The organism is Micromonospora sp. NPDC000121, from assembly GCF_042899165.1.
In the GTDB taxonomy this organism is placed as follows: domain Bacteria; phylum Actinomycetota; class Actinomycetes; order Mycobacteriales; family Micromonosporaceae; genus Micromonospora.
The window spans coordinates 1-48,890 of sequence record NZ_JBIAZP010000020.1 but is presented as its reverse complement, the minus strand read 5'-3'; the positions used below and the strand labels follow the sequence as shown (position 1 = coordinate 48,890).

Genomic DNA, 48,890 nt, shown 5'->3' with positions numbered 1-48,890 from the left:
ACACCGGCCGGCTCCGGGCCCGTCAGGTCGGGCAGCTTTACCGTCCGTGACTGCGACGCCGCCCGGGCCGGCCACACCAACGGCCGCCGCAGGTCACCCACCAGGTCGAGGCCCTCGTACTCAGCACCTGCCCCGGCGACGTCCGCAACCCGGACCTGACCACCAACGAACCCGACAGACACGAACCAACCTCCGATCGAAAGGGGTGACCGGCGGCGCGTGGCCGGAGCGGCCGGTCAGCCGACGTGCCGCACTGCGGACGGCACGGTGTGACGCAGTGGTGAGCGACGGCGCGGAGCGCCGCCACCGCTCACGGGGGTGGCCGACCGGCGCCTCTCCGGAGCGGACCCGGTCGTGCCGTGGGTGTGCGATGGAAGGAATCGGCGAACCGGTGGTGCCAGACCCTATGGAGCCGGACGGAGGGGCGTACACCCCTAGGCGCGCGGTCGACCCCTATTGCCGTGTCCACTGAGGACCGTCGGATTTCGTGGATCCGCGCTGTATGGGCCTGGTCAGGTCGAAGAAACTCGTCCGCCCGCCCGATCGGACAGCCGCGGAAATCCTGCCGGAACCTCGTAAGAGCCCCTCGTCTCACCAGCCGGACGAGGATCATCCGGACGGATCACCGAGACCGCCATTCGTCAATGACCGCCATCCTTCGGTGTGAAGGGAATGGTCGACCAGGTCCGTCGTGTCAAGCCCTGACGGAGAACAGTCCGACCGGCGCGGACGGTCGAAGTATCACGGAGCGTAGTGCCGCAGGGCGTTCCCGCCCGTTGCCGGACGCGCCGAACGGTTACCCGGCGTACTGGATCGGCGCGGGGTGGGAGCGCCCGGCGGCGCGCGAAAAGGCGCTGCTAGTGCCGAATATTCCAGTGCTCGGAGTGGTCCGCAAATTGGTCATCGACACTGCGTTTCTTTTCCCCGGGGATGGCGAGAGTGGAGTGACGAGGGATTGTCACGCTCCGTTCCGCGGAGGTCCGAACCGCGATACCGTCGGCCCTCCGACTTGGCGTTGTCGGTGACGTAAAGGGCCGTTCGTACTCGGCCGACCGGCCCATCCACGGTCAATGTGCGATGACTAAGGTCGTCCATATCGCGAATTCTGTTCATGACGCAGTCGGTGACCCCCAAGCACACCGCCTGCTGGTGTGCACCGTGCCAACTCAGCGCTGACCACAAGCCAGCCGCTACCTGGCCGGTACAACGTCGAGCCGTCCGGCCGGTGCACGCGGCACGCCCGGCTCTCGCGGCCGAGCGGCCTCATCAGAACCGGGACGCCACGCATCCGCCCACGTCCTCCGCTGTTCGTGGTGGTGGTGCACCCGGACTTCGTGCCATCCCCGAGGCCCTTTGCGGGCCGGCATGTCAGGAGATCCAATGGATGGGCCTATCCAGGTGCAGGTGTTCGCCAACGACGGGGTGGTCCTGGCCCGACCACCCAGTCCGGTGGCGACCGCCGGCAGCCGTTATCTGGCCGGCGCGGGCGCCGGCCTGCACAACGGGCTGGACATGATCACCGGCCTTCACCTCACGCTGCCGCACCAGACGGCGGCCATCTGCAGCACCGGAGCCAGCGCGGACAAGGCGCTGCGCCTGATCAGCCGGTGCGGCCTCAAGACGCCGAGCGACCTGCGCGAGTTCCGGTCCGGCGACCAGGCGGTGCAGCTCGCCCGGGAGGCCGCCGAACGCGGCGAGTTGCTGGAGTTCCAGTTCCCGCCGCACGATCCGCAACTACGGGCGGCGCCCGCCCGGGTCCCGCCGGACCTGCTGGCCCGACTCAACAACAAGACCGTCCTGGAAACGCTGATCGCACCGGAGTACCTGCCCCGCCGGCAGGTCGCCACCCCCGCCGAGGTGCGGCGGATCGTGCGGCAGGACCGTCGACCGGCGGTCGTCAAACCGGCCGGTGCCGAGGTGTACAGCGGGATCGCGATCTTCACCAGACGGCTGCAGGACCGGTTGAACAGGTCGCTGTTCAACCAACTGGAGCAGGTGAGCGACCAGTGGATCGTCGAGGAGGAGGTTCCCTTCCGGACGGTGTGGGGGCTCCAGTTCGGCGTGACGGACAGCGGATCGGTGGAGTACTTCGGTGCGTCCGTACACCTGCCGCAGCCCACCTCGACGTGGATCGGTTGTGTGATGGACGACGAGCAACCGCCGGCGGAACTGATCCGGGCGCTGACCGCGGGGGTCCGGAAGGCGGCTGCTCTCGGCTACCGGGGATACTGCGCCTTCGATGCCGGCATCGGCCGGGACGGCGAACTGCGGGTCATCGACCCGAACTTCCGGGTCAGCGGGGCCACCTCGTCGTTGCTGCACCGCAGTTCGCTGCTGGGTCAGCACCCGTGCGCCATCACCACCTTCTTCTCGCTCGCGCCCGGGGTGGACGCCGAGCCGATCCTCGCGCCGTTCATCGATCGTGGGCAGCTCGTCGTCCTCATGCACTACGACCCGGCAGAGACGGACAACGGCCCGCATCCGGCGACCATCGTCGGCATGGTCGGCGGCGCGGACAGGTACGCCTGCGGCGTGCTGATCGCGCAGATCCAGCGAGCCCTGGGCAGGTGACCCGGCGCCCCGGGCCGCGCCGGCGGCGCGGCCCGGGGCGCCAACTCGCCGCGCTGCTCACATACCGGCGAGGGCGGTGCGGACGGCTGACTCCGGTACGTCGGTGACCAGGTCCGGGCCGGTCGGGCCGTCCAGCACGAAGGACAGCCCCGACGTCGCCTTCTTGTCCCGGCGCATCAGCGCGATCAGCTCGTCGTGGTCCACCCCGGCCGGCAGGGCGGTGTCGAGGCCGTAGTACGCCACCACCTCGTGGTGCTCGACCACCCGGCCCGCGTCGACCCGATCCAGGATCCCGGCCAGCCGGCCCGCGAACACGGTGCCGATGCCGACCGCCTCGCCGTGCCGGAGCCGGAAGTCGGTCGCGATCTCCAGCGCGTGCCCCAGGGTGTGGCCGTAGTTGAGGATGTGCCGCAGCCCGGCGTCGCGCTCGTCGGCGGCCACCACCCGGGCCTTCAGCGCCACGCACGCGGCGATCTGCTCGTCCACCGGCCGGTCGCGCAGGTCGCCCGCGCCGATGAAGTGCGCCCGGGCGATCTCCCCGTAGCCGTTGCGCCACTCCCGTTCGGGCAGCGTCGCCAGGTGTTCGGTGTCGCAGAGCACCGCGCGGGGCTGCCAGTACACGCCCACCAGGTTCTTGCCCTCCGGCAGGTTCACGGCCGTCTTCCCGCCGACGCTGGCGTCCACCTGGGCGAGCAGCGACGTCGGCAGGTGGATCACCGCGATGCCCCGGTGGTAGAGGCCGGCGGCCAGCCCGACGACGTCGGTGGTGGTGCCGCCGCCGCAGGACACCACCGCGTCGGTGCGGGTCAGCCCGAAGTCGGCGAAGGCCCGGCACAGCTGTTCCACCGTCGACAACGTCTTGTCGTGTTCGCCGTCGCGGGCCGGCACCACGACGTGCGGCACTCCCGGGTCCGGCGTCCACTCCGGCGGGCGGGCGGAGACCACCACGACCCGGCGGGCGCCGATCCGCGCGACCTCCGCCGGCAGCCGGTGGCGCACGCCGGGACCGATGAGCACCGGGTAGGCGCGCTCGCCGAGCGCCACCTCGATCCGGGCCGGCTCCACGGCGGGACTGTCGGTGCGGGTCGGGTGCATCAGGCTGCCACCTCCTGGGGGTGCAGGACGAGGGGCGGGGTCGGGTCGGGGGCGTCCCGGCCACCGCGGACCAGCCACAGTCGCAGTGCCATCGCCGCCAGCGAGTCCACCTCCGGCGCGATGCCCCACCGGTCGTGGGTGAGCTGGGCGTGGTGGGCCAGCAGGAAGCCGCGCGGCACCTCGGCGGGGCGGCCGACCACCTCGGCCACCCGGTGCAGGTAGCGCCGCCACGCGGCGGTGACCTCGCCGGTGAACGGCAGGTCGCCGGCCGCCAGCACGATCTTCTCCGCCTGCGCGTCGGCCTGCGTGACGAGGTCCCGGCGCTGCGCCCCGGTCAGCGACCAGCTCCGGTCCTGCCAGTGCAGGAAGAGGAAGGCCGGCCGGTCGGCCGCCGGCACCAGCCCGGTCAGGTGCCGCAGGTGCGCCACTGCGAGGGGCAGCTCGAGGCCGGCCAGCCAGGGCCCGTCGCCGCCGAGCAGGGCCAGCGCCAGGTCGCTGCCCGCGTGCGCGAGCGGCCCGCCGCGGGCGGCGTCGCGGATCGCGTACGGGTCGGCGGAGAAGGGCACGGCCGGGTCGTACGTGAGCAGGCCCCGGCGTACGGCGTCGAGCGCGGGCGGCAGCGCGTGGAAGCCGAGCCTCAGGCCCGTGCCCAGCCGGTCGAAGAACCAGTCCGACTCGGGGTCGGCGCCGCGGGCGTCGGCGACCAGCCCGGCCAGCACGGTGCCGACCAGCTCGGCCGCCCGCGCGTCCGGGCACCCGCCGGCCGGCACGGCGAGGCGGGCGAACAACCAGGAGCGTTCCAAGGGTGGCACCTCGACTGACGGCGGGCAGAGCGCGGGCGCGACGGCCGGTCTGCGGGGGGTCGGCCCCATCATCGGCCTGCGACGCGTCCCGTCGGCAGGTCGCCGGCCGGAATTGGGGACGACTTAGGGGGTGACAGGGGTAGGTCGCCGCCACGCTGCTCGGAAGACTTGTGCCGTTGTACGGCGAGCGAGGTCTACGCCGCGATGAGGAGTCTCGCCGACGGACGGATGGTGACATGCTTCGGAGCGATCTGGTCCAGCCGTTGCCCGATCTGCTCAGGGCCCACGCCGCGAGGCTCGGGAACAAGGTCGCCTTCCGCGACGAGGGCCGCGCGGTCGGGTACGCCGACCTGGAGGCGCGTACGCGGCGGCTCGCCGGCCACCTGGCGGCGGCGGGCGTCGGGCGGGGCGAGCGGGTGGCGATGTGCCTCGGCAACCGCGTGGAGACGGTGGAGACGTGGCTCGCGGTCACCCGGGCCGCCGCGGTGGGCGTACCGCTGAACCCGCACAGCACCGACGCCGAGCTGGCGCACCTGCTGGACGACTCCGGGGCGGTGCTCGTCGTCACCGACCCGGCGCACCTGGACCGGCTGCTGCGGCTGCGGGCCGACCGGCCGGGCCTGCGCCTCTGGGTCGTCGGGGACGACCCCGCGGCCGAGGGCGTCACCGCGTTCCGCGACCTGGCCGACGCGGAGCCGGCCGTCGCCGCCCGCGACGACCTGGGCCTCGACGAGGTCGCCTGGATGCTCTACACCTCCGGCACCACCGGCGAGCCGAAGGGCGTGCTCTCCACCCAGCGCACCTGCCTGTGGTCGGTGGCGTCCTGCTACGTGCCGGTGCCCGGCCTCACCGACGCCGACCGGGTGGTCTGGCCGCTGCCGCTGTTCCACAGCCTGTCCCACATCGGGTGCGTGCTCAGCGTGACCGCGGTGGGCGCCACCGCCCGGCTCGTCGACGGTTTCTCCGCCGACGACGTGCTGCGCGCCGTCGCCGAGGACGAGGCCACCGTGCTGGCCGGGGTGCCCGCGATGTACCACCACCTGGTGGCCGCCGCCCGGGAGACCGGCTTCCGGGCCCCGGCCCTGCGGGTGTGCCTGGTCGGCGGGGCGATCACCACCGGGGCGCTGCGCCGCGCGTTCCACGAGGTCTTCGACGCGCCGCTGCTCGACGCGTACGGCAGCACGGAGACCTGCGGCTCGATCGCCATCACCCGGCCCGACCGGCCCCGCGTCGAGGGCTCGTGCGGGCAGCCGGTGGACGGCGTCGAGGTGCGGTTGGTCAGCCCCGAGACCGGGCTCGACGTCCCGGTCGGCGCCGAGGGCGAGGTCTGGGTACGCGGCCCGAGTGTCATGCTCGGCTACCACGGCCTTCCGGAGGTCACCGCCGCCGCGTTGCGCGACGGCTGGTACCGCACCGGCGACCTGGCCCGCTTCGACGTCGACGGCAACCTGTTCGTCACCGGCCGGCACCGGGAACTGATCATCCGGGGCGGGGAGAAGATCCACCCGTCCGAGGTGGAGGACGCGCTGCGCGCGGTGCCCGGCGTCGCCGACGTGGCGGTGACCGGCCGGCCGCACGACGTGCTCGGCGAGATGCCGGTGGCGTTCGTCGTCCCCGGCCCGGACGGCTTCGACCCGCGGGCCGCGTACGCGGTCTGCCGGGAGCGGCTCGCGTACCACAAGGTGCCCGAGGAGCTGTACGAGATCGGGGCCGTGCCCCGGACCGCGTCGGGCAAGGTGACCCGGCGGCTGCTGCTGGAACGGCCCGCCCGGCTGCGCGCCGTCAACGGCAGCCACCACGAGGCGCTGAGCCGGATCGTGTGGCGACCGCTGGACCTGACCGCCGCGCCGTCGGCCGGGGCCGAGGCTGACGGAGGCCCGGCCCCGCGCTGGGCGGTGGTGGGCACGGACGGCGAGGAGTCGGCCGCCGCGCTGCGCGCCGCCGGGGCGGTGGTGCGGACGTACCCCGACCTGGCCGCGCTGGCCGCGGAGGCGGACCGGCCCGACGTGACCGTGCTGGCGGTCGGGCACGACGGGGACGCGGCGGGCCTCGCCGACGCGGCGCGGGGCTGGCTGGACGACGAGCGGTCCGCCGGCGGCCGGCTGGTGCTGCTGACCACCGGGGCCGTGGACGCGGCCACCCCGGACCGCGCCGACGCCCCCGACCTCGTCCCGCCGGCCGTCGTGGCCTGGGCGGTGGGCCGCTGCCTGCTGGCCGCGTACCCGGATCGGGTGGTGCTGGTCGACCGCGACGGCGACCGGTCCCTCGGCCTGCTGCCGACCGCCGTGGATGCCGGCGCCGGGCAGGTCGCCCTCCGCGCCGGCGCCGCCCGGCACCCGGTCCTCGCACCGGCCCCCGCCGGCCCGCCCGCGCGGCCGGCGACGGTCGTCGACCCGGCCGGTGTCGCCCTGGTGACCGGCGCCGACGCGGCGACCGGGGCGGCCGTCGCGCGGCACCTGGTCGGCGCGCACGGCGCCCGTCAGGTGCGACTGGTCCGCACGGACCCGACGGCCGGCCTCGACGACCTGATCGCGGACCTGGTCGCGGCCGGCGCCGAGACCACCGCGCTCCGCGCCGGGCGGGCCGTGGGCGACGACGCGCCGCTCGACGCGGTGTTCCTCTGCCCGTCGGACGACGATCTCGCCGACGACGACGCCGTCGCCCGGCTGCTCGCCCTCGCCGAGGCGCTGGACGCCCGGACCCGGCACGCCGCCGCGACGGCGTTCACCGTCGTCGCCCCGGCGGCCCTGCTGCGCGGCGCCGCCGGCCGGGAGCGGGCGGCGGCGGCCGTCGCCGCCCTGCACACGCTGGTCGCCCGCCGTCGCGCGGCGGGCCTGCCCGCCCGGCTGGTCGGCACGACCGGCGGGCTGGGCCCGGCGGCCGGACCCGACGAATCGGTGTCGGGCGGGCCGGGCCAGGCGGCCGTCCGCGCCGACCTCGCCGCGTTCGACGTGGCCCACGACGGGGACGACCTCGTCGTGCTCGCCGGCCCGGCCAACCCCGCGCACCCCGCCTGGCGCGCGCCCGCCGGAACCGGCCCCGCCGACGCGGCCGACGCCGCCGAGCTGCGCCGCCGGCTGGCCGCGCTGACCACCGCCGAGGGCGACCGACTGCTGCTCGACCTGGTCCGCGCCGCCACCGCCGAGGTCGCCGGCCTGCCCGGCCCGGCGGCCGTCCGCCCGGCCCGCGCGTTCAAGGAACTCGGCTTCACCTCCGTCGCCGCCGTCGCGCTGCGCGACCGGTTGGCCCGCGCCACCGGGGTACGGCTCTCCGCGACGGCCGCGTTCGACCACCCGAGCCCCGACGCCCTCGCCCGACACCTCGCCGCCCGGCTGCGCGGCGCCGCCCCGGAGCCGGTGACCGCCCCGGACGGGCCGGCCCGGTCCGCCGCCGCCGACGACGACCCGATCGTCATCGTGGCCATGGCCTGCCGGCTGCCCGGCGGGGTCGCCTCGCCCGAGGAGCTGTGGGACCTCGTCGACTCGGGGCGGGAGGGGCTGACCGGGTTCCCCACCGACCGGGGCTGGGACCTGGCACACCTGTTCTCCGACGACCCCGACCAGCCCGGCACCTCGTACGTGCGGGTGGGCGGGTTCCTGCCCGACGCGGCGGACTTCGACGCCACCCTGTTCGCGATCAGCCCCCGCGAGGCGCTGGCCATGGACCCGCAGCAGCGGCTGCTGCTGGAGACGTCCTGGGAGCTGTTCGAGCGGGCCGGCATCGACCCGACCTCGCTGCGCGGCAGCGCCACCGGCGTGTTCGCGGGCGTCATGCACCACGACTACGCGGCGAACCTGCGCCAGGCCCCGCCCGGCACCGAGGGCTACCTCGGCGTGGGCACCGCCGGCAGCGTCGTCTCCGGGCGGGTCGCGTACGCGCTCGGCCTGGAGGGGCCCGCGGTCACCGTCGACACCGCCTGCTCGTCGTCGCTGGTGTCGCTGCACCTGGCCGCCCAGGCGCTGCGCGCCGGGGACTGCTCCCTCGCCGTGGCCGGCGGTGTCGCGATCATGGGTACGCCGCAGGCGTTCGTCGAGTTCAGCCGACAGCGCGGGCTGGCACCGGACGGCCGGTGCAAGGCGTTCGCCGAGGGCGCCGACGGCACAGGCTGGTCCGAGGGCGTCGCCCTGCTGCTGCTGGAACGCCTGTCTGACGCCCGCCGCCACGGGCACCCCGTCCTCGCGGTGGTGCGGGGCAGCGCGGTCAACCAGGACGGCGCGTCCAACGGGCTCACCGCCCCCAACGGGCCGGCCCAGGAGCGCGTCGTCCGCCGGGCGCTGGCCGCCGCCGGGCTCACCGCCGCCGACGTGGACGCCGTCGAGGCGCACGGCACCGGCACGAGGCTCGGCGACCCGATCGAGGCGCAGGCGCTGCTCGCCACGTACGGGCAGGGCCGTGGCGGGGCGGAGCCGCTGCGGCTAAGCTCGCTGAAGTCCAACCTCGGCCACACCCAGGCCGCCGCCGGGGCCGCCGGGGTGATCAAGATGGTGCTCGCCATGCGGCACGGGACGCTGCCCCGCACCCTGCACGTCGACGCCCCGACGTCCGAGGTGGACTGGTCGGCGGGCGGCGTCGAACTGCTCACCGAGGCCTTGCCGTGGCCCCGGACCGGCCGGCCCCGCCGCGCCGGAATCTCGTCGTTCGGCATCAGCGGCACCAACGCCCACGTCATCGTCGAGGCGGCCCCCGAGGACCACGCCGAGGCGCCCGTCCCGGCCGAGGTCGGCACCGGCGCCGGCCGCGCCGCCGACAACGCGTCGCAAGCCGACCCCGCCACCGGCCCGGAGACCCGGCCGCACGTGCCGTGGCCGCTCTCCGCCGCCACCGGCGAGGCGCTGCGCGACCAGGCCGCCCGCCTGCTCGCCTGGCTCGACGGGCCCGGGGCGGACGCCGACCCGGCCGACGTCGGCCACGCGCTGGCCACCACCCGCGCCGCCCTGGAGCACCGGGCCGTGGTGCTGGCCGGCGACCCGGCCGCCGCCCGGGCCGGCCTGACCGCCCTCACCCGGGGCGAGCCGGACCCCGACAGCGCGACCGTGCTGGCCGGCCGGGTGGTCGACGGACAGCTCGGCCTGCTCTTCGGCGGGCAGGGCGGCCAGCGCCCCGGCATGGGCCGCGCGCTGCACGCCGCGCACCCCGTCTTCGCCGACGCCTTCGACGCCGCCTGCGCCGAACTCGACCGCTGCCTCGCCGGCCACACCCCGCACCGGATCGCGGACGTCGTGTTCGCGCCGGAGGGGAGCGAGTTGGCCGACCGGCTCGACCAGACCCTGTACACCCAGCCCGGCCTGTTCGCGTTCGAGGTGGCGCTGTACCGGCTGCTGGAGTCCTGGGGCGTACGCCCCGACGCCGTGGGTGGGCACTCCGTCGGCGAGCTGGCCGCCGCGCACGTCGCCGGGGTGTTCTCCCTCGCCGACGCGGCGGCCCTGGTCGCCGCGCGCGCCCGGCTCATGCAGGCGCTCCCCGAGGGGGGCGCGATGGTCGCCGTCGAGGCCGACGAGGCCGAGGTGACCGGCCACCTGACCGACCGGGTGGGCCTGGCCGCCGTCAACGGCCCGACCAGCGTCGTCCTCTCCGGCGACACGGACGCCGTGCTGGCCGTCGCGGCCACCCTGCGCGCCGCCGGCCGGCGGACCAGCCGGCTACGGGTCTCGCACGCGTTCCACTCGCCGCGCATGGAGCCGATGCTCGACGAGTTCCGCGCCGTCGCGGCCGGCCTCACGTACCGCACCCCGCACCTGCCGATCGTGTCCAACCTGACCGGCGAGCCGGTCGACCCGGCCCGGCTCTGCTCGCCCGAGTACTGGGTGGAGCACGTCCGGGGCACCGTCCGCTTCCTCGACGGGGTACGCGCCCTGCGCCGCCAGGGGGTCACCACGTTCCTGGAGGTCGGCCCGGCCGGCGTGCTCACCGCGATGGCCCAGGACTGCCTGGCCGCCGAGGCCGACGACCTGGCGTTCGTGCCCGCCGTGCGCGGCGTCGACGGCGAACCCGACGCGCTGCTCGCCGCCGTGGCGCGGCTGCACGTGCGGGGCGTCGCCGTGGACCTGGCCGCCCTGGCCGGCCCCGGCCCGCACCGTCGCGTCGACCTGCCCACGTACGCGTTCCAGCGCCGGCACTACTGGCTGCCGTACTCGGCGGTGGCCGGCGGGCCCGCCGACGTCGGGCTGGCCGACGCCGGGCACCCGCTGCTCGGCGCGGTGCTGCCGGTCGCCGGCACCGGGCAGGTCGTCTGCACCGGCCGGGTCGCCGCGGCCACCCACCCGTGGCTGGCCCCGCCGGCCGACGGCACGCCGCCGCTGCTGCCCGCCACCGCCCTGCTCGACGTGCTCACCCACCTCGGCGGGCTCCTCGACGCCCCGACCGTGGAGCGGCTGACCGTCCCCGCGCCGGTGCCGCTGCCCGCCGGGCTGGCCGTGGACGTGCAGGTCACCGTCGACGGGCCGGACGAGCACCTGCGCCGGCTGGCCCGCTGCCACGTCCGGGCCGGCGACGACCAGCCCTGGCGGGAGGTGGCCGAGGCGGTGCTCGCCCCCGCCGACCCGCAGTCCGCCCCGGCGCTGTCGCACGCCGAGCCGGCCCTTTCGCCCGCCGGGCCGGCCGTCGCGCAGGCCGCCCCGGCCGGCGCCCCCTGGCCGCCCGCCGGGGCGCGCCCCGTGGACCTCGGCACGCCGCAGCGCCGGGCGCTGGCCGGCGAGCTGGCCCGGGCCGCGTGGGTCGCCGGAGACCGGCTGTACGTGGACGTACGCCTGCCGGAGGACGCCCGCGACGCCGACGCCGAGCGGTACGGCGTACACCCGCTGGTGCTGGACGCTGCCCTGCGACTGCTGCCGCTCGCCGACTTCCCGACCGCCGGCGCGACCGTCGCGCCCACCGACTGGGCGGGCGTCCGGGCCCACGCCGTCGGCGCGCACGCCCTGCGGGTGTGCCTCGCCCCCGCCGGGGCGGACGCGGTCGCGCTCAGCGCCGTCGACGACGCCGGCGCGCCCGTGCTGGACGCGGACCGGGTGGTGCTGCGGGCGGTCGACCTGCCACTTGCCGAGGCCCCGGCCGCCGCCCCGGCACCCGCCGGCCTGTACGCCGTCGACTGGCTGCCCCCCACCACCCCGCCCGCGCCGGTGCCCGCCTGGACCCTCGCGGACGGCACGCCCCCGGCCGGGCCGCTGCCGCCGCTGCTGGTGCTGCGGGTCGGCGACGGCGACCCCGCGCATTCCGTGCCCGAACGCGCGCACGCCGTCGGGCTGGACGTCCTCGGCGTGCTCCAGCGCTGGCTCGACGACCCCCGCGCGGAGACCACCCGGCTGGCCCTCGCCGTGCGCGACGGCGACCCCGTGCACGCCCCGGTCGCCGGGCTGGTCCGGGTCGCCCAGGCCGAACACCCCGACCGGTTCCTCCTGCTCACCCTCGACGCGGGCGACGACGCGGCCGTCCGCGCGGCCCTGGCCGCCGGCCCCGACGAGCCGGAGGTGGCCGTCCGCGACGGCCGCGCGCTGCTGCCCCGGCTCCGCCCGGTCGACCACCCCGCCGCGCCCCCCGGCCCGGCGGCGCCGCGCGCCGAGGCCGGTGCCGCCCCCGCCGCACCGCACCCGGCCCTCGCGGGCGGCACCGTGCTGGTCACCGGCGGCACGGGCGGCGTCGGCCGGCACGTCGCCACCCACCTCGCCCGCGCGCACGGCGTCGCCGAGCTGGTGCTGCTCAGCCGCACCGCGCAGCCCGCCGACTGGATGACCGAGCTGACCGACGCCGGGGTCGCCGTCCGGCTGGTCGCCGCCGACGTCGCCGACCGGGCCGCCCTCGAAGCGGTCGTCGCCCCGCTGGCCGACCGGCTGGTCGCCGTCGTGCACGCCGCCGGGGCCACCGACGACGCGATGCTCACCGGCCTCGACGCGGCCCGCTGGGAGCGGACCCTGCGGGCCAAGGTGCACGGCGCGTGGCACCTGCACGAGCTGACCGCCGGCCTCGACCTCGCCGCGTTCGTGCTGTTCTCCTCGGCCGCCGCCGTCTTCGGCAGCCCCGGCCAGGGCAACTACGCGGCCGGCAACGCCTTCCTCGACGCGCTTGCCGCACACCGCCGCGCCGCCGGCCTGCCGGCCACCGCCCTCGCGTGGGGCCTGTGGGCGGAGGAGGACGGCATGGCCGGCCGGCTCAGCCCGGCCGACCTGGCCCGCCTCGCCCGGGGCGGAACCCGTCCCCTCGACACCGCCGCCGGCCTGGCCCTGTTCGACACCGCGCTGCACGCCGACCGGCCCGCCGTCGTGCCGATCGGGCTGGACCTGGCCGCCGTCCGGGCCGCCGGGGAGGCGCCCGCCCTGCTGCGGGCGTTGCTGCCCCCGCCGCCGCGCCGGGCCGTCAACCACGCGGAGACCGCCGCGTCCGGGTCCGGGTTCGCCGACCGGCTGGCCGGGCTGGCCGAGCCCGAGCGCGCCGCCCTGCTGCTGGACCTGGTCCGCACCCGGTGCGCCACCGTCGTCGGGCACGCCGGACCCGAGCAGGTCGAACCCCGCCGCCCGTTCAAGGAACTCGGCTTCGACTCCCTCATGGCGGTCGAGCTGAGCAACCGGCTCTCCGCCGCCACCGGCGTCCGGCTCGCGCCGCACGCCGTGTTCAACCACCCCACCGCGGAGGCGCTGGCCGCCCACCTGCACGCCCGGCTGCTCGGCACCGCCGCCACGGAGGTCGCCGACGCGACCACCGTGGCCCTGGACGAGCCGGTCGCCGTCGTCGCCATGGCCTGCCGGTTCCCCGGCGGCATCGGTTCCCCCGAGGAGCTGTGGCGGCTGCTCGACGCCGGTGGCGACGTCGTCGGCGACCTGCCCACCGACCGGGGTTGGCCGCTCGCCGACCTGTACGACCCCGTGCCCGGCACGCCCGGGAAGACGTACGTGCGGGCGGGCGGGTTCCTGACCGGGATCGCCGACTTCGACGCCGAGTTCTTCGGCATCAGCCCCCGCGAGGCGCTGGCCATGGACCCGCAGCACCGGCTGCTGCTGGAGACCTCCTGGGAGGCCCTGGAGCGGGCCGGCATCGACCCGGGCGCGCTGCGCGGCAGTCGCACCGGCGTCTTCGCCGGCACCCACGGCCAGGACTACGCCGACCAGATCGCCCCCGGCGTACCCTCCGACGACGGGGAGGTCACCGCCGACGAGGGGCACCTGCTCACCGGCACGGCCGGCAGCGTCCTGTCCGGCCGCGTCGCGTACGCCCTCGGGCTGGAGGGGCCCGCCGTCACGGTGGACACCGCCTGCTCGGCGTCCCTCGTCGCGCTGCACCTGGCCGTCCAGGCGCTGCGCCAGGGGGACTGCGACCTGGCCCTGGCCGGCGGCGTGTCCGTGCTGTCCAGCCCCGCCGGGCTGACCGGGTTCAGCCGCCAGCGCGGCCTCGCCGCCGACGGCCGGTGCAAGGCGTTCGCGGAGGAGGCCGACGGGTTCGGCATGTCCGAGGGTGTCGGGATGCTCGTCGTGGAACGGCTCTCCGACGCCCGCCGCCGGGGCCACCCCGTCCTCGCCGTGGTGCGCGGCAGCGCCGTGAACCAGGACGGCGCGTCCAACGGGCTGACCGCCCCGAACGGGCCCTCCCAGGAGCGGGTGATCCGCGCCGCGCTCGGTGCCGCCCGGCTCACCCCCGCCGACGTCGACGTGGTCGAGGCGCACGGCACCGGCACCCCGCTCGGCGACCCGATCGAGGCCGAGGCGATCCTCGCCACGTACGGCCAGCGCCCCGCCGACGCCCCGCCGGTGCTGCTCGGCTCCGTCAAGTCCAACCTCGGGCACACGCAGGCCGCGGCCGGCGTCGCCGGCGTGATCAAGATGGTGCTCGCCATGCGGCACGGCGTCCTGCCCCGCACCCTGCACGCCGCGCGGCGCACCTCCCGGGTCGACTGGGACGCCGGGTCGGTCGACCTGCTCACCGAGGCCCGGCCGTGGCCCCACGCGGACCGGCCGGCGCGGGCCGGCGTGTCGTCGTTCGGCATCAGCGGCACCAACGCCCACGTCATCGTCGAGGCCGCCCCGGTCGACGAGCCGCCCGCCGAGCCCACCCCGGTCGACGAGCCCACCGCCGAGCCCGCCGCGCTGCCGTGGCTGCTGTCGGCGCGTACCCCGGAGGCGCTGGCCGGGCAGGCCCGGCGGCTGCGCGCCCACCTCGCCGCGCATCCCGACCAGCGCCGGATCGACGTGGCCTGGTCACTGGCCACCACCCGGGCCGCGTTCGACGCCCGGGCCGTGCTCGTCGGCGCCGACCCCGAACGGATCGCCGCCGCCCTCGACGCACTCGCCGAGGGCCGGCCGGCCCCCGAACTGGTACGCGGCGACGCCGGCCCGGCCGGCCGGTGCGTGTTCGTCTTCCCCGGCCAGGGCTCCCAGTGGCTCGGCATGGGGCTGGACCTGCTCGACCAGGCCCCCGTGTTCGCCGAGCGGATGGCCGCCTGCGACGCCGCGCTGCGGCCGTACCTGAACTGGTCGCTGCTGGACGTGCTGCGCCAGACCCCCGGCGCGCCGAGCCTCGACCAGGTCGACGTGGTGCAGCCCGCCCTGTTCGCCATGATGGTGTCGCTGGCCGAGCTGTGGCGCTCCTACGGCGTGCAGCCGGCCGCCGTGGTCGGCCACTCGCAGGGCGAGATCGCCGCCGCCTGCGTCGCCGGGATCCTCTCCCTGCCCGACGCCGCCCGGGTCGTGGCGCTGCGCAGCCGCGCCATCCGGGCCCTCGCCGGGCACGGGGCGATGGCCTCCGTCGCGCTGCCCGCCGACGTGGTCCGCGAGCGGATCGCCCCGTACGGGGACCGGATCGCCGTGGCCGCCGTCAACGGCCCCGCCGCCGTGGTGGTCTCCGGCGGGGAGGCCGCCGTCGAGGAACTGCTCGCGAGCCTGGCCGCCGAGAACGTCCGGATACGCCGCATCGCCGTCGACTACGCCTCCCACTCCGCGCACGTCGAACGCATCCGCGACGAGCTGGCCGACGCCCTCGCCGGCATCACCCCCGGCCCGGCCGCCGTGCCGATGTTCTCCACCACCGACCTGCGCTGGGTCGACGGCACCGCGCTGGGCCCCGACTACTGGTACCGCAACCTGCGCCAGCCCGTCGAGCTGGAACGGGCCGTCCGCACGCTGGCCGAGCAGGGCCACGCCACGTACGTCGAGTGCAGCCCCCATCCGGTGCTCACCGTCGGCATCGAGGAGACCCTCGCCGAGCACGACACCGTCGTGGTCGGCTCGGTGCAGCGCGACCAGGGCGACCGGGCCCGGTTCCTGCTCTCCCTGGCGCAGCTGCACGTGGCCGGGGTGCCGGTGGACTGGCGGCCGGCCCTGGCCGGCGGGCGCCGCGTCGACCTGCCCACGTACGCGTTCGCCCACCGCCGCTACTGGCCCCGCCCGGTCGGCGGCCCCGGCGACGTGGGCGCCGCCGGCCTCGACGCCGCCGGGCATCCGCTGCTCGGCGCGTCCGTGGCCCTCGCCGAGGCGAAGGGTCACCTGCTCACCGGCCGGCTCTCCGTCGCCGCCCAGTCGTGGCTGGCCGACCACCGGGTCATGGAGACCGTGCTCGTGCCCGGCACCGGCCTGGTCGAGCTGTGCCTGCGCGCCGGCGACGAGGTCGGCTGCCCCGTCCTCGACGAGCTGGTCATCGAGACGCCGCTCGCCCTGCCCGGCGACGGGGCCACCCAGGTGCAGGTGGCCGTGGGCCCGGCCGGCGACGACGGCCGCCGCCCGGTGACCCTGCACTCCCGGCCCGCCGACGGCCCGGCCGACGCGCCGTGGACCCGGCACGCCTCCGCCACCCTGTCCACCGCCGACTCGCCGCCCCCGCCCGCGGACCTCGCCGCCTGGCCGCCGCCGCACGCCCGCGTCGTCGACCTGACCGGCTTCTACGCCGGGCTCGCCGCCGACGGGTACGCGTACGGGCCCGCGTTCCAGGGGCTGCGCGCCGTGTGGGCCAGCGGCGACGAGGTGTATGCCGAGGTGGAGCTGCCCCCGGCCGAGCGGTCCGACGCCGCCCGGTACGGGCTGCACCCGGCCCTGCTCGACGCCGCCCTGCACGCCGCGCACTTCGGCGGCATCGCCGACGCCGGGGCGGGCCGGCTGCTGCTGCCGTTCGCCTGGAACGGCGTCACCCTGCACGCCGCGGGCGCCACCGCGCTGCGCGTCCGCGTCACCCGGGTCGCGCCGCACGCCATCGCCCTGACCGTCGCCGACGCGGCCGGCGAGCCGGTCGCCGAGGTGGCGTCCCTGGCCATGCGCCCGATCTCCCGCGCCGAACTCGGCGCCGAGGACGCCAGCGTCCGCGACGCCCTGTTCCGCCTCGACTGGCAGCCGCTGGCCGCCCCGGAGCCGGCGGGACCGGCCCGGGTCGTGGCGCTCGGCCCGGCCGTGGCGGGGCTCCACCACCACCCCGACCTGGCCGCCCTGGCCCGCGCGGTCGACGACGGCGCGCCCCCGCCGGACGCCGTCGTCGCCCCGCTCGGCGGTGCCCACCCCGCGCCGAACGGGCCGGACCCGGCGGGCGCCGACCGGGCCCGCGGCGTCGCTGCCGAGGCGCTCGCCCTCGTCCAGGGCTGGCTCGCCGACCCCCGCTGGGCGGAAATCCCACTGGTCCTGCTCACCCGGGGCGCGGTCGGCGTGCACAGCCCCGCCGAGGTGACCGACCCGGACGCGGCGACCGCCTGGGGTCTGGTGCGCTCCGCGCAGTCCGAGCACCCCGACCGCTTCGTCCTGCTCGACGCCGACGTCGAGCCCACCGCCGCCGACCTCGCCGCCGTCCTCGCCGCCGGGGAGCCCCAGGTGGCGCTGCGCGGCGGAGCCCCGTACGCTCCCCGGCTGACCCGCCGCGCCGAGGCGTCGACGCTCACCCCGCCGGCCGGCGCGGACGCCTGGCGGCTGGACGTGCCGACGCGCGGCAGCCTCGAGAACCTCGCCCTCGTCGCCACCGATGCCGCCGACGCGCCGCTCGGCCCGCTGGAGGTGCGGGTGCGGGTACGCGCCGCCGGCCTCAACTTCCGCGACGTGCTCAACGCGCTCGGCCTCTACCCGGGCGACCCCGGTCCGCCCGGCGGCGAGGCCGCCGGCGTGGTCACCGAGGTCGGCGCGGCCGTCACCGACCTGCGCCCCGGCGACCCGGTGCTCGGCGTCTTCGTCGGCTGCTTCGGCCCGGTCGCGGTCACCGACCGCCGGCTGCTCGTGCCGGTGCCCGCCGGCTGGACGTTCGCGCAGGCCGCCTCGGTGCCGGTGGTGTTCCTCACCGCGTACCACGGGCTGGTCAACCTGGCCCGGCTGCGGGCCGGCGAGTCCGTGCTGGTGCACGCCGCGGCCGGCGGCGTCGGCATGGCGGCCGTCCAACTCGCCCGCCACCTCGGCGCCGACGTGTACGCCACCGCCAGCCCCGGCAAGTGGCCCACCCTGCGGGCCATGGGCGTCCCCGACGACCACCTCGCCTCGTCCCGCACCCTCGACTTCGAGACGGCGTTCCTCGCCGCCACCGACGGACGCGGCGTCGACGTCGTGCTCGACTCCCTCGCCCGGGAGTTCGTCGACGCGTCGCTGCGGCTGCTGCCCCGCGGCGGCCGGTTCGTCGAGATGGGCAAGACCGACCTGCGCGACCCCAACCAGGTCGCCGCCGACCACCCCGGCGTCGCCTACCAGGCGTACGACCTGACGACCGTCGACCCCGACGAGATCCAGCGCATGCTCGTCGAGCTGATGGGCCTGTTCGCGGCCGGGACGCTCACCCCGCTGCCGGTACGCGCCTGGGACGTCCGTCAGGCGCCCGACGCCTTCCGGTACGTCAGCCAGGCCCGGCACGTCGGCAAGGTCGTGCTCACCATGCCGGCCCACTGGCAACCCGACGGCACCGTCCTCGTCACCGGCGGCACCGGCCTGCTCGGCGGGCTCGTCGCCCGCCGCCTGGTCACTCGGCACGGCGTGCGCCACCTCCTGCTCGCCAGCCGTGGCGGCCCGGACGCCCCCGGCGCGGCCGAGCTGACCCGGGAGCTGACCGCGCTCGGCGCCGCCGTCACCGTGGCCGCCGCCGACGTCGCCGACCGCGACGCCGTGGCCCGGCTGGTCGCCGCCGTGCCGGCCGAGCACCCGCTCACCGCCGTGGTGCACCTCGCCGGCGTCCTCGACGACGGCGTGGTCACCGCGCTCACCCCGGAGCGGATCGACACCGTGTTCCGGCCCAAGGTGGACGCCGCCCGGCACCTCGACGAGGCGACCCGCCACCTCGACCTGGCCGCGTTCGTGCTGTTCTCCTCCGGCGCCGGCGTGTTCGGCGTACCCGGGCAGGGCAACTACGCCGCCGCCAACGCGTACCTGGACGCGCTCGCCCACGCCCGGCGCGGCGCCGGCCTGCCCGCCCAGTCGTACGCGTGGGGCCTGTGGGAGCAGGCCAGCGCGATGACCGCCAAGCTGGACCGCACCGACCCCCGGATCACCGCCCGGGACGGCCAGCTCGCCATCCCCTCCGACCTCGGGATGGCCCTGTTCGACGCCGGGCTGGCCGCGCCCGAGGCGCACCTGGTGCCCACCCGGGTCGACGTGGCCGCCCTCGCCGACCGGGCCGCCGTACCCGCGCTCATGCGTGGCCTGGTGCGGCGCGAACGCCCCCGCGCCCGGTCGGCGGCGACCGGCGGCGGCCGGGACCTCGCCGGCCAGCTCCGGGCGCTCACCGCCGCCGAACAGTCGACCCTGCTGCTCGACCTGGTACGCGCCGAGGCGGCCACCGTGCTCGGCCACGCCAGCCCGGACGCCGTCAAGCCCGGCCAGGCGTTCAACGAGATCGGCTTCGACTCGCTGACCGCCGTCGAGCTGCGCAACCGGCTCGCCGAGGTCACCGGCCACCGGCTGCCCGCGACGGTGATCTTCGACTATCCGGACCCGACCGCGCTGGCCGGCCACCTGCGCGCCCAGCTCGTCCCCGACGGCGGCGAGGCGGTCCCGGCGGTCCTCACCGAGCTGGAGAGCCTGGAGCGGGCGCTCACGGAGGCGGTGGTCGAGCCGGAGCTGCACACCCAGGTCGCCGCCCGGCTGGAGGTGCTGGTCGCCAAGTGGCGCACGATGCGCGGCGCGTCCGCCAGCGACGACGACCTCGACCTCGACGACGCCAGCGACGACGAGATCTTCAGCCTGATCGACCAGGAGCTCGGGCTCTGACGCGGGCCCGACGCGGACTACACGAGGGACGGCGATGACCGACGTACTGATCGTGGGCTACGGCCCGGTCGGGCAGGTGGCAGCGATCCTGCTCGCCCAGCGCGGCCTCACCGTGCGGGTGGTGGAGAAGCACACCACCCCGTACAGCATGCCCCGGGCCGTGTCGTACGACGGCGAGGCCAGCCGCATCCTCGCCGCCTGCGGCCTGGCCGACGTGCTGGCGCCGACCGCCGACGACCCGGTCACCGAACTGTCCGGCGAGTACACCTGGAAGAACGGCTTCGGCCGGACCCTGCTGCACGTCAAGGTCGCCGAGGACGGCCCCGCCGGCTGGCCCGACTCGATCTCCTTCTACCAGCCCGGCCTGGAGGACCGCCTCGCCGAGCGGGGCGCCGCCCTGCCCGGCGTCGAGGTGCTGCGCGGGCTGGAGGTGACGGCGCTGGCCGACCGGGGCGACCGCGTCGACGTGGCCGCCGTCGACGCGGCCGGCGCCGAGCACTCCTTCACCGCCGGCTGGGTGCTCGGCTGCGACGGGGCGAACAGCTTCGTCCGCCGCTGGCTCGGCGCAGGCGTCACCGACCTCGGCTTCACCCACGACTGGCTGGTCTGCGACGTCGTGCTCAACGAGGCGCGCGAGTTCAAGCCCAACAACCTGCAGATCTGCGACCCGGCCCGCCCCCGCACCGCCGTCTCCGCCGGACCCGGCCACCGCCGCTGGGAGTTCATGCGGGTGCCGGGGGAGACCCTGGAGGAGTTCCAGAGCCTCGACAGCGTGTGGCGGCTGCTCGGCCTGTTCGACATCACCCCCGACACCGCCCGCCTCGACCGGTACGGCGTCTACACCACCCAGGCCTGCTACGCCGACCGGTGGCGCTCCGGCCGGGTGTTCCTCGCCGGGGACGCCGCCCACGTCATGCCGCCGTTCCTCGGCCAGGGCATGAGCTCCGGCTTCCGCGACGTGGTCAACCTGGTCTGGAAGCTGGACCTCGTCCACCGGGGCCTCGCCGACGCCGCCCTGCTCGAGACGTACGAGGTGGAGCGACGGGCGCACGTGCAGCACGCCATCCGGATGTCCATCGACTCCGGCAAGGTGATCTGTGAGACCGACCCGAAGCAGGCCGCCGGCCGCGACTCGGTGATGCTCGCCGCGCTGCGCCGCCGTACCCAGCAGCGGCACGCCCGGTCGCTCCGTGAGGCGATCGTCGACGGCCTGCTGCACCGCACCCCCGACGGCACCCCCGCCGCGCACGCCGGTGACCCGGCGCCCCAGGGGCGGGTGAGCGCCGGCGGGCGCACCGGGCGCTTCGACGAGGCCGTCGGCACCGGCTTCGTGCTGATCACGCGGGACGACCCGGCGGCGGCCCTCGCCCCGGACGCCGCGGCCTTCCTCGATGCCCTCGACGTCCGCCGGGTCACCGTCCGGCCCGCCGACGCCGCGCCGGTCACCGACGCCGACGTGATCGACCTCGACGGCGTCCACCTCGACTACCTCGCCGGCGCGGACGCCGACGCCGTGCTCGTCCGGCCCGACTTCTACGTCTTCGGGGTCGCGGCGGGCCCCGGCGGCCTGGCCGCCCTGGTGGACGACCTGCGCCAGCAGGTGTCCGCCCGGGCGCTGCAACCCTGACCACCCCTCCAGAAGGAGCTCACTTGTTCGAGAACATGCGCACCCTCGGCCGGCTCATCCGGACCCTGACCACCAAGGACCCGGTCACCCGCGTCCGCCGCTTCTACGAGATCCAGGCCCCGGGCGTGGAGTTCGCCGCCCGCACCACGCGCTACATGAACGTCGGGTACTGGGAGGAGGGGGTGACCAGCCTCGACGTGGCCGGTGAGGCGCTGGCCATGAAGCTCGCCGACGCCGCCGGCTTCAAGCCCGACGACACCGTCCTCGATGTCGGCTTCGGCTACGGCGACCAGGACTTCGCCTGGCTGCGAAACCGCCGGGTGGCCAAGGTGCACGGCATCAACGTCACTCCCCGGCACGTCGAGCACGCCCAGGACCGCGCCCGCGAGGAGGGCCTCGCCGAGCAGGCCGAGTTCCAGCTCGGCACCGCCACCGAGCTGCCGTTCGAGGACAACACGTTCGACCGGGTGGTGGCGCTGGAGTCGGCGTTCCACTTCTACCCGCGCAGCGCCTTCTTCGCCGAGGCGTTCCGGGTGCTGAAGCCGGGCGGCACCATCGCCACCGCGGACATCATCCCGCTGAGCAACGACACCGCCCGGATGTCGATCAGCTCCGGCCCGCTCAGCTTCGTCAAGTTCAGCATCCCGCACGAGAACTGGCACGACCGGACCCGCTACGCCGAGCAGCTGGCCGCCGCCGGCTTCGCCAACGTCGACGTGCAGTCCATCCAGGACCGCACCTGGGAGGGCTGGCGGAAGTTCCAGGCCAACCGGCCCAACGACCCGGCCTTCCGGGCCGAGGTCGAGCGCAGCGCGGTCAAGGGCATGGCCAACCACTGGCGCGACGAGAAGCTGATCAAGAAGGAGCTGGCGCTGCTCGACTACGTCATCGCCGTCGGTCACAAGCCGTGACGCACGACGCGGCCCCCGCCGCCCCGGGTCGTCCCGGGCGGCGGGGGCCGCGTCGTGTCCGCGTCCGCGCGCTCAGCGGGCCGCCGGCCGGGCCAGGGCCGCCGAGATGGTACGCAGGATCGCCGCCTGGTGCTGGGCCACGAAGAAGTGCCCGCCCGGGAAGACGTGCAGGTCGAACGGGCCCGTGGTGTGCTGCTCCCACGCCTTCGCCTCGTCGATCGTGGCCTTCGGGTCGTCGTCGCCGGTGAACACCGTCACCGGGCAGCTCAGCGCCGGCCCCGGCGTGTACTCGTACGTCTCCGCCGCCCGGTAGTCGTTGCGGATCGCCGGCAGCGCCGCCCGCAGCAGCTCCGGGTCACCCAGCACGGCGGCGTTCGTGCCGCTCAGCTTCTTCATGTCGGCGAGCAGGCCCTCGTCGTCGAGCAGGTGCACGGTCTCGTGCCGGTGGCTCGACGGCGCCCGCCGCCCGGACGGGAACAGGTGCGCCGCCGGCCGCCCCGTCTCCGCCTCCATCAGTCGTGCCACCTCGAAGCCCAGGGTCGCGCCCATGCTGTGCCCGAAGATCGCCAGCGGCTGGTCCAGCCACGGCTTCAGCACCCCGAACACCTGCCGAGCCAGCTCCGGGATCGTGCCGACGCACGGCTCGTGGCGGCGGTCCTGCCGCCCCGGGTACTGGATGGCGAGAACCTCCACGGCCGGCGACAGCGCCCGCGACACCGGAAAGTAGAAACTCGCGGACCCGCCGGCGTGCGGCAGGCACACCAACCGCGGGGCGCCGGCCGGCGCCGGGTGGAACCGGCGTACCCACAGGCCGTTGTCTGAGTCGGTCATTTACACGCGGTCCTTCCAGCGGTCTCGCCGCCGACCCGGGCGGCGCCGTGCGATCAAACGGACGCTAATCGGATCCACCGGGCCGGGGCCACCCCTAGCGGACGGCCGTACGGGTTAGGGGTTGTCGCAGCTCATGGCGACGCCATAGCTTTCCCCCGCAGAGGGGACCCGTGGCTTCCGGCGGAATTGTGTTCAAGGGATAAACCGTTCTGGCCTGAGAATATTGCGCATTCGCTCCGTCGCCGATGTCGGGGTCTCCGCCGACCACCGCGATGGGTCAGGTTGATGGACACCGAAGAAAAGCTGCGGGAGTACCTGAAGAGGGTCACCACCGACCTGCGCCGGACCCGGCAACGGCTCCGCGACGTCGAGGACGAGGCGCAGCAGCCCATCGCCATCGTCGGCATGGCCTGCCGCTTCCCCGGCGGGATCACCTCGCCCGAGGCTCTGTGGGACCTCGTCGCCGCGTCGGGGGACGCCGTCGGCCCGTTCCCGACCGACCGCGGCTGGGACCTCGCCGAGCTGTACGACCCCGCCCGGGAACGCCCCGGGACGTCCTGCGTACGGGAGGGCGGCTTCGTCCACGACGCGGGTGACTTCGACCCGCGCTTCTTCGGCATCTCGCCCCGCGAGGCCCTGGCCATGGACCCGCAGCAGCGGCTGCTGCTGGAGACCTCGTGGGAGGCGTTCGAGTCCGCCGGGGTCGACCCGACCGGGCTGAAGGGCGCCCGCGTCGGCGTCTTCGCCGGCCTCACCCACGCCGACTACGCCGCCGGCGCCGCCGACGTGCCCGACGGCGTCGTCGACTACCTCGGCCTCGGCAACGCCGGCAGCATCAGCTCCGGCCGCGTCGCGTACGCGTTCGGCTTCGAGGGGCCGGCGGTGACCGTCGACACCGCGTGCTCGTCCTCCCTCGTGGCGCTGCACCTCGCTGTGCGGTCGCTGCGCTCCGGCGAGTCCGACCTGGCCCTGGCCGGCGGCGTGACGGTCATGCCCACGCCCGCCGTGTTCGTCGACTTCACCCGCCAGGGCAACCTGTCCATGTCCGCCCGGTGCCGGGCGTTCGCCGACGGCGCCGACGGCACCTCCCTCGCCGAGGGCGTCGGGATGCTCCTCGTCGAGCGGCTGTCCGACGCGCGGCGCCTGGGCCACCGGGTCCTCGCCGTGGTGCGGGGGACCGCCGTCAACCAGGACGGTGCGTCGAACGGGTTGACGGCGCCGAACGGTCCGTCGCAGCAGCGGGTGATCCGGCAGGCGTTGGCGGACGCGCGGTTGTCTCCTGCGGACGTGGATGTGGTGGAGGCGCACGGTACGGGTACGACGTTGGGTGATCCGATCGAGGCGCAGGCGTTGTTGGCGACCTACGGTCAGGGTCGCGATGGTGTTGAGCCGTTGTTGTTGGGGTCGGTGAAGTCGAATCTGGGTCACACGCAGGCCGCTGCCGGGGCGGCGGGTGTGATCAAGATGGTCCTGGCGATGCGGCATGGTGTGGTGCCGGCGTCGCTGCACGTGGACGTGCCGTCGTCGAAGGTGGACTGGTCGTCGGGTGCGGTGTCGTTGGTGACGGAGTCGCGGTCGTGGCCGGTGGTGGAGCGTCCCCGTCGGGCGGCGGTGTCGTCGTTCGGGATCTCGGGGACGAACGCGCACGTGATCGTGGAGCAGGCAGAGGCCGTGGCGGCCGATGCGGCGGCCGGGGTGACGCCGCCCCTGGTGCCGTGGTTGGTGTCGGGGCGGTCGGCGGAGGCGTTGTCCGGCCAGGCGGGGCGTTTGACGGAGTTTGCCCGGCGGGAGTCGGGCCTGGCGGCGGTTGATCTCGGCTGGTCGCTTGCCACGTCCCGGGCGGCGTTGGAGCACCGGGCGGTGGTCCTCGGCGCGGACCGGGACGAGTTGCTTGCCGGTCTGGGCGTGCTGGCTGAGGGCGGGTCGGCTGTCGGGGTGGTGTCGGGTCAGGCGTCGCCGGGTCGGGTCGCGGTGTTGTTCACGGGTCAGGGTGCGCAGCGGGTGGGTATGGGTCGGGAGTTGTACGACTCGTTCCCGGCGTTCGCCTCTGCCCTCGACGAGGTGTGCGGGCACCTGGACCGGGCGCTGCCGCAGCCGTTGAAGACGGTGCTGTTCGCGGATGCCGGCTCCGCCGGGGCCGCGCTGTTGGACCAGACGGTGTTCACGCAGGCGGGGTTGTTCGCGGTCGAGGTGGCCCTGTACGAGTTGTTGTCGTCGTGGGGTGTGAAGCCGGACTACCTGGCCGGTCATTCGATCGGTGAGGTGACCGCCGCGTATGTGGCGGGGGTGCTGTCGCTCGATGACGCGTGCGCTCTGGTGGCGGCGCGGGGTTCGTTGATGCAGGCGTTGCCGTCGGGTGGCGGGATGTTGGCGGTCAACGCCGCTGAGGACGAGGTCCGCGAGGTGGCGGGTGACGGCGTGGACGTGGCGGCGGTGAACGGGCCTCGGTCCGTGGTGCTGTCCGGTGCAGAGGTTGACCTTGACCGGGTCGGGCAGCTCTGCGTGGAGCGGGGTTGGCGGGTCAAGCGGCTGCCGGTGAGTCACGCGTTCCACTCGCGGTTGATGGAGCCGATGCTGGACGAGTTCCGGGCGGTCCTGAACACGCTGACCTGGCAGGTGCCGAAGCTGCCGATCGTGTCCAACCTGACGGGCCGGCTGGCTGATCCGGGCGAGATCGCCTCGCCGGGGTACTGGGTGCGGCATGTGCGGGAGGCGGTCCGGTTCTCCGACGCCGTGAAGACGCTGCACGGCTGCGGGGTCACCACCTTCCTGGAGGTGGGCCCGGACGCGACGTTGACCGCGATGGCGGCGGACACCCCGGCCGACCGGCCGGTGCACCACATCCCGGGCCTGCGGCGGGACCAGCCCGACACGACCGCCCTGGTGACCGCGCTGGCCAGGTTGCACGTCACGGGCACGACCGTGGACTGGGCGGCGTGGTTCACCGCGCAGACCGGCCGGCCGCCGCGCACCGTCGACCTGCCCACCTACGCCTTCCAGCGCCAGCGCTACTGGCTCGACGCCGGCCCGGCCGGGGGCGGCGCGGACGCCTCCGGGCTCGGCGTACGCGGCGGCCGGCACCCCCTGCTGAACGCCGAACTCGTCTCCGCCTCCGACGACGCACGCATCCACGGCGGCCGGCTCTCGGTGCGGACCCAGCCGTGGCTCGCCGACCACGTGGTCTGGGGCTCCGTCGTCGTTCCGGGCACCGCGCTGGTCGAGATGGCGCTGCACGCGGGCGGGCAGGCCGGCTGCGACGTGCTCGACGAACTGACCCTCGCCGCCCCGCTGGTGCTGCCCGAGCAGGGCGCCCGGGCCGTGCAGCTCACCCTCGGCGCCCCCGACGAGCACGGCCGCCGCAGGGTCGGCATCCACTCCCGCCCCGCCGACGACCCGCGCGGCGACTGGACCCGGCACGCCGAGGGCGTCCTCGCGCCCGCAGCCGCCGACGCCCCCGGGGCGCTGACCGAGTGGCCACCGCCCGGCGCCGCCGCCGTACCGGTCGAGCCGATCTACGAGCAGCTCGGCCGGCTCGGCGTCGACCACGGGCCGACGTTCCGCGGGCTGCGCGCCGCGTGGCGTACCGACGAGGCGGTCTTCGCGGAGGTCACGCTGCCGGACGGCACCGCCACCGGCGGGTACGCCATCCATCCGGCGCTGCTGGACGCGGCGCTGCACGTCGTCGGCCTCACCGACGACGCCGACGCGGACGCCGCCGGGGCCCGGCTCCCGTTCGCGTGGTCGGGTGTCGCGCTCTCCGCCGTCGGCGCCACCACCCTCCGGGTACGCGTCGAACGGGCCGGCTCGGCGGTGTCGCTGACTCTCGCCGACGGCACGGGCGCCCCCGTCGCCCGGGTCGCCTCGCTGGTCTCCCGGCCCGTCGGCGCCGACCAGCTCGACGCCGACGGGCCCGCCGACGTACCCCTGTTCGACCTGCGCTGGACCGCCCTGCCGCTGCCGTCGCGGCGGGCCCCCGGGATCGTGGCGCTCGGCGACGCCGCCGCCCTCGCCGACGCGGCGGTGCCCGGCGGACTGGCCGACCTCGCCGACGCCCTCGACGCCGGCCGGGACACACCCCGGCTGGTGCTGCTCCAGGCCGGCGCCGCCCCGGCGGGCGAGCCGCTCGGCCCCACCCGGGACCGCCTCGCCGACACCCTGACGGCGATGCAGCGGTGGCTGGCCGACGACCGATTCGCCGACCGGCGACTCGTGGTGCTCACCCGGGGCGCGGTCCCCGCCGAAGACGCCGACACCGTGCCCGACCTGCCCGCAGCGGCCGTCTGGGGCCTGGTCCGCACCGCACAACTGGAACACCCGGGCCGGTTCGTCCTCGTCGATGTCGACGAGCACACCGACGCCGAGCTGCTCGGCCGGGCCTTGGCCGGCGACGAACCCCAGCTCGCGCTGCGGGACGGCCGGCTCCTCGTACCCCGACTGGCGCCCGCCGAGCCCGACCCGACCGGCGCGGTCGACCTGCTGCCGGACGGGACGGTGCTCGTCACCGGCGCCACCGGCACCCTCGGCGGCCTGCTCGCCCGCCACCTGGTCACCACCCACAAGGTGCGCCACCTGCTCCTGGTCGGCCGGCGCGGCGCCGACGCCCCCGGCGCGGCCGACCTGCTCGCCGACCTCGCCCGGCTGGGCACCCAGGCCCGGCTCGTAGCCTGCGACGTGGCCGACCGGGACCAGCTCGCCGCGCTGCTGGCCGACATCCCGGCCGAGCACCCGCTCACCGGGGTCGTCCACGCCGCCGGCACCCTCGACGACGCCGTCGTCACCGCGCTGACCCCCGAGCGGACCGCCGCCGTGCTGCGCCCCAAGGCGGACGCCGCCTGGCACCTGCACGACCTCACCCGGCACCTGGACCTGCCGATGTTCGTGCTGTTCTCCTCGATCGCCGGCCCGCTCGGCGGTCCCGGCCAGGGCAACTACGCCGCGGCCAACGCCTTCCTCGACGGGCTGGCCCACCACCGGCGCGCCGCCGGCCTCGCCGCCACCTCCCTCGCCTGGGGGCTGTGGGACGCCAGCAGCGGCATGACCCGCGACCTGGGTTCCGCGCGGCGGGAACGGATGGCCCGCCAGGGCATCGCCCCACTCGGCACAGAGCAGGCGCTCGCCCTGTTCGACGCGAGCCGGCGCAGCCGGCGGCCCCTGCTGCTGCCCGTACGCCTCGACCTGGCCGCGCTGCGCGACCTCACCACCGTCGACCACCTCCCGGCCCCCCTGCGCGGCCTGGCCGGCGCACGACCGCGGCGCGCCGCCGCCGGCGGGGCGATGCCCGTCGGGGCCCTGCGCGACCGCCTGGCCGAGGCGTCCGACGAGGACCGCCGGCGCATGGTCGAGGAACTCGTCACCGGGCAGGTCGCCGAGGTGCTCGGCTACTCCTCGCCGGCCGCGGTCGGCGCCGGGCAGTCCTTCACCGAGCTGGGCTTCGACTCGCTGACCGCGGTCGACCTGCGGAACCGGCTGACCACCCTCACCGGCCTGTCGCTGCCGGCGACCCTGGTCTTCGACCATCCCACCCCGGACGCGCTCACCGGGCACCTGATGGCGCAGCTCGGCCCCGGCCGGGCCGCGCCCACACTCCTCGACGAGCTGGACCGGCTGGAGGCGGCGTTCGCCGCCACCCCGCCGGAGACCCTGGAGGAGCTGACCGCCGACGAGACGACCCGGTCGGCGGTCGCCGCCCGACTGCGGGCGCTGCTCAGCCGCTGGGACGGCGACACCGCCGCGGCGGGCGCCGCCGCCCAGGTCATCGACGACGCCAGCGACGACGAACTCTTCGACTTCATCGACAGCACGTTCGGTCGTAACTGACCGTCGTACCGCCCCGCTTGCCGACAACGCGACAGGTGAAATCCCCGATGGCCAACGAAGCCAAGCTCCGTGAGTACCTCAAGCGCGTCACCGCCGATCTCGCCGAGACCAGCGAACGCCTGAAGGCCGTCGACGCGAAGAACCACGAGCCGATCGCGATCGTCGGGATGAGCTGCCGGTACCCGGGCGGCGTCCGCTCGCCGGAGCAGCTCTGGGAACTGGTTGCCGCCGGCGGCGACGGCATCACCGGCTTCCCCGTCGACCGGGGCTGGAACACCGACGAGGCGTACGACCCGACCGGCGAGCGGCGGGGCAGCACGTACGCCCGCGAGGGCGGGTTCCTGCACGACGCCGGGGACTTCGACCCGGAGCTGTTCAAGATCTCGCCGTACGAGGCGCTGGCGATGGACCCGCAGCAGCGGCTGATGCTGGAGGCGAGCTGGGAGGCCATCGAGGACGCCCGGATCGACCCGCTGTCCCTGCGCGGCAGCCGCGTCGGTGTCTTCGCCGGCATGATGTACCACAACTACGCCGCCGGGCTCGGCGAGGTGCCCGAGACCCTGGACGGCTTCATCGGCGGCGGCACCGCCAGCAGCGTGCTGTCGGGGCGGGTCGCGTACACGTTCGGGTTCGAGGGGCCCGCCCTCACCGTCGACACCGCCTGCTCGTCGTCCCTGGTGGCGCTGCACCTGGCGGTGCAGTCCCTGCGGTCCGGCGAGTGCACCCTCGCCCTGGCCGGCGGCGTCACCGTGATGACCACGCTGGAGACGTTCATCGACTTCAGCCGGCAGCGCGGGCTCGCCCCGGACGGGCGGTGCAAGTCGTTCGCCGAGGGCGCCGACGGCACGGGCTGGTCCGAGGGCGTCGGGATGCTCCTCGTCGAGCGGCTGTCCGACGCGCGGCGCCTGGGCCACCGGGTCCTCGCCGTGGTGCGGGGGACCGCCGTCAACCAGGACGGTGCGTCGAACGGGTTGACCGCGCCGAACGGTCCGTCGCAGCAGCGGGTGATCCGGCAGGCGTTGGCGAACGCGCGGTTGTCTCCTGCCGACGTGGATGTGGTGGAGGCCCACGGCACCGCCACGACGCTGGGCGACCCGATCGAGGCGCAGGCGCTGCTCGCGACGTACGGTCAGGGGCGGCCGGGGGACCGTCCGCTGCTGTTGGGGTCGGTGAAGTCGAACCTGGGTCACACGCAGGCCGCCGCCGGGGTGGCGGGTGTGATCAAGATGGTCCTGGCCATGCGGCACGGGGTGGTGCCGGCGACCCTGCACGTGGACGCTCCGTCGTCGAAGGTGGACTGGTCGTCGGGCGCCGTCGCGCTCGCTACCGAGTCGACGCCGTGGCCGTTGGTGGACCGGCCGCGCCGGGCGGCGGTGTCGTCGTTCGGGATCTCCGGGACGAACGCGCACGTGATCGTGGAGCAGCCGGAGGCGGTCGCGGTCGAGGCGCCGGCCGTGGCGAGTCTGCCGGTGGTGCCGTGGCTGGTGTCGGGGCGGTCGGCGGAGGCATTGTCAGGCCAGGCGGCGCGGTTGGCGGAGTTCGCCCGGCGCGGGTCCGCGGATGTGGTGGAGGCCGGTTGGTCCCTGGCCACGTCGCGGGCGGCGTTGGAGCACCGGGCGGTGGTCCTCGGCGCCGATCGGGACGGGTTGTTGTCCGGGTTGGATGCTCTGGCTGGTGGGGCCGGGGTGGGCACCGTCGTGTCGGGTGAGGTGGTGTCCGGGCGGCGTGCGGTGTTGTTCACGGGTCAGGGTTCGCAGCGGGTGGGGATGGGTCGTGGGTTGTACGACGTGTTCCCGGTGTTCGCGGAGGCGTTCGACGGGGTGTGTGCCCGGTTCGAGGGTCGGTTGCCGCGCTCGTTGCGGGACGTGGTGTTTGCGTCCGAGGGCTCGTCCGAGGCCGGTCTGTTGGATCAGACGGTGTTCACGCAGGCGGGGTTGTTCGCGGTCGAGGTGGCCCTGTACGAGTTGTTGTCGTCGTGGGGTGTGAAGCCGGACTACCTGGCCGGTCACTCGATCGGTGAGGTGACCGCCGCGTATGTGGCGGGGGTGCTGTCGTTGGATGACGCGTGCGCTCTGGTGGCGGCGCGGGGTTCGTTGATGCAGGCGTTGCCGTCGGGTGGCGGGATGTTGGCGGTCAACGCCGCTGAGGACGAGGTCCGCGAGTTGGTCGGTGACGGCGTGGACGTGGCGGCGGTGAACGGGCCGAGGTCCGTCGTGCTGTCCGGCGCGGCGGCTGACCTCGATCGGGTCGAGGGGCTGTGCGTCGGGCGGGGTTGGCGGGTGAAGCGGTTGTCGGTGAGTCACGCGTTCCACTCGCGGTTGATGGAGCCGATGCTCGACGACTTCCAGGCGGTCCTGAACACGCTGACCTGGCAGGCGCCGAGGCTGCCGATCGTGTCCAACCTGACGGGCGGGCTGGCTGATCCGGGCGAGATCGCCTCGCCGGGGTACTGGGTGCGGCATGTGCGGGAGGCGGTCCGGTTCTCCGACGCCGTGAAGACGCTGCACGGCTGCGGGGTGACCACCTTCCTGGAGGTGGGCCCGGACGCGACCCTGACCGCGATGGCCGCGGACACCCCGGCCGACCGGCCGGTGCACCACGTTCCCGCCCTGCGGCGGGATCAGCCCGACACGACCGCCCTGGTCACGGCGTTGGCGCGGCTGCACGTGACGGGCACGACCGTGGACTGGGCGGCGTGGTTCACCGCGCAGACCGGCCGGCCGCCCCGCACCGTCGACCTGCCCACCTACGCCTTCCGCCACCACCGCTACTGGCTGAACGCCCGCACCCGCCCGCACGGCCCCGAGAGCGGATCTGGCGCTCCCGACGACGCCGCCTTCTGGCAGGTCATCGAGAACCAGGACGTGGAAGCCCTCGCCGCCACGCTCGCCGTCGACCCCGACGCGACGCTGAGCGACGTGCTGCCCGCCCTGTCGGCATGGCACCGCCGCCGCGAGGCGGAATCGACGCTCGACTCGTGGCGGTACCGGGTCACCTGGCAGCCGCTCCCCGACGCCCCCTCCCACCGGGAGGTCACGGACCTGCTGCTCGTCGTACCCGACACCGCCGGCGAGACGGCGGAGGAGTGGGCGCAGGCGCTCGCCGCGCCCGGTGTACGGGTGCTGCGGGTGGCCCCCGGCCTCGGCCGCGACGCCCTCGCCCGCGATCTCACCGAGGCGTACGCCGAGCAGCCGCCCGGCGTCGTCCTGTCCCTGCTCGGCCTCACGCCCGGCCCGCACCCCGAGTCCCCCTCCGTGCCGGCCGCCCTCGCCGACACCGTCGCCCTCGCCCAGGCGCTCGGCGACGCCGGGGCCGGCGCCCGCCTCTGGATCGCCACCTGGGGCGCGGTCTCCGTCGGCCCCCGCGACCAGCACGTCGACCCCGACCAGGCGTTGCTCTGGGGCTTCGGCGGCGTGCTGCGCGCCGAACACCCCCAGCGGTGGGGCGGCCTCGTCGACCTGCCCGAGGCGGTCGACCCGCGCGGCGTACGGCTGCTGCGCCGGCTGCTCGGCGGCGAGCGCGCCGAGGACCAACTCGCCGTCCGCGCCACCGGCCTCCACGCCCGTCGGTTGGTCCGCGCCGGGCAGCCGGCCGGCCCCGGCCGCGAGTGGACCCCGCGCGGCACGACGCTCGTCACCGGCGGTACGGGCGCCCTCGGCGCGCACGTCGCCCGCGCTCTCGCGGCGGCCGGCGCCGACCACCTGCTCCTGGTCAGCCGGCGCGGCCCCGACGCCCCCGGCGCCGACGCGCTGACCCGGGAGCTGACCGCGCTCGGGGCCCGGGTGACCGTGGCGGCGTGCGACGTCGCCGATCGGGACGCCCTGCGCGAACTGCTCGCGGCCGTACCCGCCGACCTGCCGCTCACCGCCGTCGTGCACACCGCCGCGGCGCTCGACGACAACGTCGTCGACGGCCTCACCGTCGCGCAACTGGCCACGGCCCTGCGCGCCAAGGTCGACGCCGCCCGCCACCTCGACGAGCTGACCCGCGACCACGACCTTTCGGCGTTCGTGCTGTTCTCCTCCCTGGCCGGCACCATGGGCGGCCCCGGGCAGGCCAACTACGCCCCCGGCAACGCATGGCTCGACGCCCTCGCTCACCGCCGGCGCGCCGAGGGGTTGCCCGCCACGTCCATCGGCTGGGGCCTGTGGGCCGACGGCGGGGTCAGCGCGGGCGACTTCGAGCGCCGGATGGCCCGCAACGGCTTCGGTGCGATGGACCCGACCACCGCCGTCCGGGCGCTCGCCCACGCCCTCGCGCACGACGAGACCCACCTGGTGGTCGCGGACGTCGACTGGGACCGGCTCGCCGGCAACGCCGCCGGGCCGCGCCCCGACCCGCTGATCCGCGACCTGCTGACCGCACCGCAGGTCACCGACGCCGCCACCGCCGACCGGGTCGCCGGGGCCGGCGCGCTGCGACACCGGCTCGCCGGGCTCTCCGAGCCCGAGCAGCTCGACCTGCTCCGCGACCTCGTGCGCGGTGAGGTCGCGGCGGTGCTCGGCCACGGCAGCGCCGACCAGGTGCCGGCGGAACGCGCGTTCCGGGACCTCGGCTTCACCTCGCTCACCGCCGTCGAGTTGCGCAACCGGCTCGACGCCACCACCGGGCTCACCCTGCCCGCCACGCTGGCGTTCGACCACCCCAACCCGACCGCCCTGGCCGCCCACGTCCGTACCGAACTGCTGGGCGGGCACGCGCTGCCCGCGACGCGGACCCCGACCGCACGTCCCGTCGACGACGACCCGATCGTCATCGTCGGCATGGGCTGCCGATTCCCGGGCGGTGCCGGGTCGACGGAGGAGTTCTGGCGGCTGCTCGTCGACGGCGTCGACGCCATGTCCGACTTCCCCGTCAACCGGCACTGGGACCCCGAGGCGCTGGCGTCGTCGTACGTGTCCCAGGGGGCGTTCCTGCACGACGCGGGCGCGTTCGACGCGGAGTTCTTCGGAATCTCGCCGCGCGAGGCGACCGCCATGGACCCGCAGCAGCGCCTGCTGTTGGAGGTGTCCTGGGTGGCGATCGAGGACGCCCGGATCGACCCGCTGTCGCTGCGGGGCGGCCGGGTCGGCGTCTTCGCCGGCACCAACGGGCAGGACTTCGACAACCTCATCCGGTACGGCGACGAACGCCTCGCCGGGTACGGCGCCACCGGCGCGTCCGCCAGCGTGCTGTCGGGGCGGGTGGCGTACTCCTTCGGGTTCGAGGGGCCGGCGGTGACCGTCGACACGGCGTGCTCGTCGTCGCTGGTCGCGTTGCACCTGGCGGCGCAGGCGCTGCGGTCGGGGGAGTGCGACCTGGCCCTGGCCGGCGGCGTGACGGTGATGGCCACTCCGGGCGCGTTCGTGGAGTTCTCGCGCCAGCGGGGCCTGTCGGCCGACGGCCGCTGCCGGTCGTTCGCCGAGTCGGCGGACGGGACGGGCTGGGGTGAGGGCGTCGGCGTGCTGGTGGTGCAGCGCCTGTCGGACGCCCGGCGGGACGGTCGGCGGGTCCTCGCGGTGGTACGAGGCTCGGCGGTCAACCAGGACGGGGCGTCGAACGGGTTGACGGCGCCGAACGGTCCGTCGCAGCAGCGGGTGATCCGGCAGGCGTTGGCGAACGCGCGGTTGTCTCCTGCCGACGTGGATGTGGTGGAGGCCCACGGCACGGGTACGACGTTGGGTGATCCGATCGAGGCGCAGGCGTTGTTGGCGACCTACGGTCAGGGGCGGCCGGGGGACCGTCCGCTGCTGTTGGGGTCGGTGAAGTCGAACCTGGGGCACACGCAGGCCGCTGCCGGGGTGGCGGGTGTGATCAAGATGGTCCTGGCGATGCGGCATGGTGTGGTGCCGGCGTCGCTGCACGTGGACGCTCCGTCGTCGAAGGTGGACTGGTCGTCGGGCGCTGTCGCGCTCGCTACCGAGTCGACGCCGTGGCCGTTGGTGGATAGGCCGCGTCGGGCGGCGGTGTCGTCGTTCGGGATCTCCGGGACGAACGCGCACGTGATCGTGGAGCAGGCGGAGGAGCTTGCCGACACGGCGGTGGCCGGGGTCGTGCCGGTGGTGCCGTGGCTTGTGTCCGCCCGGTCGGCGGAGGCGTTGTCCGGTCAGGCTGTGCGGTTGGCGGAGTTCGCCCGGCGGGAGTCCGATGTGCCGGCGGTGGAGGTGGGTTGGTCCCTGGCCACGTCCCGGGCGGCGTTGGAGCACCGGGCGGTGGTACTGGGCCGTGATCGTGGTGAGCTGCTGGCGGGGCTGGAGGCTCTGGCGGGCGGTTCGGCGGTTCCCGGTGTGGTGACGGGGCCGGCGTCGCCGGGCCGGGTCGCGGTGTTGTTCACGGGTCAGGGTTCGCAGCGGGTGGGGATGGGTCGTGGTTTGTACGACGTGTTCCCGGTGTTCGCGGAGGCGTTCGACGGGGTGTGTGCCCGTTTCGAGGGTCGGTTGCCGCGCTCGTTGCGGGACGTGGTGTTTGCGTCCGAGGGCTCGTCCGAGGCCGGGCTGTTGGATCAGACGGTGTTCACGCAGGCGGGGTTGTTCGCGGTCGAGGTGGCCCTGTATGAGCTGTTGTCGTCGTGGGGTGTGAAGCCGGACTATCTGGCTGGTCACTCGATCGGTGAGGTGACCGCCGCGTATGTGGCGGGGGTGCTGTCGCTCGATGACGCGTGCGCTCTGGTTGCGGCGCGGGGTTCGTTGATGCAGGCGTTGCCGTCGGGCGGCGGAATGTTGGCGGTCAACGCCGCCGAGGAGGAGGTCCGCGAGTTGGCCGGTGACGGCGTGGATGTGGCGGCGGTGAACGGGCCTCGGTCGGTGGTGCTGTCCGGTGCAGAAGTTGACCTTGACCGGGTCGGGCAGCTCTGCGTGGAGCGGGGTTGGCGGGTCAAGCGGCTGCCGGTGAGTCACGCGTTCCACTCGCGGTTGATGGAGCCGATGCTCGATGACTTCCGCGCCGTCCTGAACGGTTTGCAGTGGAACGCGCCGAAGCTGCCGATCGTCTCCAACCTGACCGGCGGGTTGGCGGATCCGGCCGAGATCGCCGGCCCGGAGTACTGGGTGCGGCACGTCCGCGAAGCGGTCCGGTTCTCCGACGCGGTCGCCACCCTGCACGGGATCGGGGTGGGCACCTTCCTGGAGGTGGGCCCGGACGCGACGCTGACGGCGATGGCCGCCGACACCCCGGCCGACCGGCCGGTGCAGCAGATTCCGGCCCTGCGGCGGGACCAGCCCGACACGATCGCCCTGGTCACGGCGTTGGCGCGGTTGCACGTGACGGGCACGCCGGTGGACTGGGCGGCGTGGTTCACCGCGCAGACCGGCCGGCCGCCCCGCACCGTCGACTTGCCCACCTACGCCTTCCAGGGCGGCTGGTACTGGCCGGAGCCGCCCACCCGGGGCGACAGCGCATCCCGGCCCGGCTCCGAGATCGACGAGCGGTTCTGGGCGGCGGTGGAGCAGGAGGACCTGGCCGGGCTGGGGGAGGAGTTCCGCCTGGAGGCGGATCAGCCGTTGAGCGTCCTGCTGCCGAGGCTGGCGCAGTGGCGGCGGGCGGGACGGCAGCGCTCGACCGCCGACTCCTGGCGCTACCGCGTCGAGTGGCGGCCCCTTTCCTCGGCACCGGCTGAGGCCGTGACCGGGACCTGGCTGGTACTGGCGTTGCCAGGGCAGGCCGACCACCCCCTGGCCGAGAGCCTGGCCACGCATGGCGCGCAGGTGCTCCCGGTCGTTCTGGACCCGGCGGCGCTGACGCGGCCCGACGTGGCCGACCGGTTGCGTCCCGTACTGGCCGGAGCCGGCGAGGTGGCCGGGGTGGTGTCGCTGCTGTCGCTGGCGGGCGCTGGTGTGCCGGAGGCGTTGGCGACGGTGCAGGCGCTCGGTGACTGCGCCCTCAACGGCCGGGTGTGGTGGGTGACGCGGGCCGCCGTGTCGGTGGGCCGGTCGGACGCGCTGGTGGACGCGCTGGCCGCGGCGATCTGGGGCTTGGGACGCGTGGCGGCGTTGGAGGAGCCGCGGCGGTGGGGTGGTCTGGTCGACCTGCCGGAGACCCTGGATGCCCGCGCTCTGCGGCGGGTGTGTGGGGTGATCGCGGCCGGGGTCGAGGATCAGGTGGCGGTGCGGTCGTCGGGGGTGTTCGTGCGGCGCCTTGTTCGGGCTGCGGGCGACGCTGTCCGGCGGGAGTTCCGGTTGTCGGGGACGGTATTGGTCACCGGTGGTACGGGGGCGCTCGGGTCGCGGGTGGCGGAGTGGGCCGTCGGCGCCGGCGCCGAGCACGTCGTGTTGACGAGCCGGCAGGGCGAGCGGGCGTCGGGTGCGGCGGAGTTGGCGCAGCGGCTGCGCGGGTCGGGGGCGCGGGTGACGGTCGCGGGCTGCGACGTGGCCGACCGGGACGCCCTCGCCGGGCTGCTGGCCGAGCTGGGCGAGCCCGTCCGCGCCGTCTTCCACGCCGCCGGAGCCCCCCAGTTCACCCCGCTGGCCGACATCACCGCCGACGAGCTGCACGAGGTGCTCCGCGCGAAGGTAGACGGTGCCGCCAACCTCGACGAGCTGCTGCCCGACGAGTCGCTGGACGCGTTCGTGGTGTTCTCGTCGATCGCCGGGGTGTGGGGCTCCGCCGGGCAGGCCGGCTACGCCGCCGCCAACGCGTACCTGGACGCGCTCGCCGCGCGCAGGCGCGCCCGGGGCGCGACCGCCACGGCCGTGGCCTGGGGCCCCTGGGGCGGCGCCGGGATGGCGGCGCAGGGCGAGGCGCAGGAACAGCTGAGCCGCCGCGGGTTGCCGGCGATGGCGCCGGAGCTGGCGGTCGCCGCGTTGCAGGCCGCGCTGGACCGGGACGACACGTCCGTCGTCGTCGCCGACGTGGCCTGGGACCGGTTCGCCGCGTCGTACACGGCGCTGCGGCCCAGCCCACTGCTGACCGAGATCCCCGAGGCGCGGGCCGCGACGGACGCCGAGGGCGGCGGGGACGATGCCCAGGAGCGCTCGCAGCTCGGCCGACGGCTCGCCGGGATGACGCCGGCCGAGCGGGACGCGTACCTGCTCGACCTCGTACGCGCCCAGGTCGCCGTGGTGCTCGGGCATGCGACGCCCGACGCCGTGCCGGCGGACAAGGCTTTCCAGAGCCAGGGCTTCGACTCGCTCACCGCCGTCGAGCTGCGTAACCGGCTCACCGCCGAGACCGGCCTCGCCCTGCCCACCACCCTCGTCTTCGACCACCCGACGCCGCTGGCGCTGGCGGCCCACCTGAGCACCGAGCTGACCGGTACGCCGGCCGAAGCCGTCGCGGAGCAACGGACGGCGGCGGTCGACGACGACCCGATCGCGATCGTCGGGATGAGCTGCCGGCTGCCCGGCGGCGCCGACGACGTCGACCAACTGTGGGACCTGCTGGTCGCCGGCCGCGACGGCATCTCCGACTTCCCCCTCGACCGGGGCTGGGACAGCTTCCTCGACGGCCGGCTCTCGGACACCTCCTTCCCCCGCCAGGGCGGCTTCGTCTACGACGCGGGCGCGTTCGACGCGGAGTTCTTCGGGATCTCGCCCCGCGAGGCGCTCGCCATGGACCCGCAGCAGCGGCTGCTGCTGGAGGTCTCGTGGGAGGCGGTCGAGTCCGCGGGCGTGGACCCGTCGCGCCTGAAGGGCGAGCGCGTCGGCGTCTTCGCGGGCGCCAGCTTCCAGGGGTACGCCTCGAACGCCATGGGCCGGGACCAGGAGGTCGGCGGTCACCTGCTGACCGGCAACGCGACCAGCGTCCTGTCGGGGCGGGTGGCGTACTCGTTCGGGTTCGAGGGGCCGGCGGTGACCGTCGACACGGCGTGCTCGTCGTCGCTGGTCGCGTTGCACCTGGCGGCGCAGGCGCTGCGGTCGGGGGAGTGCGACCTGGCCCTGGCCGGTGGTGTCACCGTCATGGCCTCCCCGGCCACCTTCGTCGAGTTCTCCCGTCAGGGGGGTCTCGCCGCCGACGGCCGCTGCCGGTCGTTCGCCGAGTCGGCGGACGGGACGGGCTGGGGCGAGGGCGTCGGGATGCTCCTCGTCGAGCGGCTGTCCGACGCGCGACGTCTCGGTCACCGGGTCCTCGCCGTGGTGCGGGGGACCGCCGTCAACTCCGACGGCGCGTCCAACGGGCTCACCGCGCCGAACGGGCCGGCGCAGCAGCGGGTGATCCGCCAGGCCCTCGCCAACGCGCGGCTCACCACCGCCGACGTGGACGCGGTGGAGGCGCACGGCACGGGCACCACCCTCGGCGACCCGATCGAGGCGCAGGCCCTCCTCGCCACGTACGGCCAGGGCCGCGACGGCGCGGAGCCGCTGCTTCTCGGGTCGATCAAGTCGAACATCGGTCACATCCAGGCCGCCGCCGGCGTGGCGGGCGTGATCAAGATGGTCCTCGCCATGCGGCACGGGGTGGTGCCGGCGACCCTGCACGTGGACGCTCCGTCGTCGAAGGTGGACTGGTCGTCAGGTGCCGTCTCTCTGGTGACGGAGACGCGGCCGTGGCCGGTGGTGGAGCGTCCTCGTCGGGCGGCGGTGTCGTCGTTCGGGATCTCCGGCACGAACGCCCACGTCATCATCGAGCATGCCGAGGCCGTCGAGGCCGAGGCGGTCGTGAACGACGATCCGCCGGTGCTGCCGTGGCTGGTGTCGGGGCGGTCGGCGGAGGCATTGTCCGAGCAGGCGACCCGCCTGGCCGAGCACGTACGGCGCGACGAGCGGCAGTCGGCCCGGGACCTCGGCTGGTCCCTGGCCACCTCCCGGGCGGCGTTGGAGCACCGGGCGGTGGTCCTCGGCGCGGACCGGGACGGGTTGTTGGCCGGGTTGGATGCTCTGGCTGGTGGGGTCGGGGTGGGCAGTGTCGTGTCGGGTGAGGTGGTGTCCGGGCGGCGGGCGGTGTTGTTCACGGGGCAGGGTTCGCAGCGGGTGGGGATGGGTCGTGGGTTGTACGACGTGTTCCCGGTGTTCGCGGAGGCGTTCGACGGGGTGTGTGCCCGGTTCGAGGGTCGGTTGCCGCGTTCGTTGCGGGACGTGGTGTTCGGTGAGCCTGAGCTGTTGGATCAGACGGTGTTCACGCAGGCGGGGTTGTTCGCGGTCGAGGTGGCCCTGTACGAGCTGCTGTCCTCGTGGGGTGTGCGGGCCGACTACCTGGCCGGTCATTCGATCGGTGAGGTGACGGCCGCGTACGTGGCCGGGGTCTTGTCGTTGGAGGACGCCTGCAAGCTGGTGGCGGCGCGGGGTTCGTTGATGCAGGCGTTGCCGTCGGGTGGCGGGATGTTGGCGGTCAACGCCGCTGAGGACGAGGTCCGCGAGTTGGCCGGTGACGGCGTGGATGTCGCGGCGGTGAACGGACCGAGGTCCGTCGTGCTGTCCGGCGCGGTGGTGGATCTCGATCGGGTCGCTGAGCGGTGCTCGGGGCGGGGTTGGCGGGTCAAGCGGTTGTCGGTGAGTCACGCGTTCCACTCGCGGTTGATGGAGCCGATGCTCGATGACTTCCGCGCCGTCCTGAACACGCTGACCTGGCAGGCGCCGAAGCTGCCGATCGTGTCCAACCTGACGGGCCGGCTGGCTGATCCGGGCGAGATCGCCTCGCCGGGGTACTGGGTGCGGCACGTCCGCGAGGCGGTCCGGTTCTCCGACGCGGTCGCCACCCTGCACGGCTGCGGGGTCACCACCTTCCTGGAGGTGGGCCCGGACGCGACGTTGACCGCGATGGCGGCGGACACCCCGGCCGACCGGCCGGTGCACCACATCCCGGGCCTGCGGCGGGACCAGCTCGACACGACGAGCCTGGTCACGGCGTTGGCGCGGTTGCACGTGACGGGCACGACCGTGGACTGGGCGGCCTGGTTCACCGCGCAGACCGGCCAGCCGCCCCGCACCGTCGACCTGCCCACCTACGCCTTCCAGCGCCAGCGCTACTGGCTGCTCGACACGCCGCCGGCCGCCCCGGCCCCGTCGGCCACCGGCGGCTCGGACACCGACGAGCGGTTCTGGGCGGCGGTGGAGCAGGAGGACCTGGCCGGGCTGGGAGAGGAGTTCCGCCTGGAGGCGGATCAGCCGTTGAGCGTCCTGCTGCCGAGGCTGGCGCAGTGGCGGCGGGCGGGACGGCAGCGGTCGACCGTCGACTCCTGGCGCTACCGGGTCGACTGGGAGGCCGTACCCGACGCCGACGGGACGCTGTCCGGGACCTGGCTGCTGCTGGTGCCGTACGCCGGCATCGACGACGCCCTGCTCGCGGCCGTGACCGACGGTCTCACGGCGGCCGGGGCGAAGGTCCGGCCGCTGGTGCTCGACGGCCCGGCCGACAACCGCGAGCTGGTGGCCAAGGCCCTCCGCGACGCCGGCGAGGTTGCCGGGGTGGTGTCGCTGCTGTCGCTGCCCGGCGCGGGCGTGCCGGAGGCGTTGGCGACGGTGCAGGCGCTCGGTGACTGCGCCCTCAACGGCCGGGTGTGGTGGCTGACGCGGGGCGCCGTGGCCGTGGGCGGCTCCGACGCCCCCGTGGACGCCGTCGCCGCCGCGACGTGGGGTCTCGGGCGCGTGGCGGCGTTGGAGGAGCCGCGCCGGTGGGGTGGCCTGGTCGACCTGCCGCAGGTTCTGGATGCCCGGGCGGTACGCCGGGTGTGTGGGGTGATCGCGGCCGGGGCCGAGGATCAGGTGGCGGTGCGGTCGTCGGGGGTGTTCGTCCGACGCCTGGTGCGGGCCGGCGCCGACGCGGCGCGGCGGGAGTTCCGGCTGTCGGGAACGGTGCTCGTCACCGGCGGCACGGGCGCGCTCGGGTCGCGGGTGGCACAGTGGGCCGTCGGCGCCGGCGCCGAGCACGTCGTGTTGACGAGCCGGCAGGGTGAGCGTGCACCGGGCGCGGCGGAGCTGGCGGAGCGGCTGCGCGGGTCGGGGGCGCGGGTGACGGTCGCGGGCTGCGACGTGGCCGACCGGGACGCCCTCGCCGGGCTGCTGGCCGAGCTGGACGAGCCCGTCCGCGCCGTGATCCACGCCGCCGGGGCGGCGCAGTCCACCCCGCTCGCCGAGATGACCGCCGACGAGCTGGCCCACGTCCTGCGGGCCAAGGTCGATGGTGCGGCGAACCTGGACGAACTGCTGCCCGACGGGTCGCTGGACGCGTTCGTGGTGTTCTCGTCGATCGCCGGGGTGTGGGGCTCCGCCGGGCAGGCCGGCTACGCCGCCGCCAACGCGTACCTCGACGGTCTGGTGGCGCGTCGGCGCGCCCGGGGCGCGGTCGGCACGGCGGTGGCCTGGGGCCCGTGGGCGGGTGCCGGCATGGCCCACGGAGAGCAGCAGGAGCAGCTCGGCCGTCGCGGGTTGCCGGCGCTGGCGCCGGAGCTGGCGGTCGCCGCGTTGCAGGCCGCGCTGGACCGGGACGACACGTCCGTCGTCGTCGCCGACGTGGCCTGGGACCGGTTCGCCCCCTCGTTCACCGCCATGCGTCCCAGCCCACTGCTGGGCGGCATCCCCGAGGCCCGGACGACCGACCGGCAGGAGACCCCGCCGTCGGACGCGGGCGCGCCGCAGGCGCTACGGGACCGGCTGGCCGCCGCCGGCGAGACCGAGCGGGAGCGCATCCTGCTCGACCTGGTACGCCACAGTGCGGCCACGGTCCTCGGCCACCGCACCCCGGCCGCGATCCGGGCCGGGCGGGGCTTCCTGGAACTCGGCTTCGACTCGCTCACCGCCGTCGAGCTGCGCAACCGGCTCACCGCCGAAACCGGCCTCGCCCTGCCCACCACCCTCGTCTTCGACCACCCGACGCCGGCGGCCCTCGCCGACCACCTGCGCGCCGAGCTGGCCCCCGCCGCGCCGGCCACCCCGGTCGTCGCCGAGATCGACCGGCTGGACGAGGTGCTGCGCACGGTCCCGGCGGAGCAGCGCGACGACGCGGAGATCACCCGCCGGCTGGAGGACCTGCTCTCCCGGTGGCGGGCCGCCAGCCGGCCGGCGCCCGCGAGCGACCCGGCCGACGACCTGGCGGACGCGAGCGAGGACGACATCTTCGACATCATCCAGCGGGAGTTCGGCAAGTCCTGACCGTCGCCCGCCCTAGGGGTGGGCCGGGCGCATCTAGGGGTGTGCGCCGCCTGTCGGGCTCCGTAGGGTCGGAGCCCGACAGGCGGATGCCGTCCCGGGCCGGTGCGCGCGGACGGGTGGTGGGGGTGCACGCGGGTGCCCGGAGGGACGGGAGGTTCCGTGTGACCGGCTCCCACGGCCGTCGACTGCTCGCGATCAGCGACCTGCACGTCGTGTACGCGGAGAACCGCGCGCTCGTCGAGAGCATGCGCCCGCACGGCGACGACGACTGGCTGATCGTCGCCGGCGACGTCGGCGAGTTCGTCGCCGACATCGAGTGGGCGCTCGGCCTGCTCCGGGACCGCTTCGCCAAGGTGATCTGGGCGCCCGGCAACCACGAGCTGTGGACCCCCCGCGACGACCCGAACCAACTGCGCGGCGAGGCCCGCTACCGGCACCTCGTGGAGCTGTGCCGCCGCCTCGGCGTGGTCACCCCCGAGGATCCGTACCCGGTGTGGGACGCCGACGGCGACCCCGTCCTGATCGCCCCGCTCTTCGTCGGGTACGACTACACGTGGCGGCCCCCCGGCACGTACAGCCGGGAGCAGGCCCTCGCACGGGCGCACGAGACGGGCGTCGTCTGCACCGACGAGATCCTGCTGCATCCGGACCCGTACCCGAGCCGGGACGCCTGGTGCCGGGCGCGGGTGATCCAGACCGAGCGGCGGCTCGACGCGGAACGCGGCGGGCTGCCCACCATCCTGGTCAACCACTACCCGCTGGTCCGCGAGCCGACCCGCATCCTGCGCTACCCCGAGTTCGCCCAGTGGTGCGGCACCGACCTCACCGGGGACTGGCACCTGCGCTACGACACCCGCGTCGCCGTTTACGGCCACCTGCACATCCCCCGCACCACCTGGTACGACGGGGTCAGGTTCGAGGAGGTCTCCGTCGGCTATCCGCGCGAGTGGCGACGCCGCGCCAACCCGCCGGGACAACTTCGGACGATCCTGCCGGCCCCCGCCCGGCGCCCCGCCTGACCACCCCGCTGCCGCGCTGCCGCCAACGGCTCCGACCTGCGTTTATTCGGCCGCGCCGGGGCCGCCGGGCGTGGGCTGATTGAGGGGTCCGTAGGGGTTGGGCCGCAGGTCAGCGCTCAGTACCGTCCACACACGGTGGCGGTCAGGTGCCGGCATTGCGGGGTCGGACGGTGCGGTGGCGTGCGCGTGATCAGCGGTAAGGAAACACATTGAAGCGCTAAGTGGTTCTTCGCCATCGGTCCTCTCCGGTCAATTACGCCGAGTCGAATCGATGGCTTGCTCAATGTTCGGCGGAATTGATCGGTAGCAAGCTCCGGGCGGGTGGGTCATGGCGGACGAAGAAAAGCTCCTCGAACACCTGAAGTGGGTGACCACCGAGCTCCGCCAGGCGCACCGGCGCCTGCGGGAACTGGAGAGCTCCGAGCCGGAGCCGATCGCCATCGTGGGCATGGCGTGCCGGTTCCCCGGCGGGGTGGGCTCGCCCGAGGACCTGTGGGACCTGGTGGCCGCCGGTGCGGACGCGACCGGGACGTTCCCCGACGACCGCGGCTGGGACCTGGCGGCGCTGTACCACCCGGACCCCGACCACCCCGGCACCTCGTACAGTGACCGGGGCGGCTTCCTGCGCGACGCCGGCCACTTCGACCCGACGCTGTTCGGGATCTCCCCGCGCGAGGCCCTCGCCATGGACCCGCAGCAGCGCCTGCTGCTGGAGACCACCTGGGAGGTGTTCGAGCGCGCCGGCATCGACGCGAACTCCCTGCGCGGCAGCCACACCGGCGTCTTCGTCGGCACCGCCGGCCAGGACTACGCCACCGTGCTCCGTCGCCTTCCCGAGGGCGCCGAGGGGTACGTGCTCACCGGCACCGCCGCCAGCGTCATCTCCGGCCGGCTCGCCTACTCGTTCGGCCTCGAAGGGCCGGCCGTCACCATCGACACCGCCTGCTCCTCGTCCCTGGTCGCCCTGCACCTGGCCAGCCAGGCCCTGCGCGACGGCGAGTGCAGCCTCGCCGTGGCCGGCGGCGTCAGCGTCATGGCCACCCCCGGCGGCTTCGTCGAATTCTCCCGCCAGCGCGGCCTCGCCTCCGACGGGCGCTGCAAGGCGTTCTCCGCCGACGCCGACGGCACCGGCTGGTCCGAGGGCGTCGGCATGCTGCTGGTCGAGCGGCTCTCCGACGCCCAGCGCAACGGCCGGCGGATCCTCGCGGTCATCCGGGGCAGCGCCGTCAACCAGGACGGCGCCAGCAGCGGCCTCACCGCCCCGAACGGCCCCGCCCAGCAACGCGTCATCCGCCAGGCCCTCGACAACGCCCGGCTGGCCCCCGCCGACGTCGACGTCGTGGAGGCGCACGGCACCGGCACCCGGCTCGGCGATCCGATCGAGGCGCAGGCGCTGCTCGCCACGTACGGGCAGGACCGGCCCGCCGACCGTCCGCTGTGGCTCGGCTCGCTGAAGTCGAACATCGGTCACAGCCAGGCCGCCGCCGGCGTCGCCGGGGTCATCAAGATGGTCCTGGCGATGCGGCACGGCATCCTGCCGCGCACCCTGCACGTCGACGAGCCGTCCCCGCACATCGACTGGTCGGCCGGCGCCGTCGCCCTGCTCACCGAGGCGCGGCCGTGGGCCGACGAGGACGACCGGCCCCGTCGGGCCGCGGTCTCCTCGTTCGGCATGAGCGGCACCAACGCCCACCTCATCCTGGAGCAGGCGCCCGCGGCCACGGCCGAGCCGGCCGCCGAGCCCGCACCCCGCGCGCTCCCCGTGATCCCGGTGCTGCTCTCGGCCGCGCAGGCCGCCGCCCTGCCGGCCCAGGCCGAGCGGTGGGCCGCCGCGCTCGCCGCCGAACCGGACCTGCGCCCGCTCGACGTGGCCTCCTCGTCGGTGGTCGCCCGGGCGGCCCTGGACCACCGGGCCGTGGTCGCCGCCGCGGGCCGGGACGACCTGCTGGCCGGGCTGCGCGCCCTGGCGGCCGGGGAGCCGTCCGGCGCGGTGGTCGCCGGCCAGGTCGGGGACCGGGGCCCGCTCGCCGTGCTGTTCTCCGGTCAGGGCGCCCAGCGCGCCGGGATGGGCCGCGAGCTGTACGAGACCTTCCCCGTCTTCGCGGCGGCGTTCGACGAGGTGTGCGGGCACCTGGACCGGGTGCTGCCGCAGCCGCTTCGCGAGGTCCTGTTCGCGCCCGACGGCTCGCCGGAGGCGGGGCTGCTGGACCAGACGGTGTTCACCCAGGCCGGCCTGTTCGCCGTCGAGGTGGCGCTGTTCCGGCTGGTCGAGTCGTTCGGGGTCGTGCCGGACTTCGTGGGCGGCCACTCGATCGGGGAGATCACGGCCGCGTACGTGGCCGGGGTGCTGACGCTGAAGGACGCGTGTGCCCTCGTCGCGGCCCGCGGCAAGCTGATGCAGGCGTTGCCGGCCGGCGGTGGGATGCTGGCGGTGAACGCGGCCGAGGCCGAGGTGCTGTCGACCCTCGAAGGGCTGACCGACCGGCTGGGCATCGCGGCCGTGAACGGTCCGACCTCCGTCGTGGTGTCCGGCGACCTGACGGCCCTGGACGAGGTGGAGGCCGTCTGGCGGGGCCGGGGCGTGCGGACGCGGCGGCTGACGGTGAGCCACGCGTTCCACAGCCCGCTGATGGAGCCGATGCTGGCGACGTTCCGCCGCATCCTCGGCAAGCTGACGTTCTCCGCCCCGACGCTGCCGATCGTGTCCAACCTGACCGGCGCCCTCGCCGACCCGGAGGAGATCCGCACCGTCGACTACTGGGTCCGGCACGTCCGCGAGGCCGTCCGGTACGCCGACGGGATCGCCGCCCTGCGCGCCGCCGGCGCCGACACGTTCCTGGAGATCGGCCCGCAGAGCGTCCTCACCGCGCTGACCGGCGACATCCTGCCCGACGACGACGTGCTCGCCGTCGCCGCCCAGCGCCGGGACCGGCCCGAGGCGCACGCCCTGCTCGCCGCCCTCGGCGAACTGCACGTCCACGGCGTCCCCGTCACCTGGCAGGCGTGGTTCGCCGGCTCCGGTGCGGCGCGGGTGGACCTGCCGACGTACGCGTTCCAGCGGGAGCGGTTCTGGCCCGAGGTGGGGTCGTGGCGGGTCGGTGACGTGTCGGGTGCGGGTCTGGGGGTTGCCGGGCATCCGTTGTTGGGTGCGGCGGTGCGCCTGGCGGGTGACGACGAGGTGGTGCTGACGGGTCGGTTGGCGTTGTCGTCGCATCCGTGGTTGGGCGATCACGTGGTGTCGGGTGCGGTGGTGGTGCCGGGCACGGCGTTGGTGGAGTTGGTGGTGCGGGCCGGCGACGAGGTGGGCGCGTCGCGGGTGCGGGAGTTGACGATCGCGGCGCCGTTGGCCCTGCCGGCGTCGGGTGGCGTGCGGGTGCAGGTGCGCGTCGGCGCGGCGGACGGGTCCGGGGCGCGTCAGGTGACGGTGCACTCGCAGCCGGAGGACGACGTCGAGGCGGAGTGGGTTCGGCACGCCGAGGGTGTGCTGGAGCCGGCCGTGGCCGAGGAGCCGGCGATCGGTGTCTGGCCGCCGGCCGGGGCGTCCGAGGTGGAGTTGGCCGGCTGGTATCCGGCCTTCGCGGAGCACGGGCTCGCGTACGGGCCGGTGTTCCAGGGGTTGCGGCGGGTGTGGGCCGGCGACGGCGAGGTGTACGCCGAGGTCGCCCTGCCCGACGACGCGCCGGACGTGGCGGCGTTCGGAGTGCACCCGGCGCTGCTGGACGCCGCGCTGCACCCGATCGGGCTGCTCGACGCCGGGACCGGTTCCGGTCCGCGGGTGCCGTTCGCGTTCGAGGGTGTGCAGGTGCACGCGTCGGGCGCGTCGGTGTTGCGGGTGCGGCTGACCCGTGCCGGTTCGGCGGTCCGGTTGGTGGCGGTGGACGGGTCGGGTGCGCCGGTGGTGTCGGTGGACTCGCTCGTGCTGCGGGAGATGGGTGCGGTTGCCACGCCGAACGCGGCCGACCGGTCGCTGTTCGAGGTGTCGTGGCAGGTCGAGGACGTCGTGCCGGCCGGGGGCGTCTCGGGTTTGGCGGCGCTGGGTGAGGCGCCGGCCGGGCTGCCGGTGTTCGGGGACGTGGCGGCGCTGGTGGCGGCCGTCGAGGCGGGAGAGCCCGCGCCGAAGGCGGTGCTGCTGCGGGCCGAGGCCGACGACCTCGCGGTGCCGGCCCCGCAGGCGGCACGCGCGCTCACCGTCGACGTGCTGGCCGCGGTGCAGTCGTGGTTGGCCGCCGAGGCGTTGACGGACGCGCGGCTGGTGGTCACGACGCGGGGCGCGGTGGTGGCCCGCGACGAGGACCGCGTCGACGATCTGGCGGGTGCGGCGGTGTGGGGTCTGCTGCGGTCGGCGCAGTCGGAGCACCCGGACCGCATCGTCCTGGCCGACCTCGACCGGGAGCTGGACGCCGACGCGCTGGCCCTGCTCGCCGCCGTGGCCGACGACCCCGCCGTCACCGGCGGCCAGCTCGCGATCCGTGAGGGCGCCGTGCTCGTACCCCGGCTGACGCGCCTCACCGGCGCGGAGCTGGTGCCCCCGGCGACGGGCCTCTGGCACCTCGCGCCCGTCAAGCCCGGAACGCTGGACGGCATCGACCTGGTGCCCGCCCCGGCGGTGAAGCTCGGGCCGGGCCAGGTACGGATCGCCGTCCGCGCCACGGGCGTCAACTTCCGGGACGTGCTGATCGCCCTGGGCATGTACCCGGACCCCGCAGCCAGGATGGGCAGCGAGGGCGCCGGTGTCGTGCTGGAGGCCGGCCCCGGCGTCGACGACCTGGTCCCCGGCGACCGGGTGATGGGCATGTTCGAGCCCGGCTTCGGCCCCCAGGTCGTCGCCCAGCGCGAGCGGGTCGCGAAGATCCCCGCCGGCTGGTCGTTCACCCAGGCGGCCTCCGTCCCGCTCGTGTTCCTGACGGCGTACTACGCGTTGCGTGATCTGGCCGGGTTGCGGGCGGGGGAGTCGGTGCTGGTCCACTCGGGTGCGGGTGGGGTCGGTATGGCGGCGATCCAGTTGGCGCAGCATTTCGGTGCGACGGTGTATGCGACGGCGAGCCCTGGTAAGTGGGGCGTGTTGCGTGGTTTGGGTGTGGC

12 protein-coding genes are annotated in these 48,890 nt (G+C 75.4%); 8 read left to right on the top strand and 4 right to left on the bottom strand.

Annotation, left to right across the window (positions count from 1 at the left end; translation table 11 throughout):
* Positions 1-182: hypothetical protein (locus ACFY23_RS31360; RefSeq protein ID WP_350687394.1), on the bottom strand; the 182-nt coding region annotated here is incomplete at its 3' end.
* A gap of 1,198 nt (positions 183-1,380) precedes the next feature.
* On the opposite strand from ACFY23_RS31360, the gene ACFY23_RS31355 reads away from it, so the two are divergent.
* On the top strand, positions 1,381-2,571 hold the full coding sequence (locus ACFY23_RS31355) for an ATP-grasp domain-containing protein (protein WP_350687396.1): 1,191 nt from the start codon (positions 1,381-1,383) through the stop codon (positions 2,569-2,571).
* 57 nt (positions 2,572-2,628) lie between these two features.
* Here ACFY23_RS31355 and ACFY23_RS31350 read toward each other — a convergent pair whose 3' ends face one another.
* Together ACFY23_RS31350 and ACFY23_RS31345 are read right to left on the bottom strand one after the other, a co-directional pair.
* Positions 2,629-3,666 carry a 3-dehydroquinate synthase family protein gene (locus tag ACFY23_RS31350; protein ID WP_350687150.1) on the bottom strand — a complete coding sequence of 346 codons (1,038 nt, stop codon included), beginning with the start codon at positions 3,664-3,666 and terminating at the stop codon, positions 2,629-2,631.
* Entirely contained in the window at positions 3,666-4,478 is an 813-nt protein-coding gene (locus tag ACFY23_RS31345; protein WP_350687149.1) for a hypothetical protein, read from the bottom strand. The genes ACFY23_RS31350 and ACFY23_RS31345 overlap by 1 nt, the downstream gene beginning before the upstream one ends.
* 227 nt (positions 4,479-4,705) lie before the next feature.
* Between ACFY23_RS31345 and ACFY23_RS31340 the strand changes: the two genes are divergently transcribed.
* The 3 genes from ACFY23_RS31340 to ACFY23_RS31330 are packed head-to-tail and all read left to right on the top strand — an operon-like array spanning position 4,706 to position 22,141.
* Positions 4,706-19,603 (top strand): SDR family NAD(P)-dependent oxidoreductase, encoded by a 14,898-nt coding sequence (locus tag ACFY23_RS31340; RefSeq protein ID WP_387039079.1) that lies wholly within the window; start codon positions 4,706-4,708, stop codon positions 19,601-19,603.
* Between the two features lie 34 nt (positions 19,604-19,637).
* Entirely contained in the window at positions 19,638-21,230 is a 1,593-nt protein-coding gene (locus tag ACFY23_RS31335) for a bifunctional 3-(3-hydroxy-phenyl)propionate/3-hydroxycinnamic acid hydroxylase (RefSeq protein ID WP_350819719.1), read from the top strand.
* A 23-nt stretch (positions 21,231-21,253) separates the two neighbouring features.
* Positions 21,254-22,141: a methyltransferase domain-containing protein gene (locus ACFY23_RS31330; protein ID WP_350687286.1), complete on the top strand. Its 888-nt coding sequence runs from the start codon at positions 21,254-21,256 to the stop codon at positions 22,139-22,141.
* 72 nt (positions 22,142-22,213) lie between these two features.
* On the opposite strand, the gene ACFY23_RS31325 is transcribed toward ACFY23_RS31330, so the two are convergent.
* The gene (locus tag ACFY23_RS31325; protein WP_350687288.1) at positions 22,214-22,972 is read right to left on the bottom strand and encodes an alpha/beta fold hydrolase; all 759 of its coding nucleotides are present in this window, start codon (positions 22,970-22,972) and stop codon (positions 22,214-22,216) included.
* A 282-nt stretch (positions 22,973-23,254) separates the two neighbouring features.
* Between ACFY23_RS31325 and ACFY23_RS31320 the strand changes: the two genes are divergently transcribed.
* The 4 genes from ACFY23_RS31320 to ACFY23_RS31305 all read left to right on the top strand — a co-directional run.
* Positions 23,255-28,789 carry an SDR family NAD(P)-dependent oxidoreductase gene (locus ACFY23_RS31320; RefSeq protein WP_387039074.1) on the top strand — a complete coding sequence of 1,845 codons (5,535 nt, stop codon included), beginning with the start codon at positions 23,255-23,257 and terminating at the stop codon, positions 28,787-28,789.
* Positions 28,790-28,836: 47 nt separating this feature from the next.
* Positions 28,837-42,789 (top strand): type I polyketide synthase, encoded by a 13,953-nt coding sequence (locus ACFY23_RS31315; protein WP_387039072.1) that lies wholly within the window; start codon positions 28,837-28,839, stop codon positions 42,787-42,789.
* 86 nt (positions 42,790-42,875) lie between these two features.
* Entirely contained in the window at positions 42,876-43,808 is a 933-nt protein-coding gene (locus tag ACFY23_RS31310) for a metallophosphoesterase family protein (RefSeq protein ID WP_387039070.1), read from the top strand.
* 328 nt (positions 43,809-44,136) lie between these two features.
* Positions 44,137-48,890: beta-ketoacyl synthase N-terminal-like domain-containing protein (locus tag ACFY23_RS31305; RefSeq protein WP_387051329.1), on the top strand; the 4,754-nt coding region annotated here is incomplete at its 3' end.

Bases quoted from the DNA above. Each gene is read 5' to 3' on its own strand.
- ACFY23_RS31355 (WP_350687396.1), top strand. From the start codon at position 1,381: ATGGATGGGCCTATCCAGGTGCAGGTGTTCGCCAACGACGGGGTGGTC.
- ACFY23_RS31350 (WP_350687150.1), bottom strand. From the start codon at position 3,666: ATGCACCCGACCCGCACCGACAGTCCCGCCGTGGAGCCGGCCCGGATC.
- ACFY23_RS31340 (WP_387039079.1), top strand. From the start codon at position 4,706: ATGCTTCGGAGCGATCTGGTCCAGCCGTTGCCCGATCTGCTCAGGGCC.
- ACFY23_RS31335 (WP_350819719.1), top strand. From the start codon at position 19,638: ATGACCGACGTACTGATCGTGGGCTACGGCCCGGTCGGGCAGGTGGCA.
- ACFY23_RS31325 (WP_350687288.1), bottom strand. From the start codon at position 22,972: ATGACCGACTCAGACAACGGCCTGTGGGTACGCCGGTTCCACCCGGCG.
- ACFY23_RS31315 (WP_387039072.1), top strand. From the start codon at position 28,837: ATGGCCAACGAAGCCAAGCTCCGTGAGTACCTCAAGCGCGTCACCGCC.
- ACFY23_RS31310 (WP_387039070.1), top strand. From the start codon at position 42,876: ATGCCGTCCCGGGCCGGTGCGCGCGGACGGGTGGTGGGGGTGCACGCG.